Annotated in this window: 53 protein-coding genes and 8 pseudogenes (1 of these 61 cut by a window edge); 35 read left to right on the top strand and 26 right to left on the bottom strand. The window is 60.9% G+C overall.

Going from position 1 to position 55,702, the window contains the following annotated elements:
• The 10 genes from G6N73_RS19675 to G6N73_RS19630 all read right to left on the bottom strand — a co-directional run.
• Positions 1-363: the 5' portion of a type II toxin-antitoxin system HipA family toxin gene (locus G6N73_RS19675; RefSeq protein WP_165030644.1), read on the bottom strand. The gene continues 894 nt to the left of window position 1, outside the view; the window shows 363 of its 1,257 coding nt (coding positions 1-363); its start codon is at positions 361-363; its stop codon lies beyond the left edge, outside the window.
• Complete coding sequence (locus G6N73_RS19670; protein WP_165030666.1) at positions 338-664, bottom strand: helix-turn-helix domain-containing protein; 327 nt, start codon at positions 662-664, stop codon at positions 338-340. The genes G6N73_RS19675 and G6N73_RS19670 overlap by 26 nt, the downstream gene beginning before the upstream one ends.
• A gap of 392 nt (positions 665-1,056) precedes the next feature.
• A complete protein-coding gene (locus G6N73_RS19665) occupies positions 1,057-1,563 on the bottom strand; it encodes a hypothetical protein (RefSeq protein ID WP_165030642.1) in 507 nt (168 codons plus the stop codon).
• Between the two features lie 619 nt (positions 1,564-2,182).
• Positions 2,183-3,250, bottom strand: coding sequence for an LLM class flavin-dependent oxidoreductase (locus G6N73_RS19660; protein ID WP_165030640.1), 1,068 nt, complete (start codon positions 3,248-3,250; stop codon positions 2,183-2,185).
• 33 nt (positions 3,251-3,283) lie between these two features.
• A complete protein-coding gene (locus tag G6N73_RS19655; RefSeq protein WP_165030638.1) occupies positions 3,284-3,433 on the bottom strand; it encodes a hypothetical protein in 150 nt (49 codons plus the stop codon).
• Between the two features lie 123 nt (positions 3,434-3,556).
• Positions 3,557-5,158, bottom strand: coding sequence for an SDR family oxidoreductase (locus G6N73_RS19650; RefSeq protein WP_165030636.1), 1,602 nt, complete (start codon positions 5,156-5,158; stop codon positions 3,557-3,559).
• 5 nt (positions 5,159-5,163) lie between these two features.
• Complete coding sequence (locus G6N73_RS19645) at positions 5,164-5,532, bottom strand: hypothetical protein (RefSeq protein ID WP_165030634.1); 369 nt, start codon at positions 5,530-5,532, stop codon at positions 5,164-5,166.
• Positions 5,529-6,131: a nuclear transport factor 2 family protein gene (locus G6N73_RS19640; protein ID WP_165030632.1), complete on the bottom strand. Its 603-nt coding sequence runs from the start codon at positions 6,129-6,131 to the stop codon at positions 5,529-5,531. The genes G6N73_RS19645 and G6N73_RS19640 overlap by 4 nt, the downstream gene beginning before the upstream one ends.
• Positions 6,132-6,310: 179 nt before the next feature.
• A complete protein-coding gene (locus G6N73_RS19635; RefSeq protein ID WP_165030630.1) occupies positions 6,311-6,556 on the bottom strand; it encodes a ferredoxin in 246 nt (81 codons plus the stop codon).
• 45 nt (positions 6,557-6,601) lie between these two features.
• Positions 6,602-7,819 carry a cytochrome P450 gene (locus G6N73_RS19630; protein ID WP_165030628.1) on the bottom strand — a complete coding sequence of 406 codons (1,218 nt, stop codon included), beginning with the start codon at positions 7,817-7,819 and terminating at the stop codon, positions 6,602-6,604.
• Between the two features lie 957 nt (positions 7,820-8,776).
• Here G6N73_RS19630 and G6N73_RS38645 point away from each other — a divergent pair.
• The 4 genes from G6N73_RS38645 to G6N73_RS19610 all read left to right on the top strand — a co-directional run bounded on the left by G6N73_RS38645 (position 8,777) and on the right by G6N73_RS19610 (position 12,776).
• Complete coding sequence (locus tag G6N73_RS38645) at positions 8,777-9,322, top strand: transcriptional repressor (protein ID WP_425484116.1); 546 nt, start codon at positions 8,777-8,779, stop codon at positions 9,320-9,322.
• Positions 9,323-9,364: 42 nt separating this feature from the next.
• Complete coding sequence (locus G6N73_RS19620; RefSeq protein ID WP_165030624.1) at positions 9,365-9,898, top strand: peroxiredoxin; 534 nt, start codon at positions 9,365-9,367, stop codon at positions 9,896-9,898.
• 163 nt (positions 9,899-10,061) lie between these two features.
• Positions 10,062-11,501: an RNA polymerase factor sigma-54 gene (gene rpoN, locus G6N73_RS19615; RefSeq protein WP_165030622.1), complete on the top strand. Its 1,440-nt coding sequence runs from the start codon at positions 10,062-10,064 to the stop codon at positions 11,499-11,501.
• A 57-nt stretch (positions 11,502-11,558) separates the two neighbouring features.
• The gene (locus G6N73_RS19610; RefSeq protein WP_165030620.1) at positions 11,559-12,776 is read left to right on the top strand and encodes an MFS transporter; all 1,218 of its coding nucleotides are present in this window, start codon (positions 11,559-11,561) and stop codon (positions 12,774-12,776) included.
• Here the strand turns inward: G6N73_RS19610 and G6N73_RS38330 are convergent.
• A complete protein-coding gene (locus tag G6N73_RS38330; RefSeq protein WP_343044677.1) occupies positions 12,773-13,075 on the bottom strand; it encodes a hypothetical protein in 303 nt (100 codons plus the stop codon). The two genes, G6N73_RS19610 and G6N73_RS38330, sit on opposite strands and share 4 nt — an antisense overlap.
• Before the next feature lie 144 nt (positions 13,076-13,219).
• Positions 13,220-13,720, bottom strand: coding sequence for a type II toxin-antitoxin system Phd/YefM family antitoxin (locus G6N73_RS38640; protein WP_425484115.1), 501 nt, complete (start codon positions 13,718-13,720; stop codon positions 13,220-13,222).
• A 680-nt stretch (positions 13,721-14,400) separates the two neighbouring features.
• On the opposite strand from G6N73_RS38640, the gene G6N73_RS19595 reads away from it, so the two are divergent.
• Entirely contained in the window at positions 14,401-16,323 is a 1,923-nt protein-coding gene (locus G6N73_RS19595; protein WP_165030618.1) for a potassium transporter Kup, read from the top strand.
• Between the two features lie 1,074 nt (positions 16,324-17,397).
• On the opposite strand, the pseudogene G6N73_RS19590 reads toward G6N73_RS19595, so the two are convergent.
• The 4 genes and pseudogenes from G6N73_RS19590 to G6N73_RS19575 form a co-directional block, all read right to left on the bottom strand.
• Positions 17,398-18,022, bottom strand: a pseudogene (locus tag G6N73_RS19590) (nitrogen fixation protein NifQ); the annotation flags it as partial.
• Positions 18,010-18,333, bottom strand: coding sequence for a ferredoxin III, nif-specific (gene fdxB / locus G6N73_RS19585; RefSeq protein ID WP_165030614.1), 324 nt, complete (start codon positions 18,331-18,333; stop codon positions 18,010-18,012). The gene fdxB and the pseudogene G6N73_RS19590, both read right to left, overlap by 13 nt.
• 279 nt (positions 18,334-18,612) lie before the next feature.
• Positions 18,613-19,374 carry an ABC transporter substrate-binding protein gene (locus tag G6N73_RS19580; RefSeq protein WP_165030612.1) on the bottom strand — a complete coding sequence of 254 codons (762 nt, stop codon included), beginning with the start codon at positions 19,372-19,374 and terminating at the stop codon, positions 18,613-18,615.
• A gap of 11 nt (positions 19,375-19,385) precedes the next feature.
• Entirely contained in the window at positions 19,386-20,447 is a 1,062-nt protein-coding gene (locus G6N73_RS19575) for a hemin-degrading factor (protein WP_165030610.1), read from the bottom strand.
• Between the two features lie 63 nt (positions 20,448-20,510).
• Here G6N73_RS19575 and G6N73_RS38000 point away from each other — a divergent pair, with 63 nt between their 5' ends.
• The 19 genes and pseudogenes from G6N73_RS38000 (at position 20,511) to G6N73_RS19485 (ending at position 37,546) form a co-directional block, all read left to right on the top strand.
• A complete protein-coding gene (locus G6N73_RS38000; RefSeq protein WP_281352915.1) occupies positions 20,511-20,642 on the top strand; it encodes a hypothetical protein in 132 nt (43 codons plus the stop codon).
• Positions 20,643-21,176: 534 nt separating this feature from the next.
• Complete coding sequence (locus G6N73_RS19565; protein WP_165030608.1) at positions 21,177-21,497, top strand: iron-sulfur cluster assembly accessory protein; 321 nt, start codon at positions 21,177-21,179, stop codon at positions 21,495-21,497.
• A gap of 18 nt (positions 21,498-21,515) precedes the next feature.
• A pseudogene (locus G6N73_RS38635) lies at positions 21,516-21,824 on the top strand (iron-sulfur cluster assembly scaffold protein); the annotation flags it as partial.
• 95 nt (positions 21,825-21,919) lie between these two features.
• A complete protein-coding gene (locus G6N73_RS38630; protein WP_246252271.1) occupies positions 21,920-22,384 on the top strand; it encodes a (2Fe-2S)-binding protein in 465 nt (154 codons plus the stop codon).
• Positions 22,385-22,558: 174 nt separating this feature from the next.
• A complete protein-coding gene (gene nifS / locus G6N73_RS19555) occupies positions 22,559-23,776 on the top strand; it encodes a cysteine desulfurase NifS (RefSeq protein WP_165030606.1) in 1,218 nt (405 codons plus the stop codon).
• On the top strand, positions 23,773-24,147 hold the full coding sequence (locus tag G6N73_RS19550; protein ID WP_165030604.1) for a beta/alpha barrel domain-containing protein: 375 nt from the start codon (positions 23,773-23,775) through the stop codon (positions 24,145-24,147). Before nifS ends, G6N73_RS19550 begins: the two co-directional genes overlap by 4 nt.
• Complete coding sequence (nifW, locus tag G6N73_RS19545) at positions 24,144-24,524, top strand: nitrogenase stabilizing/protective protein NifW (protein WP_165030602.1); 381 nt, start codon at positions 24,144-24,146, stop codon at positions 24,522-24,524. The genes G6N73_RS19550 and nifW overlap by 4 nt, the downstream gene beginning before the upstream one ends.
• A 183-nt stretch (positions 24,525-24,707) precedes the next feature.
• Positions 24,708-25,559, top strand: coding sequence for an electron transfer flavoprotein subunit beta/FixA family protein (locus G6N73_RS19540; protein WP_165030600.1), 852 nt, complete (start codon positions 24,708-24,710; stop codon positions 25,557-25,559).
• Between the two features lie 15 nt (positions 25,560-25,574).
• A complete protein-coding gene (locus tag G6N73_RS19535) occupies positions 25,575-26,684 on the top strand; it encodes an electron transfer flavoprotein subunit alpha/FixB family protein (protein ID WP_165030597.1) in 1,110 nt (369 codons plus the stop codon).
• Between the two features lie 11 nt (positions 26,685-26,695).
• Positions 26,696-28,003 carry an FAD-dependent oxidoreductase gene (locus tag G6N73_RS19530; protein ID WP_165030595.1) on the top strand — a complete coding sequence of 436 codons (1,308 nt, stop codon included), beginning with the start codon at positions 26,696-26,698 and terminating at the stop codon, positions 28,001-28,003.
• A gap of 12 nt (positions 28,004-28,015) precedes the next feature.
• A complete protein-coding gene (locus G6N73_RS19525) occupies positions 28,016-28,315 on the top strand; it encodes a ferredoxin family protein (protein ID WP_165030593.1) in 300 nt (99 codons plus the stop codon).
• Between the two features lie 132 nt (positions 28,316-28,447).
• Positions 28,448-30,205 (top strand): nif-specific transcriptional activator NifA, encoded by a 1,758-nt coding sequence (nifA, locus tag G6N73_RS19520; protein WP_165030591.1) that lies wholly within the window; start codon positions 28,448-28,450, stop codon positions 30,203-30,205.
• 237 nt (positions 30,206-30,442) lie between these two features.
• Entirely contained in the window at positions 30,443-31,924 is a 1,482-nt protein-coding gene (gene nifB, locus G6N73_RS19515) for a nitrogenase cofactor biosynthesis protein NifB (protein ID WP_165030589.1), read from the top strand.
• A 33-nt stretch (positions 31,925-31,957) separates the two neighbouring features.
• Positions 31,958-32,152, top strand: a complete 195-nt coding sequence (locus G6N73_RS19510) for a 4Fe-4S dicluster domain-containing protein (protein ID WP_165030587.1) — start codon at positions 31,958-31,960, stop codon at positions 32,150-32,152.
• A gap of 85 nt (positions 32,153-32,237) precedes the next feature.
• Positions 32,238-32,546 carry a nitrogen fixation protein NifZ gene (locus G6N73_RS19505; RefSeq protein ID WP_165030585.1) on the top strand — a complete coding sequence of 103 codons (309 nt, stop codon included), beginning with the start codon at positions 32,238-32,240 and terminating at the stop codon, positions 32,544-32,546.
• Positions 32,543-32,755 (top strand): putative nitrogen fixation protein NifT, encoded by a 213-nt coding sequence (gene nifT, locus G6N73_RS19500; protein WP_165030583.1) that lies wholly within the window; start codon positions 32,543-32,545, stop codon positions 32,753-32,755. The genes G6N73_RS19505 and nifT overlap by 4 nt, the downstream gene beginning before the upstream one ends.
• Before the next feature lie 40 nt (positions 32,756-32,795).
• On the top strand, positions 32,796-33,701 hold the full coding sequence (locus G6N73_RS19495) for an SIR2 family NAD-dependent protein deacylase (RefSeq protein WP_165030581.1): 906 nt from the start codon (positions 32,796-32,798) through the stop codon (positions 33,699-33,701).
• A 63-nt stretch (positions 33,702-33,764) separates the two neighbouring features.
• Positions 33,765-35,633, top strand: a complete 1,869-nt coding sequence (locus G6N73_RS19490) for an ABC transporter transmembrane domain-containing protein (RefSeq protein ID WP_165030579.1) — start codon at positions 33,765-33,767, stop codon at positions 35,631-35,633.
• Complete coding sequence (locus G6N73_RS19485; protein WP_165030577.1) at positions 35,633-37,546, top strand: ABC transporter ATP-binding protein; 1,914 nt, start codon at positions 35,633-35,635, stop codon at positions 37,544-37,546. Before G6N73_RS19490 ends, G6N73_RS19485 begins: the two co-directional genes overlap by 1 nt.
• A 451-nt stretch (positions 37,547-37,997) precedes the next feature.
• Here the strand turns inward: G6N73_RS19485 and G6N73_RS19480 are convergent, their stop codons facing one another.
• The 7 genes and pseudogenes from G6N73_RS19480 to G6N73_RS19460 all read right to left on the bottom strand — a co-directional run bounded on the left by G6N73_RS19480 (position 37,998) and on the right by G6N73_RS19460 (position 44,789).
• A complete protein-coding gene (locus tag G6N73_RS19480; RefSeq protein WP_165030575.1) occupies positions 37,998-38,561 on the bottom strand; it encodes a sugar O-acetyltransferase in 564 nt (187 codons plus the stop codon).
• 801 nt (positions 38,562-39,362) lie between these two features.
• Positions 39,363-41,043 (bottom strand): annotated as a pseudogene (nifA, locus tag G6N73_RS19475) (nif-specific transcriptional activator NifA).
• Between the two features lie 164 nt (positions 41,044-41,207).
• On the bottom strand, positions 41,208-42,239 hold the full coding sequence (locus tag G6N73_RS19470; RefSeq protein ID WP_165030573.1) for a LacI family DNA-binding transcriptional regulator: 1,032 nt from the start codon (positions 42,237-42,239) through the stop codon (positions 41,208-41,210).
• Between the two features lie 227 nt (positions 42,240-42,466).
• Positions 42,467-42,601 carry a hypothetical protein gene (locus tag G6N73_RS37995; RefSeq protein WP_281352914.1) on the bottom strand — a complete coding sequence of 45 codons (135 nt, stop codon included), beginning with the start codon at positions 42,599-42,601 and terminating at the stop codon, positions 42,467-42,469.
• Between the two features lie 195 nt (positions 42,602-42,796).
• Positions 42,797-42,886 carry a hypothetical protein gene (locus tag G6N73_RS38320; protein WP_343044678.1) on the bottom strand — a complete coding sequence of 30 codons (90 nt, stop codon included), beginning with the start codon at positions 42,884-42,886 and terminating at the stop codon, positions 42,797-42,799.
• A gap of 19 nt (positions 42,887-42,905) precedes the next feature.
• Positions 42,906-43,115, bottom strand: coding sequence for a hypothetical protein (locus tag G6N73_RS19465; RefSeq protein WP_343044675.1), 210 nt, complete (start codon positions 43,113-43,115; stop codon positions 42,906-42,908).
• A gap of 192 nt (positions 43,116-43,307) precedes the next feature.
• Entirely contained in the window at positions 43,308-44,789 is a 1,482-nt protein-coding gene (locus tag G6N73_RS19460; protein WP_165030571.1) for a dicarboxylate/amino acid:cation symporter, read from the bottom strand.
• A 228-nt stretch (positions 44,790-45,017) separates the two neighbouring features.
• Between G6N73_RS19460 and G6N73_RS19455 the strand changes: the two genes are divergently transcribed.
• The 4 genes and pseudogenes from G6N73_RS19455 to G6N73_RS19440 all read left to right on the top strand — a co-directional run bounded on the left by G6N73_RS19455 (position 45,018) and on the right by G6N73_RS19440 (position 49,853).
• Positions 45,018-46,910: a sensor histidine kinase gene (locus G6N73_RS19455; protein WP_425484117.1), complete on the top strand. Its 1,893-nt coding sequence runs from the start codon at positions 45,018-45,020 to the stop codon at positions 46,908-46,910.
• On the top strand, positions 46,907-48,286 hold the full coding sequence (locus G6N73_RS19450) for a sigma-54-dependent transcriptional regulator (RefSeq protein ID WP_165030569.1): 1,380 nt from the start codon (positions 46,907-46,909) through the stop codon (positions 48,284-48,286). The genes G6N73_RS19455 and G6N73_RS19450 overlap by 4 nt, the downstream gene beginning before the upstream one ends.
• A 248-nt stretch (positions 48,287-48,534) precedes the next feature.
• A pseudogene (locus G6N73_RS19445) lies at positions 48,535-48,824 on the top strand (LacI family transcriptional regulator); the annotation flags it as partial.
• A 168-nt stretch (positions 48,825-48,992) separates the two neighbouring features.
• Positions 48,993-49,853, top strand: a complete 861-nt coding sequence (locus G6N73_RS19440) for a TIM barrel protein (protein ID WP_165030567.1) — start codon at positions 48,993-48,995, stop codon at positions 49,851-49,853.
• On the opposite strand, the gene G6N73_RS19435 is transcribed toward G6N73_RS19440, so the two are convergent.
• Entirely contained in the window at positions 49,813-50,757 is a 945-nt protein-coding gene (locus G6N73_RS19435) for a LysR family transcriptional regulator (RefSeq protein ID WP_165030565.1), read from the bottom strand. The genes G6N73_RS19440 and G6N73_RS19435 overlap by 41 nt on opposite strands.
• Before the next feature lie 160 nt (positions 50,758-50,917).
• Here G6N73_RS19435 and G6N73_RS19430 point away from each other — a divergent pair, with 160 nt between their 5' ends.
• The 4 genes from G6N73_RS19430 (at position 50,918) to G6N73_RS19415 (ending at position 53,318) form a co-directional block, all read left to right on the top strand.
• Positions 50,918-51,508: a NodA family N-acyltransferase gene (locus G6N73_RS19430; protein WP_165030563.1), complete on the top strand. Its 591-nt coding sequence runs from the start codon at positions 50,918-50,920 to the stop codon at positions 51,506-51,508.
• A complete protein-coding gene (locus G6N73_RS19425) occupies positions 51,505-51,714 on the top strand; it encodes a polysaccharide deacetylase family protein (RefSeq protein WP_165030561.1) in 210 nt (69 codons plus the stop codon). Before G6N73_RS19430 ends, G6N73_RS19425 begins: the two co-directional genes overlap by 4 nt.
• Positions 51,715-51,826: 112 nt before the next feature.
• Positions 51,827-52,108 (top strand): acyl carrier protein, encoded by a 282-nt coding sequence (locus tag G6N73_RS19420; RefSeq protein ID WP_165030559.1) that lies wholly within the window; start codon positions 51,827-51,829, stop codon positions 52,106-52,108.
• A gap of 1 nt (position 52,109) precedes the next feature.
• On the top strand, positions 52,110-53,318 hold the full coding sequence (locus G6N73_RS19415) for a beta-ketoacyl-[acyl-carrier-protein] synthase family protein (RefSeq protein ID WP_165030557.1): 1,209 nt from the start codon (positions 52,110-52,112) through the stop codon (positions 53,316-53,318).
• Here G6N73_RS19415 and G6N73_RS38625 read toward each other — a convergent pair.
• A pseudogene (locus tag G6N73_RS38625) lies at positions 53,305-53,462 on the bottom strand (LysR family transcriptional regulator); the annotation flags it as partial. The gene G6N73_RS19415 and the pseudogene G6N73_RS38625 overlap by 14 nt on opposite strands.
• Positions 53,463-53,641: 179 nt before the next feature.
• On the opposite strand from G6N73_RS38625, the gene fabG reads away from it, so the two are divergent.
• Positions 53,642-54,379, top strand: a complete 738-nt coding sequence (gene fabG / locus G6N73_RS19410) for a 3-oxoacyl-[acyl-carrier-protein] reductase (RefSeq protein WP_165030554.1) — start codon at positions 53,642-53,644, stop codon at positions 54,377-54,379.
• A gap of 103 nt (positions 54,380-54,482) precedes the next feature.
• Here fabG and G6N73_RS37020 read toward each other — a convergent pair.
• Positions 54,483-54,751: pseudogene (locus G6N73_RS37020) on the bottom strand (IS110 family transposase); the annotation flags it as partial.
• A gap of 80 nt (positions 54,752-54,831) precedes the next feature.
• On the opposite strand from G6N73_RS37020, the pseudogene G6N73_RS19405 reads away from it, so the two are divergent.
• Together G6N73_RS19405 and G6N73_RS19400 are read left to right on the top strand one after the other, a co-directional pair.
• Positions 54,832-55,034, top strand: a pseudogene (locus tag G6N73_RS19405) (transposase); the annotation flags it as partial.
• A gap of 419 nt (positions 55,035-55,453) precedes the next feature.
• Positions 55,454-55,702, top strand: a pseudogene (locus tag G6N73_RS19400) (NADP-dependent malic enzyme); the annotation flags it as partial.

The following is a 55,702-nucleotide window of genomic DNA, read 5'->3' as shown; positions in this document are numbered from 1 at the left end:
CAATGCCCGTACGGCTCCCGGCAGATCGGCGCCCAGCGCCGCTAAAAGATCGAAATCATTGCCTGGGCGCACATTGCCTTCGTGGTGCTTTTCCATCGCCTCACGCAATTTCTCCTCGGGCAGGAGGTTCGCGAGGAAAGCGGGCAAGGCGCCCGCCAGAGGCTTCGGATCTTTCCGCAATCCTCCCGTCGCTGCCCGGAACGACAGGCTGAAAACTGGAAAGCCGCCCGTAGCGCGGTAAGCCTCATCGAAATTGAATGCATTGAAATCGCCCGGCGTCCTAACGATTGTGCCGACCTTCAGTGCGTTCAGGAGCACGTCCAGCGACTGGATCGTCTTAGGTGCGCGGAAGACTGGAGCCATGATCGTCATCGTCAGGTTGAGAAACAAAGGCAGGTCGATCGTCATCGTCGTGCGGACGCAATAGAGCCTGGACAGCCGGCACCATGACTTGCGGAACCAGCATCATTTCCAGACCGAGCGCGCGAGCGACATTCATGAGCGTCGTCGCACGCGCTGCTGCGGTTCCCTTTTCAATGTCGCGATAGCGGGGACGGGATATGCCCGCCAAATCAGCGACCTGCTCCTGCGTCATGGCAGCGGCCAGCCTCGCCTGCCTAAAAAGGCCACCGATTTCACGCAGAACTTCTGATTCTGAGCCCATCATGATACCTACATGGACCATTCCAATGGACGATGATACGCAAAGGTATCTCGCCTGGCGCCTCAAGTCAAACTTTTTATGATCTGCTCCCGTATCATTTTTGGCAATAATGATATGCAAAGAGATCAATGCCACGGTGCTCGCGGCCGTCAGCCGGCTGCGCCGGTCTTCCACTCCTGTTCGTCCTGCGGGTGACTGGCCGCTGTGCGCCGCAGCGACCGGGAAGTGTCGGGACGAGGGGTGCCGCCCCTCGCCTCCGACTCGACAGTTCTCCTTGGCCTGCGGCCGGCATCGAACAAGGGCCGAGACGGGGAGCGCCGGCCGGCCCGCTCTCATCATCAAGGGCCGTAGGGCCTGCGGCGCGGCTCAGTTGCGAGCGAAACAATCCAGAGCTAACAGCACCCCGCCTTTGCGGTCTCGAGGCCGGGGCTTTGCTTTGCTGGGCCCACCGGGACCAAAATAGTCAGCGAGAGCAGTCCTCTCGGCGCCCTCACGCGTTTTGCCTTGAGTTCCTCAATCTCCTTATCAGAAAGGGGATCTGGTTGCGCCGCTGCGCGGCGCGGCAGCTCTACTGCTTCCCGGTGAGCGTGAACCTCGCTTTCTACCTTCTCCTGTACCCGGTCCCCTTGTTCAAATAGCCATTCAGCGAGCAACCCAACCGGAGCGAACAAGAGCAAGACCGGGATTCCAACCAATATAGTAAAAGCGAAATTGTTGGACATCGCAAAGGTGGCGTACCACGACATGAAAGTGCTGTCGCCCGTCGCTTTTGCGAAATTCATCAAGGCATAGACGAAGCCCGCGAACCATCCCAGCAGGAGTGCAAGGGCATAGCGATTTAGGCATCCCCTTCCGTGACGAACTGGAGGGTTGTTGCGCAGCATCTCAGTCTTGCTCATCCTGCACGAAGGATCCTTACCGAAAGGCGGAGACGCCCTATGGCGACTCCGGGCGCTTTGTGGATCATCAACCCTGTTTATGCGGACCTTGGCTTACAACTCGCTCCAAGCTTTGTTGCCAAGCTGCTTTGAAGCCCGCAAAGCGCGTCCTAAATATGCCGCCGCAGCCTAAGCATGGCCGCCAAAAAGCAAAACTGACGCGAAACCAAAAAGGCCCTTTTGTTGCACTGCATGATGTTTGGGCAGTGAACAAAGGCGATATGGATTACGCTAAAGCCTTACGCAAACTCGTCTCTATCTCGTCCAGGTGCTGCTCTAGCGCGGCCATTGCGCCTCCCCAAATTTCGTCTTCCTCGTCTCCAAAAGCTCGCTCGACATTTTGGAGCGATGCGATAAAGCTCCGCCGCATTGGGGCAAACTCTTCAGCTGTGTCTAGTGTATCCAAAAGGACCAGTACGAGCACGCGCCGAACCAACAGTTCCAAGGCGATAATCCGTCCTTGAAGGGAATCGCAATCGGTCATTTTTGTTTGGTCTTTCGTTTGGCGATCAATAGTTCCGCCGTTGGCCAGAGCTGCCCGATGATGAACAGCGCCAGGCCAATGGTGGTCTAGCTCAATTCAAGTCGTTGCGAATCCCAGCCTCCGCGTGGCGAGCGACTTGTTGACAGCCGGGATGATCTTATCTCCCCAGAGCTCGATCTGGCGCAGCATCGTCTTTTGATCGAAATCCCCCAATTGGGTCTGAATTGCGATCTGGTCCGGTTTCAAGACATCAATCTCTTCCAGCAGCCGATCAATCACGCGATTCACACAGCCAATCGGCAGGTTCTCGCGCATAGTCTCGAACGACAGATCCTGCTGCGTCGGCGTTTCCTCCAGCAGATAGCCGTCCTGGCTCTGCTGGCGGCGCTGATGCAGTGCTTCAGACAGCCGGCGCTGGAAGCGGGCATTGTCGAGATAGCTGTTGATCTCCGCCTCGTCGTCGCTGGCATAGCAGCAGCGCAGCAGCGATATCTTGGCGTCGGTGACATTCTTGCCCTCGCAAGCCGCAGCCGTCTCGATCGATTCGCGCAGCGCGCTCAAGCTCTCTAAGCCGTTGTGGAATGCTGTGACAAAAAAATTGTGCCCCTCACGATAGGCCCGGCGCATGCGCGCGGCCCCGCCGGCGATCCAGATCGGCGGGGTCGGCTTCTGGACGGTGCGCACCGAAATCGCCGTCGGGGGGATCTTCTCATACTGGCCGTCGTGCTCGAAGATGTTTTGGTTGAGGCCCTTCAGAAGGATGTCCAAATATTCCGAAAAGACCGCCGGCGCCTCATCGACATTGACACCGAAGCGCTCGAACTCGAACTGCTGGTATCCCAAGCCGACGCCGAGCTCGAGACGGCCGTTCGCAACGATATCGGCGAAGCCGATCTCGGAAAGCAGGCGCTGCGGCTGATAAAGCGGCAGCACGCACACGGCAGTGCCGAGGCGAATGGTGCTCGTCACGCCGGCGCAGTGCGCCACCATCATCAAGGGCGACGGGATCAGGCTGTAATTGTTGAAATGGTGCTCGGCGAACCACGCGGTGTTGAAGCCAGCCTGCTCCGAAACGAGGGCCTGTTCGATGGAATTGCGGATGACGCTGTCGGACGATTGATGATAGCCGCGCTGGGCGGCCAGAATGAAGGTCGCGAATTCCATGGTGTTTCCTTGTTTGCAGAGGGAGTTGGCCGATCAGTGGATGTGCTCGGCATGCGCACGGATTGCGTTGGCCGCGGTGTCGATCCAGCCCTTGGCGGCGGCATGGTCTTGAGGCAAACCGCTTGCCAAGCCGCGCCAGAAGGCTTGGAACTGCTTCGCCCCCGAGGAGGACGTCTCCGTCATCGCGGAAGGCGACATCTTCGATCGCGGGCCGCGCTGCGGGCGCCTCGCGCAACCGGAGGCTGAAGCCTTCGAAATCCTCGGCTTTGATGAGCCACAGCCCGTCGCCTGACGAATAGTCGACAATCAACCCGCGGCCTCCGCTAAACATTCGTCATCGAGTTCGCTGGGATTTCCCGCATCACCGAGCAAGGTCCAGCCGCCGTCCACGCAGAGGATTGAGCCGTTGACGTATGAAGCGTCAGACGAAGCAAGGAAGAACGCTGCATCAGCGACGTCTTCCGGCTGTCCCATCCTGCCCATCGGGATGCGCCGTCTGATCGCTGTCGAGTCCATGCGGCCGGCCTTCGCCAACTGAGCGACGCGAGGGGTGCGGATGTAACCAGCAGCGACAGTTGCGGTCCGAATGCCGACTGGCCCGAGTTCGGCCGCCATGCACCGGGTCAGGATGTCCATCCCCGCCTTTGCGGCACTGTAGGCATGGCGAAACGCGAAGGGCAGAAAGGTCTTGATCGACCCGAGATTGAGGATCACGCCGCCAGGGCGCATCGCCTTGATCGCCTCGCGCGCGCAGGCGAAGGCGCCGGTGAGATTAACATCCAAGACCCGTTCGATCTGGTCCGGGATTTGTTCGACCCCCGGCACAAAAGTATCAGCGACAGCGGCACAGTTGACGAGGACGTCGATGCGACCGTGGCGCTCCCGCAGCTCCTCGAATAGCGCCACCACCTCAGTCTCGACGGCCACGTCCACGGATTTCGCCAGGTGCTTGCCGTCGGGAAACCCAGCAAGCTCTGCCGCTGCAGCGCCATTTCTATCAGCAATCACGACGGTATCGCCGTTCGCGCCAAAGCGGCGAATAACGGCCGCGCCTATGCCGTTCGCGCCACCCGTGACGAGCACGATTCGCGCATTGGTACGTGCGGCCGGACGGGCGAGTTCGGCTCCAGGCGTTCCGTCCACCGGCGGGTGCGCGTCCCCCGGCTGATTGAATGACATCCAGCCGCCGTCGACCGCCAGCACCGATCCGGTGATGTAACGCGCCTGCGTGCTGGCCAGGAAACGCACGGCCCGGGCGATCTCGTCGGGGCGCGCCATGCGCCCCATCGGCACGCGGCGCCGCACCGCCGCGAGGTCCATTTTGCCCGCGCGTTCCAGTTCTGCGACCATAGGCGTGCGCACGTAGCCCGGCGCGACCGCCGTCACGCGGATGCCGCGAGAAGCCCACTCGCATGCAAGCGACTGCGTCAACGAGATCAGGCCCGCTTTCGAGGCTGCGTAGGCGTTGCGCTTGGGATTGCCGACCATGCCCGCCAGCGAAGCGAGGTTGACGATGGCGCCACCCGGCTGCATCCGCCTCGCTGCTTCGCGGGCCATGAGGAACGGCCCAATCAGGTTTACTGCGAGGCAGTGTCGGAAGGCGTCGACACTGGTGTCGACAGTCGCGGCCATGCTGGGTCCGACCCCCGCATTGTTGATGAGGACACCGATCTGCGCGAACTGTGCTTCGACCCGGCTGTAAAGCGCGAGGATATCCTCTTCTCGTGAGAGATCGCATTCGAGGCCGAGGTGCGGATAGCCAAGACCACGTGCCATTTCGACCACGCCGCTGCCCGGAAGGTCCACCGCCACAACAGTTTCTCCATCCCCGGCAAAAATATCGACGAGGGCCCGGCCGATCCCGCCCGCGGCGCCTGTAATGATGACGATGCGCTCTGCGTGCTTCATAAGAACTACTCGGCGACGAGCCGCAGCGGTCCCAGCCCATCGACGGCCAGCAGCGGAATGATCCGTCGTGGTAAAGCCGCACGTTCTGGTGACGGCCAGTTGCGGCCCCTGATAGAGGTCGTGCGCTCCGGCAGCGGTCCAACTCCCGATTTGGCAATCGAAGCTGGTGAAGGACCCTTCGAGGACAGGCGATTGCCTCGATGAGCGGCTCTGCCGAGGTCCTGCAAATTGATGCACACGAGCATCGTCGGCGTGGTGACAGAGCAGACCGCTGTCGCGGTCGCGCCGTCGCGGGGCTGAAAGGCAATCCTATCGGCCGCATCGTCACCGGTCAGGCCTTCGCCGGGAGCGCTGTGGCATGGCAAGGTTGTCATGGCTTTTCGTCTCCACTCCCGCTGCGGCTCTCCCATTGGGAACCTTTGAAGGCATCGTGGCGAGAAGGAATGCGGCGCTTCCCGAGCGCGTAGACCAGGTCATCCGGATGCGGTGCTCCGATCGGTTGCCGCAAGCCGAACCGTTCTGCCTCGGGGACCGCTGGTGGGGTCTGCTCCTCGAGCCAGTCGTAGACCACCGTCCGTTTGCCAATCCGCCACTCCCCTTCCCTCTTCTGAAACAGATCGCAGTAACGGCCGCAGAGGAGCATCTGGCGTACTTCTCCGTCGTTGTCCGGTCCACGTTGCAGCGCGGTGAAATAGCTCTCGACCGCGGCCTGCGCCGGGCTGATGAATTCGATCAGGATGTTCGTGATCTGATGGATGTTGCGCGGTCCGGTCTTGAAGACACCGAGCGCAAACTGGATGAAGCCCTCTGCCAAGCCGCAACAGGCCCCGTGATTGTCGTGCGCGTCGGGCCAGTATGAGCTGCGCAGCGCCGCCTCGTCCGCGCGGTCTATCCCACGGCAGTACCGATAGAGGCAGTCGCGGATCGCCTCACGGTCGAGGAGTTCGATGATTTTTGTTTCTGCCTTGTCCATGGTCTCTGCCGCAAATTTCTGAGATTGCAAGAGGTGTTTCGCGACCTCCGCCTACCGCTTGTGCATCCTGGGAACGTTTCGATGCCGCGGATGCCCCTGCGCAGTTGGACGAGGACGGTGGTAGGACAGAGGCCGCGCGCCAGCCTTTCCCGTGTGCGGGCGCCATCGCTCCACCCCAACTAAACTCGTCCGACTTTCGGTTGATCGACGCCCGATTCAACCCGCGCAGCGGGTGTAGGGTCGATTTCCAGCGCACGTTCGGGGCAGGACCGCGCGCTTCGTGACGCAAGCAGTTCATCCCCCTCCGCAACCTCAACGTCACCGGGCAGGATGTAGCCCTCGTCATCAAGCATGAAGATATCCGGCGCGTGCGCCCAGCAACGCGCGTGACCCTGGCATTTAGCCTTGTGGACGATGATACGCATAGGGCTGCCTCCATTTGGCTTTGCCGCGGCTCGGGGCGGCCTTGGTCAGGACCAGTCCAGGATCAGATTTTCGATCCCGAATACATGGCCACCACAGGTGATGGGCGCCGTCCCTTCCTTGATCCGGAAGGCCGGAATGCGCGCCAGCCACTCCTCCAGGCCAATGACAATCTCCCTCCGGGCAAGGTGTGAGCCAAGGCAGCGGTGAGGACCATAGCCGAAGGCGGCGTGGCGGTTGTCCGGTCGCGCCAGCCAGATTGTGTTGGGGGATTCGAATTCCGCTGGATCACGATTGGCAATCATCGTGGCACAGGAAACATAATCCCCCTTACGGATCGGCGCGCCTTCGAAGTCGATGTCTTTCTTCGCCACGCGGATCATTTGCACGGTCGGATAGGCGCGCAGCAATTCTTCGGCTGCGGGCACGATCCGGTCCGGTTCGCTCCGTAGCCATTCCTGGTCTTTGGGGTTGCGCGCGAGATAGGCCAAGTCAAAGCCTATCGCTGCTGCAACTGTGTCGAGCCCTGCGACGAACACAAGCACGCCGATCCCACGAACCTCCTCGTCGGTCAGCCGGCGGCCCTCGACCTGTGCCTGCACCACGAAGGTCATGAAATCGTCGGCCGGTTCTTTGCGGCGAACGGATGCAAGTTCGTCGATGAACGCCACAATCGTCCGGGCCGCAGCCGGTCGTTTCACATAGTCGCCATGGAGCAGATCGTTCGCCCAGCCGACAAATGTATCGAGTTGGTGATCCGGCAGTCCCAGAAAGCGAAGGAAGATGTTGACCGTGAAAGGAAAGGTAAAATCCTTCATGACGTCGCAGCTTGTGCCCGATGCGGCGATCCTCTCAGTCAGCGCGATCGCCCGCTCTCGGACAGCCGCTTCCAACACCCTCACCCGCCTGGGCGAAAGCAGCGGATTGAGTAGCGAGCGAAAGACGCTATGGGCCGGTGGATCGAGTTCAAGCGGGATCATCGGCCAGTTTTCGCCCAGCGCGGAGGCAAAGATGCTGCGATGGCTGGAAAAGGTTTCGGCGTCCTGCAGCACCCTGCGCTGGTCTCTGGCGCGAGTGATGACCCAGGTGCCCCGGCCATCGCGCGTGTTGAAGGGGGAATAAAAGATCGGCGGTCCGGCGTGGACGCAAGCGACAGCTGCGTGCGGATCCCCATTGGGCGTCGGCAGCATGCCTGGCGAGGTGAACAGGCTGAAGTTCCTCACCATTTCGGGCGGGACATGATCTGGAACCGGGTTGGTCGCCATTTGGGCTTCTCCTGAACGTCAGGCATTCATGCGCTCGATTGAGATCGCACCGTTGGTCACAAAGTCGACTGTGGTACGTCCCGGCTCAGATGCCTTGAGAGTCTGTTACGCGATGCAGCCCACCTGCGCGCAAGCGCGGATGAGATCGGTCGCGAACTCAAGCAGCAGGGGATGGATGTCGTCCTTCGTCCATAAGCACCGCCGCCGCTGCTCGCGTCAAAGTTCAGATTGGTGATCACCGCTGAGCTCCATGAAGCACTGCTGACGTCCGCCCTGATAAAATTATCGGAGCAAGTTGCGTGCCGATTAGCGCACCGTTTGCGTTGCACCAGTTGCCCGGTATCGGCGGCCCGGCCTTGGCGACCTTTGGTCGGGTTTGCGACATTCTTGTCCGGCTTCGGACACAAGAACGTTTGCGGTTAGACACGCACGGGGAGAGCAAATGAAGGAATCATGCAAGCGCCGTGACCCGAGCCATACTCGATCCTCGCCGCGTCCGGACCGGTGCGCGCTTGCTGAAGAGCCTGAAGGCGTCAAATACCTTCCTCGATAGGGGTGAGTAGCAACAGCGCGCGATCTTAAATGCTGCGACAGCAGTGTCTTCGCAGATCGGCGTGCCTGCGCACACAAGAACACGCTAGAGACAAAGCCTTACGCGCCGCTGCGGGGCCGCCGGTGTGCGGCAATGCATCGGCTCGGCCGTCTGGAAACGGTTTTCCTCTGTTTCGAGCCGGCGCGGAAGTACTGATTACCCCGACCATACAGCACCTTTGCTCGGCCCGGGTGACCCAGCGATTGCGCGGCCGTTCGGTTTCGGTGAAGGCACCGTGCTTCTGCTCAAGCCAAGGGTCTCTGCAAAAAACGGTAGTCCGGTTCGGTGCGTTCAAGTGAAATGGCATGGTGCTTGCAATCCCATGGTTAGAGCTAATCAAAGCATGAAGGAAAGCTACCAGAGCCATGGCTGATACGCGAAGCTCTATACGATCGCCAGAGGAGACCGTGCCCATTCCAGCTGAACATCGGGACACCGTCTCCGCCTCCACAGGTCGGTGCTCGGTGCCTGCCTTGCGCATGGCTGGTCCGAACCCGACACGCCAAGGCGTGGCGCTCCTGCAATCGCCGATTGCAGGTCCTCATGAGCATGTAAGTGCCGAAGAGCACCATCAAAACGCCACCCAAGCCAAGGTCGGCGGGTCACCGGCAACCGTCTACAATACGCTGAACCAGTTCAGTGACGCGGCACTCTTGCGAGACGTCACATTTGACGCGTCACACGCCAATTTCGAAACCACTTACGGCTGCTGCCGCCCTCTTCTCGAGCACGGGCAGCGGGTCATCGATGTCGCTGCCAGCGCCTTAGCTGCTGAAAGAGATCCCTCCTGTCGATCTCGTTTGGGTGACAAGACCAGGAGCCAAGACGTTCCCACACAACCAGATGGGAAATTGGGAGCCGCCAAGGCCTCATCTCGTGCCGGGATGCCGGCTCGGTGTTGCGTCAGCTAACCGAGAGGCAATGCACCAGGTTCATCTAGAGGAGCAATATTGATGACCGTTAAAAAGAAGGTTCCCTTGGTCACCTTTCTCACGCGTGTTCGCGATGATTCAGTCCAGGGGCCAAATCCATACCGGTGGGAAGAAAAGACATCCGACGACTACTTTGTCGGCAAGCGCGTCATATTGTTCTCGCTGCCAGGCGCCTTCACCCCGACCTGCTCGACCTACCAACTGCCCAATTTCGAAGAGCTCTATGACGAGTTTGAGAAGCTGGGAATTGAAGCGGTCTACTGCGTCTCCGTCAACGATGCCTTCGTCATGAATGCGTGGGGGAAGGCCTTGGGGCTGCAGAAGGTTAAGCTCCTTCCCGACGGCTCAGGCGAGTTCACGCGCAAGATGGGCATGCTGGTCGCCAAGGACAATCTCGGCTTCGGTATGCGCTCCTGGCGCTACGCCGCTCTGATCAACAATGGCGTTGTGGAGCGGTGGTTCGAGGAGGAAGGTTTCTCCGACAATTGCGAGACCGACCCCTATGGCGTCTCGTCCCCGCAAAACGTTCTTGAAACGCTAAGGGCCGCCGCATGACCTAGGACATGTCGCCCGATCGCGTGCAGCGGTTTGGGGCAATGACATGCAAAAGAAACAAAACTCGAAAGCGCGTCGCATGAGGCCGTGCAAATGCGGCGCGCTTTAAAGGAGTCAACACCTCAAAGTCCCAAGAGCCCCTCGATAGGATATTCGCGCTACCATGCATTCCTCAGCAAGCCTGCTTCAGCGCCAGAAGCTATCTATGGTTACGTCGCCTCAACTCATTGAGTCGATTCGCTTGCTGCAATTGGCGCATGCCGAATTGCATCAGTACGTGGAACAGGAACTCGATAAGAATCCGCTTTTGGAAGCTGCGTCAAACGACAGCGGGCCTGTTGGCGATGTTCCGTCGATTTTCGGGGCGGATCAGCGCACCGGCGCAGACGGAAACGACGTTGACGGGCTGACCAGGGCCGGGTCTCCAGAACGGCTCGGGCAATGGAAATCAACACGCAACACGACGAATAATCCGACGGGTAGTCGCCCTGCGCTCGACGAGTTTGCCGCCTTCACCGAAACATTGCACGACCATGTCGCTCGTCAGATAGCCCTCACCGCATTCACACCGCAGGAGCGGCTGATTGCTGGCGAGCTTGCCGCTCATCTCGAAGACACCGGCTATCTTCAAGTAAACCTTTTGGAGCTGGCCAGTAGCTTGAACGTCCGGGAGGCTGATGTGGAACGGGTTCTCGAAACATTGCAGCAGTTCGATCCATCGGGAATCTTTGCGCGAACCCTCAGCGAATGCCTTGAGATACAGCTGCGCCAGCGAGACCGGTTCGACCCGGCGATGGCAGCTTTGGTTGCCAATCTTAAGATGGTTGCGCGACGCGATTTTCAGGCCTTGAAGCAGCATTGCGGCGTCGATGAAGACGACCTTCTCGACATGTTGCGTGAAATCCGTGCGCTCGACCCCAAGCCTGGAGACCGATTTCAATCCGGAGAGCCGCAATCGATCATACCCGACGTCTTGGTCCTGCCCTCGCCCGCAGGTGGATGGCAAGTCGAACTTGATCCGGACACGCTGCCCAAAGTACTGATCAACCAAACCTACTTCGCAGAAGTGTCACGCCTGACCGTACAAGGTTCGAAAGATCAGGCATTTCTCAACGAATGCCTCCAAAACGCGAACTGGCTAATCCGCAGCCTCGATCAGCGCGCCAAGACGATCCTTAAGGTTGCGGTTGAAATCGTCCGCCAGCAGGATGCCTTTTTGCAGCACGGCGTCGACCACCTGCGGCCGCTCAGTCTTAGGACTGTCGCTGACGCGATCAACGTGCACGAGTCGACGGTAAGCCGGGTGACGTCGAACAAGTACATGCTTACCCCGCGCGGCGTGTTCGAACTTAAGTACTTTTTCACCGTCGCGATCGCCTCCTCCCAAGGCGGCGACGCGCACTCCGCCGAAGCTGTCCGCCATCGGATCAAAGCGATAATCGCCGTAGAATCGCCCGATGACGTGCTTTCCGACGAGGGCATCGTCGTTCGGCTCAAGGAAACCGGCATCGATGTCGCGCGCCGCACAGTCACAAAATATCGGGAAGCGATGAACATCCCCTCCTCCGTGCAACGGCGCCGGGAAAAGCGACTAGGGGTTTAATGCGGGTCAACGAAGCCACCCCATGGTGCAGGGCATCCACACATGGAGACCCTGTCCATGACCGAATCCGCGACAAGCTTCATGGAGGCAGTTCTGCACGACCCAGAAAAGCCCGATCAACGGTCCGGTCCCGCATGGGGTGGGGTCATTTCGCTTGCATTGGGCAGCTTCGGCCTGGTGACGGCAGAGTTTCTGCCTGCCAGCGTGCTGACGCCGCTCGCGCATGATCTCGGTATCACCCACGGTGTGGCTGGACAGGGCATGACAGCGACCGCGATCGTTGGGGCGATCTCCGCCCCGACAATGGCCATCATCACAAAGCGCCTGGACCGCAGGATCGTCATGTGGGCGATGACGCTGCTGCTGATCCTATCGAACGTTCTGGCGGCCGTCGCGTGGTCGGTGCCGGTCTTCCTGACCGCGCGCGTCGTGCTCGGCATAGCGATCGGAGGCTTCTGGTCGATTTCGGCAGCGCTGGCGATGCGGCTCGTTCCAAATGACCTCCTGCCGCGCGCCATGTCGATCATCCTCACCGGCGTTTCCGTCGCTAACGTTTGCGCGGCTCCAATCGGCGCCTATGTCGGCGAAATCTGGGGATGGCGAACCGCCTTCATGATCGCCGCAGTCGTTGGCGCCTTTACACTGTTGGTGCAACTCATAACCATTCCGAGGCTGCCTCCGATTGCAGTGGCTAGCTTCCGCAGTCTGCTGGATGTGGCCAGGACTCCGACGATCAGGGTCGCGCTTTTGGTCGTCCTGCTGGTCGCTTCCGGGCACTTCGCCGGCTTCACCTATATCCGCCCCTTCTTCGAGAAGGCTCCCACGCTCGATCCCGAGACGATCTCGCTAGTGTTGCTCGCCTTTGGCATCGGCGGCATCTTCGGCAATTTAGCCGGCGCATTCCTGGCCAAGCACAGCCTCAAGGCAGTCGCGGCCCTGCCGGCCCTGACCATAGCGATAGCCGCTGTCTCGCTGCTGACGGTGGGACCATCGGCGTCGGCCTCGGCGATCGCGGTTGCCGCATGGGGCTTTGCCTTCGGCGCGGTGCCGGTGGGATCACAGACATGGATGGTGCTGCGCGCCGCTCCCGAGCAGGCCGAGAGCGCCGGTGTGCTGATGGCCGCAACGTTCCAAGTGGCCATTGCAGCCGGCGTGATTTTCGGCGGACTACTGGTGGACAATGCCGGCGTTGACAGTGCCTTTGCCTACAGCGCGGTTGCCACGCTCCTCGCCGCCCTGACAGTGTTCCTGCTCGGCCCGGAGCGCGGAATCTAGACCACATAACAGGAGGGGTCCTCAGTGCCGCGCAGCGAGAGGTGCAATCGCATCAGCCGCGCGGCGCGATTGTGCGCACGATTACTTTGGCGGTTGCAGGCTTCGTTTCGCCGATCATGGATCGCAGCGACCGCCTCTTCCGCGTCGGCCTCGGATCTCGCATGGACCAGCGCCAGCGCCTCGCCGGCTTCCACCTCCGCGCCGAGCTTGCTGGCAATTGGGCGGTTTGTAGCCGGTATGGAATGATGTACCTCGCTTGGGACGCCGAACCGTACCCGCCGACGGCTGTCGTCGCCCACTCGGTGAGTTTGTCCTTACTTGCGCGTCGCGATCAGCGGATTAGGCCGGCCGGTGGCGATCTCGCCTCTTGGTCCGGTCCGGTGGCTTGCGCCCTGCCGTTCAAAACCTGCACCGCTCTGACGATCGATCCGCTCACAAAGCGGTCATTCATTCTTTCCGGCCTCGTATTCGGCCGACTGGCGGTCAAGCTCGCTCACAAGGATTTTGGCCAGGTCCGGCGGCGTCTCGCCGGCGGCGTAGGCGCGCCGTGGGTCATCTTGGGCTATCAGCCGCTCGAAGATTTCGGCCGAAAGGACGACAACCGAGGCGCGGCCATGCTTGGTGAGGGTGAGCGGGGCGCGCTGCGCCTCGTCATGGTAGCGCCCGAAATGCCGGATAAATTCGGCGGTGGAGACTGATTTGGTCTGCATGTCGGCTCCAGTCTGTGTTTTCTGCATTATACAGAAAACTCGCATAACTTCCGCAGCCTTGCCGCCCTGCAACGCCCGGGCGGCGCGATCCATGCCTTCCCGGTTGGATCCGGCAATGCCGGCCGCCTGCAGCATCTCGGCGTCACCTCCTCCCGCCGCCCGGCTCGAAACCGCCCGGTCAGGAAGTCCGGCGGCGAGTTTCTTGGACAGGATCGACGCGGTGATCAGCGGCATGGATTCCACCGTCGCGATGACATCGCGGATGGCGTGGAGCCGCTTGTCGGCAGGTGCCGGATCGAGCGGCGTGACGCCATTGCCGCCTTGGCGCGCAGGTTCGGATTCCAGATCATTGAGGATGACGCTTACGGCTTCTGGCGGACGATGGCGCTCCGCCGCTGAGCTCGTTGGCGGCTACGCGCAGCTGGTACATCCGTTCCCTCCCCAAGAGCTTCGCGCCTGGCTTACGAACCGCCTGGTTGATGGCGCCTCCGGCTCAGGAGAAACGCGCAGCTCAAAGAGTCCGCGCAACCATCTGGGGAGCTGCTTCACTGCGTCCCGCCATCGCTTCCTTGTGGGTCGCGGATGGCACTGCGGCCGAGTTGGAAACCGAAGGCCGGGCTGAAGCTCAGACTAGGCAGGAACATCGCGGCTGCAATCCTGCCGCCCATATCATCGTTCTCGTGGCAGGCATCTGTGGCTGATGCTGCCTGAGAAGATGAAGGCATAGCCGTTCGTCGAGTCGGTCGCCGCGAGGGGAGTCAGGATAGCCCCTGGCTCGGCCTTTAGCGTCGATGCTCGTTGACTAGGTTACGGAGTTGGACCGCGCCCGGTAAGGGTTGCGGCAACGAAACCAATTGCTTTTGCGTTGCAACAGGACTACCGGAGCCCGCCAGTTCTGGATGGAGTGATCGTCTATGGCCAATGATGATGCTGGCGGGCACGCCGATTCTACGCAGCCTGCAGCCAAGGACTCGCTTGGCCAGTCCAATCTCATAATCTTAATGCTTGGTGCGCTCGGCGTTGTTTATGGCGATATCGGCACCAGCCCGATCTACGCTCTTCGCGAGGCGCTGCGTGCGTCGACCGGCGGAAATCAGGCAGGACGGGAGGACGTTCTCGGCATTTTGTCGCTGATCGTCTGGGCGCTGACGATTATCGTCACCATCAAATATATCGTCTTCGTGCTTCGAGCCGACAACAGGCGAGAGGGCGGTACGCTGTCGCTGATGGCGCTTGCGCGACGGGGTCTTTCAAAACGCTCGTCGTCGGTGATCCTGTGGGTTGGAATGTGTGGCGCGGCGCTGTTTCTCGGTGACGCCGTCATCACACCGGCAATCTCGGTGCTCTCGGCGGTCGAAGGTCTCGAAGTGGTAACGCCGGCCTTCGACCCCTACGTCGTGCCTATCACGCTGATTATTCTGGCCGCGCTGTTTGCGGTTCAGCGTTTTGGAACCGGCAGTGTTGCATCGGTATTCGGACCGGTCACCGCGCTGTGGTTTGTCGCGATCGGGCTTTCCGGACTGATGCACATCGCGGACGATCCGAGCGTTCTGGCGGCCATCAACCCGCTCCATATCGCATATTTTCTCAGCCATTCGCCTAGCACTGCCTTCGTGACCATTGGCGCCGTGTTTCTTGCGGTCACAGGGGCTGAAGCGCTCTACGCTGATCTCGGTCATTTTGGCCGCAGGCCGATCGTGCTGGCCTGGCTGATGATCGTATTCCCGTGCCTGCTGCTCAGCTATTTCGGGCAAGGCGCATTCGTTCTCTCCCGAGGCGGTATGATCGGACATCCATTCTTCGAGATGAACCACGGCTGGACGTTGGTGCCGATGGTGGCGCTGGCTACGGCAGCAACCGTGATCGCCAGCCAGGCTGTGATTTCCGGCGCTTATTCACTGGTGCGACAGGCCGTGCAGCTCAACATGCTTCCGCGTTTCGAAATCCGGCATACCTCCGAAACGCAATCCGGGCAGATCTACCTGCCGCGCGTGAACCTGCTGCTCGCGTTGTCGGTGATGCTGCTGGTTGTCGGCTTTGGTGAGTCCAGCGCCCTCGCTTCAGCCTACGGCATATCGGTCACCGGCAACATGGTTGTGACGACAATCCTGCTCTATGTCGTGACGAGGCGAATCTGGAGGTGGACGCTCCTGCCGGCGCTTGCGCTGGCAGTCTTTTTCGGAGTCGTCGATGTCGGCTTCTTCCTGGCGAATATCGTGAAAGTGCTCGAAGGCGGCTGGGTGTCGATCCTTATTGCTGGCGCAGTTCTTGTCGTTATGGTGACCTGGGTGCGCGGGACCCGCCTCCTCTTCGAGAAATCCCGCAAGAGCGAGATCCCGCTCGATTTCATTGCCGAGCAGATGGCAGCGAAGCCACCGCAGCTTGTGCCCGGCACCGCCGTGTTCCTGACCAGCGATCGGATGAGCGCGCCGGCGGCGATGATGCACAGCTTGAAGCACTACAAGGTGCTGCATGAGCAGAACGTGATCCTGTCGGTGGTGACGGCGCAGCATCCGACCGTTCCTGACAGCGAACGGATCAAGATGACGCCGATCAACGATCTCTTCATGCGGGTGACGATGAGGTTCGGCTACATGGAGCAGCCGAACATCCCGAAGGCGATGGCGATCTGCCGCAAGCAAGGCTGGAAGTTCGATATCATGTCGACTTCCTTCTTCCTGTCGCGGCGCTCGATCAAGGCATCACCCAATTCCGGCATGCCGCTATGGCAGGACCGGCTGTTCATCGGGCTTGCCAGCACGGCTGCGGACGCAACGCGCTATTTCCAAATTCCGACCGGCCGCGTGGTCGAGGTCGGCACCCAAGTCACGGTCTGATCCCGCTGGCCGCCACCCAAATTCAGAAGCTGCTGACCGATGGGACAAGCACTCGGAATTGGTGAGCTGGAATCCCTTTCGCAGAGTGGTCGCTCCGACTAAACGGGCTGCTTGCACTTCCAGATGGTGGATTAGCGTCCGCAACAAATTGACGGCGCCATCCTAAGCGGGCCCAATTCCCGATGGCCTCCGTCAGGTCCAGCTCCAGTCGCGATCGTCAGGAACCGGCTCGCCTGCGCCAAGCCGCGCTTTCCCGAAGCTTGCATCGAAGACATCGACGTTGCCGCGTCGCGCCCTGATCGTCGACTGTCAGCAGGCGCCGAGGCTCAACACGCGCAGCCGCACAAGAGACCCCCGGTCATTGCACATCGCCTTGTACCAGCGCGCGAGCTTCAGCTCGGTCGGCCTGCTGCGGATCGAAGATTAAGGGGAGAGGAGCAGCAACTGGCTGATTAGGGCTTGCGCAATGGCCAAGCGTCCATGACGTTGGAGGACAGCGGGGCAGTTCGAAATGGAAATGCTTGCTATCATCGACAGTTTGTATCTCTCGACGATATTCGCCTTTGTGGCGGTCTGCTGCGCGGCTCTCGTCATTGCTGTGCTTCAGGAACCAGATCGGGTCACGGGCAAACTTCGATCCCTATGGCAGGGTTTGAAGAAAGAGACGAATTAAGACTAGCGGCGTTCCAAGCGCGGCGCCACGATCCCGCAGCTCGGCTGCGTTGCACGCTTTCGGGTAAGGCTATGCGGACGTGCCGCGGAAGCGTTGCCTTGACGTCGAGAAGCCGCTTGCCCAATGTTCGGGACGTCGTGAAGTCCTCGTCTTGTCGCGTCACGAGAGCGACGTCTCGCAATCCAACCACACTCTTGATCTGGCGACAGCGCCATCGCCGGATGGGTGGCCTCTGGAGTCTGTTTGGCGCCTCCGGACCTTATACAGATCACAAGCAAGGAATGGCTCAACGAAGTGGTTCAATACGTTGGGGAGGCTGCTCGAGCGAAGCATAGACCGAGCCTCGGCGGCCTTGTAGCGCTTGCGAAAGCCACTCTCCAAGCCGATCCCGTTCTTTACCGTGCAAGGCGGCTTTCTCCTTCCTCCGGACCGAAGCAGCTTTCGAAGTCATTGCATTCTCGGCAACTGGGCGCGGTGCATAGCGAAAAGCCCTCAGCCTCGCAGAGCTTGCGGTAAAAGTACTTCTTCCATTTCATGTTTTGGGTGTTGCCGGCCGCCAGCGTCGGGAAATGCGTGGCAAGCAAGCGGCTGAGTTCGGCCCTGTTGAAAAGGCCAAGGTCCTGCCACAGATGGTCATTGCGCATCGCACGCCGAGCGATGATCTTGACGAACCGGGCGCTCGCCTCCTCGCCCGGCCGGGCATGTGCGAGCAGCAGGCCGCGAAGAAGTTCTTCCTCCAGATCCGGCTCGGGGTCGGTTACCTTTTCCAAGGCGAAGGCCTTGGCAGAGATAGTGGGGAAACTGCCGATCAGGATATCCTGCAGCTCGGCCCGCGAAAGGCCGGTTGCCTCAGTCGCCGTCGCCTCGCCGGCCTCGACCTCCTCGAGGGCACGCAAGAGGACACAAGCAAGCACATGCTGGTCAAATCCCATCTCCGGCTCGATGGGCGGCTATTGGTCGGCGCCGAGGCAGCCATGGTGATGGGCAAACATGGGTGCCGTTCTCCTGGTTTGTCAGCCAGACAATGCAGCGAGCTCATCGGCCGCAACATGGGTCTGGCAGTTCTTCGGGCAGACGCGGGCGCAGGCTCCACAGCCAATGCAGCGGCCGGCATTGTCGACGACCATGATCATGCGATTGAGCTCGCCATCGAAGTCGTCGTCCTCGCCGTCGCAGGCGCCGAGGACTTCACCCGCCTCATCGATGCCGTAAAGGTGCATGACCTCGCGCGAGCAGACCTTGAAGCAGCGGCCGCAGCCAATGCAAGTCGTGCCATCGATAGCGGTCAGGTATTGCGGCATCCATCTGGAGCCGTCGCGGGTTACGAAAGCGCTCATCGTGAATTCTCCAACGCGAGGTCTCCTGCAGCTGTTGAGCGCCCTTCGTCCCCGCGGCATCCTGAAGCTGCATCCTCACTGTGCAAGTAGCATGGTGATTGCTGCGTTCCGGTTGAGACCCATAGGAAGAATGATGGAGGCCATGGGCAAAGCATTCTTCAAATCCTCCTTTCCAACGTATTTTCGAGTCTATGTACCACCGTCTGCTAAAAGCGACCTGTAGGTTTCCGCCCCTGTGCCCTACCGTTGACCGTGCGTTCAGCTGCCGATCGGCACGCCTCACACATTGTCTCGAACGACAGATCCTGCCGCGTCGGTGTGCAGAGATAGCCGTCCTGGCTCTGCTGGCGACGCCGAACCAGTGCACCAGACAGCCGGCGCTGGAAGAGGGCATAGTCGAGATGGCTGTTGGTCTCCGCCCCGCGGTCGCTGGCATAGCTGCAGCATGATGCCGTCGCGGGCGGTGCTTGTGTCAGGTGCAAGGATCTTGCCGCCCTTTGTCGACAGCACGAACAGGATGCGCTTGCGTTCCTTGATCGACGAGGTCTGCTTCTCGGCCGCCTTCAGCTTCGCATCCATCTCGGCCGCCGACTTTTCGGCCTTGGCTTCGACGCCGAGCGCCTTGCCGACGACGCGGATTTTTTCGAGGATGTCTTCATGGCTGTAATGCTCGGGCGCTTCGATGAAGGGCCCGTTCGATTTCTTCAGCACGTCGGCCGCTTTCGCCGCTCCGCTGCCATGCAGGACGAGAACCCCCGATGGCTTGACCAACAGAACACCCTCTGGCGACGGCTGACGCATGTAGCCGACGTCGGGCAGCTTCAGCGCGGCTTTCGGTTGGCTCGTCGAATCGCGAGCGACGAGATGACTTTCCTCACCAGGCGCGTAGACGATCTCGGTGATGGCGCCGACGATCGAGGCGATCGGCGACGGATCGGAAAAGACAGCTACGCCCTCATTGGCCTCAGCGGGCAAAGTGGCGGCCAGCAGGACGCCGAGCATCGGCGCGAGCAGCGAGCGGAAACGGCAAGCAACGCGCATGGATCTTTACCTCACGCGGCGGCCGGGCTTGGAATACGCGGCAGGTTCTCGACCAGGAACCGCCAGTCGCCGCGCTCGCGTTCGCCTTCCTTGCGCGTGCCGAAGAACTGGATGATCATCTTGCCGTCGGCGCCATAGGCTTCGAGTGACGTGACGTGACCGTCCCTGGTCGGCTTGCGCACTGCCCAGACCTCGCGGATTTGGTGGGTCCTGAGATGCAGGTGGAAGGTCTCGTCGAGCACATTGATCCACGGCCCGATCGGCTTGAGCGACTTGATCGGGCCGGAATGGATCTGGATGCAGCCACGATTGCCGACAAAGCACATGATCGGCATCTCGCCTTCGGCCGCATGTTGGAACATGGCGCCAACGGCTTCTTTGTCGAGCGGCCAGGCGTAATCCTGACCGACCATGCGCATCGCCTGGCAGCGGCTGAGCTTCAGCGTCTTCAGCATATCGAAGAACTGATGCACGTCGGTCAGCCCGCTCCAGTGCTCGCGTAGGTCATCGACCGTGGCGGCTTGGTCCAGAACCTCTGCGTCATCGTCGGCTGCGCTCGCCTTAACCGACACGATCGGCTCCTGGTTCGAGGATTCGAGCTGCGCCACCAGCTTCTGATAGGCATAGAGGTTGGAGGCCGGCCTGAGGTGCACCTTGTGCACCGCCTCGCCGGCGACATCGAAGAATTGCAGGCTGCGGCGGATGTCGCCGCCGTCGCGCTTCTCGACGGCAAAGCCATGCGCCCACACTTTCGGGAAGATGCGCAGGTCGATGTCGTGGCCGAGCACCATGGCATGGTCATTGCCGGTGAGCACGTTGTCGTAGACGCCGATCTTCTCGTGCACGGCACTTTCATTGCGGGTCAGCGCCATCATCTCGCCGACCGCTTCGAGACCAGTCAGAAGATCATTGACGCGCGGCTCGATGCGCAACGAGCTGAGACCGCAATCGGCCGCAACCAGTTCCGCTTCCGAAATGCCGAGTTGGGCAGCGAGATCGCGCTCGCGTATTATCGGATTGGCTTGCCGTGCCCGCCGGATTTCGTCCGGCGAGGGTTTCTCGCGCTGGTCCATGTCTTACCCCTGCTTGCACCTAGTTGTTGAGCGTCAGCTGCCCTGCCGGGTGATCTTCAGCCGATGGAGCGCGCCGTGATGCTCGATCCGCATCTCGTGCCCGCCAGGAACGGAGTGTTGCTGGAGAGCGTGCGCATCGCCGTCGGCACCCGCTCAAAACGCGCGGGCGTGCTGTCTGAACGGCGGACGCGATGACACTGGCAGGCACATGCCGGTCGAATCCCATTTCAAGTCGGTCGATGGCCGCTAGCCGGCGGCGAGCGGTTGTGGGTGTCGACGCCAATCGGCCGATCGGGCATTCGGATTCCACGGGTGCTGCTTTCCCATAGAAGCGGATCTGGCCCAGACCTGACATGTTGCTTTCTTTCCTTCGTTGCACCGGTCGCAAGCGCACCCACGACATGAATATCTGTCGTCAGTTCTTGCCGCCTCGCCAAAGGGAGCATCAAAACTCATGCCAATTGCGCAGGAGCAAGCTCAGAAAAAACCTTCTGCATACCAGTCAATAGTTTACGTCAGAGTGCAGCAGGAATTTAAGCCGAACAGCCTGTGTGCCCGACTCGACAAACCCGACAGTACGTGTCGATTACCAGACGTCTTCCCAGCAATAGCGCACAAGATTCATGGCGGCGTTGGAGACGCCCGACTGTTTTGAAACGGTTTTTTCCTTTGGCACGGTCCATGCACGGTGATCCGCAAACACGTCACGGACTGCGGAGAAATCGAACCATGATTACGCTCACCGACAACGCTGTTGCCGCCGTCAAGACCGCTCTTTCCCGCGCCAGCGAGCCGGCGGACGGCTTTCGCATCATGGTCCAGACCGGCGGCTGCGCCGGCTTCAAATATGTAATGGGCCTGGAGAGCGTGTCGCGCGAGGGCGATGCAATCATCGAGGCAGATGGGGTCAAGGTCTTCGTGGACGTAGGCTCCCAACCCCATGTCGCCGGCATGACCGTCGACTTCGTCACGGAGCTCGATTCCTCCGGCTTTGTCTTCGACAACCCCAACGCACGGGAGAAGTGCGGCTGCGGCAAGTCTTTCGGCTGATCGCCCGAGAGTAGAGCCATGTGGGACTGTGGCGACAAGGTCAAGGAATACTTCTTCAACCCGAAGAATGCCGGCGTCCTGGAGAGAGCCAATGCAGTCGGTCAGGTATGCGCCATCGCCTGCGGCGATTCGCTTGAATTGATGATGAGCGACGAGCCGGTGACGGAAACGATCACTGCCGCGAAACTCCAGACATTCGGCTGCGGCTCCGCGATCGCCTCCTCGTCGGCGCTTGCCGAACCCATCATCGGCAAAACCATCGATGAGGCCATCCGGATCACTCATCAGGACATCGCGGACCTTCTCGGTGGCTTGCCGCCGGAGAAGATGCATTGCTCGGTAATGGGTTATGTGGTGCTTCAGGGTGCGATCGCCAACCACGACGGCGAGGACTGGGGCGAAGATCACGAGGAAGCCTGCGAATGCTTCGGTGTCGATCAAGCGATGATCGAGCGGACCGTCGTATCAACAGGCTCACCACCGTCGAGCAGGTCACTCACTACACAAAGGCTGTCGGCGGCTGCCTCGCATGCTTCGAAGCAATCGAGGAAGTGCTTGCGCCGGTGCGATGGCCGCCGAAGGCCTCACTACGGCCGAGGAGGCTTATACGGCCGGCACAACAGATGTCCGCGCCCTCAGGTACAAGGCAGGGTCGAAAGCCGATTTCGGAATCGGCGATCGCTTCCGGTAGGATGCGGAGAACGTCGCCGCCCCAAACAGTTCAATTCCTGGCGGCACCCGAAGCTGGTGGCCGCCAAATGGCGACGCTGCAATGGAGGCTCCCCCGCCGGCAGGGGGAGCGCCCACCCGCCAAACGCCACAGCGCCTGTGCAAATTCGACTGATCGAAAACGCTGTCGCGAGCATTTGTTCTTACCCGCGGGCTGACGACGGCGACTGCGAACTTGTCGATGTCGAGGGGCGACCAGGTCAACGTCAAACTGTCGGGCGCCTGCGCCGGCTGCCAGCTCGCCTCGTCACCATCAGGGGAATGCGCCAGACGCTCAATGAGGCGACCGGTCTCGCGCTTGGCGTCATTCCGGTCAACTGAGGATCGCACCCATGAGGCTTATCAATCTCGACAACAACGCAACGACACGGGTCGATCCTTGGGTCGTTAAAGCGATGTTGCCGTTCTTTACGGATCAATTCGGCAACCCTTCGTCGATCCACGGTTTTGGCACCTCCGTCGCTGCCGCAGTGAGAAAGGCGCGCGGGCAGTTGGCAGCACTGATCGGCGCGGAGCTCGACAGTGAGATCACCTTCACCTCGGGCGGGACCGAAAGCGACAATGCAGCGATTCTTTCGGCGCTCGAGGCGATGCCTGACCGAACAGAGATCGTGACTTCCGCGGTCGAGCATCCGGCCGTGCTGACGCTCTGCGCGCATCTTGAGAAGACGCGCGGCGTCAAGGTGCACAGGATCCCGGTGGATCGCCGAGGCCGGCTCGACCTCGACGCCTACAGGGCCGCCCTCAACCCACACGTGGCGATCGTCTCGATCATGTGGGCGAACAACGAGACTGGTACGATCTTCCCCGTGGCCAAGCTTGCTGAGTTGGCCAAGGAAGCCGGCGCCCTTTTCCATACCGATGCTGTGCAGGCGGTCGGCAAGCTTCCGATGGACCTGAAATCGACGCCAATCGACATGCTGTCGCTCTCCGGCCATAAGATGCATGGCCCGAAAGGGATCGGCGCACTCTATGTAAAGCATGGCGTGCCCTTCCGCTCGCTGATCAAGGGGGGTCACCAGGAGCACGACCGGCGTGCGGGCACCGAGAATACGCCCGGCATAGTCGGGCTCGGCATGGCAGCCGAACTCGCCTTGAAATTCATGGACGACGAGAACACACGGGTAAGGTCGCTCCGCGATCGCCTGGAGAAGGGGATTCTCCGGCGCATCCCAAACAGCTTCGTCACTGGCGATCCGCTGGAGCGGTTGCCGAACACCGCAAACATCGTCTTCGAATATAACGAAGGCGATGCAATCCCACTTCTCCTCAGCCGCGTGGGCATCGCCTGTTCCTCCGGCTCCGCCTGCACCTCCGGCTCACTGGAGCCGAGCCATGTCCTGAGGGCGATGAACGCGGCACACGCGGCAGTCCGCTTCTCCTTCTCGCGCTACAATGGTGAAGAGGACGTCGACCGGGTGCTCGAGGTCCTGCCCGCAATCGTGGAGAAGCTGCGTGGCTTCCGCAGTTCTGGGCCGGGTAAGCGAAGTGCCGAAGACCTTCGATCAGGTCTGTGCCTGAGCAGCAGAAGAACCGGCAGTCGCCCATGAACGGTCAGGTCTTTCTCAACCATACAACCTGGCGCGATGGCGAGCAGGCACGCGGCGTCGCCTTCACTGCCGTGGAACTCGCCGAGTCTCTAGCGACAGCCCGACGTTCCAGAGTCGAGATTGGCACGCCGGTCATGGGTGCCGACGAGGTCGAAGCAATTCGCGCCGCGGTCGTGCGGCGTCTCCCAGTTCGCCTCACGGCCTGGTGCCGGATGGCGGTGCAGGATCTCGACGCAGCAATCGAGAGTGACGCGATTGCCTCGGAGGTTGATCGCATCCCATTGCTCGAACCGCGAATTTCGCGGCTGCGGGTCAGCCGTGCGACGAACGCACCCGACGCCACAGTTTCCGCGCAAGGGAGAATGCAATGAGTTGTTCCGCCGACGGCCGTCCCATCGATGTCACCGAAATCCTCGCGCGGCTGAAACGTCTGTCGGCTGCGGAGGAGTTCTTCGCAGTCCTTGGTGTCTCCTATGATCCGAAGGTGCTCAATGTCTCACGGCTCCATATCATGAAGCGCATGGGCCAATACCTTGCCCAAGAAGATTTCTCCGGTCTGCCCGATCCGGTGATCGCTGCGCGGGTGCGCGCCACGCTGCAACGCGCCTACGAGGAGTTCGCGATTTCCTCGCCGCTCACGCACCGGGTCTTCAAGGTGCTCAAAGACCACAATCCTGACAAACCTGCCACGCCGGGCTGCACCTTCGTCCCGTTCGACTCCGTGCTGAAGCGGTTCGGGAAGGAATGAGCGCGACGCGGTTGCGACGCGACAATGTCGGGAAGCCGACAAATCCGGGCATCACGACGAAGCCTTCAGAGGCAACCAGCTGAATTTCTAGCAATAGCGGAGCGCGAAACGTTGGCACGAATAATGCACGAAGCAGGTGAACCGCCAAGCCCGCATCCGGATCGGAGCCTAGAGAAACCGCCAATGCACATCGTAATCTGCATCAAGCAGGTGCCGGACTCGGCACAGATTCGCGTCCATCCGGTGACGAACACGATCATGCGCCAAGGTGTGCCGACCATCATTAACCCTTACGACCTGTTCGCGCTTGAAGAAGCACTCAGACTGCGTGACGCTTATGGTGGCGAGGTCACCGTGCTCAGTATGGGTCCGCCCATGGCAGAGGACGCGCTGCGCAAGGCGCTCGGTTACGGCGCCGACCGCGCGGTGCTTTTGACCGACCGCTATTTTGCCGGCTCCGACACGCTGGCAACCTCCTTCGCTCTTTCCCAGGCAATCGCGAAAGTTGGCGAGACGTTCGGCACGCCAGACATCGTGTTCACAGGCAAGCAGACGATCGATGGCGACACCGCCCAGGTCGGGCCTGGCATCGCCAAGCGCCTCGATCTCCTGCAACTCACCTATGTCGCGAAGATCGCCTCCATTGATCTCGCTGCGCGCGAGATCCAGGTCGAGCGCCGCTCCGAAGGCGGCACGCAGATGCTGAAGAGCAGGCTCCCTTGCCTCATCACCATGCTGGAGGGCACTAACGAGATCCGCCGGGGCTCGCTCCAGGACGCCCTGTGCGCCGCGCGCAGTCAGGTCCTGAAGTGGAGTGCGGCCGACGCCGGCATTGAGGACCTCACCAGATGCGGGCTGCGCGGCTCGCCGACGGTCGTCAAGCGCGTTTTCGCCCCTACGCCGCGGGCGGAAAAGGCGGCGCAAATCGACACCGCCGAGAAGCCGCTGCGCGATATCGCTGACGAACTCATCGCCGCAATCCTCACCCGCCAGCCGGCGCTGGAACATGAACTCGCCTTCAACAGCGGCGCGTGACGCCAGGAGCAGACAATGTCGACCGCGAATCAAGAAAGCCCTCGCCCTGCCGCCGGCCGTGCCGGCATAAAGAAGGAGCTGCCCGAGCGTTTCAAGGACTACCGACACGTCTGGGTTTTCATCGAGCTGGAGCGCGCCCAGGTCCATCCCGTCTCCTTCGAGCTGCTCGGCGAGGGTCGCAAGCTTGCCGACAAGCTCGGCGTCCAGCTTGCGGGCGTGGTGCTCGGACCGCCGGGAGAAGCCACCTGGTATGCCGTTGCCGAAGCCTTCGCTTATGGCGCTGACCTTGTCTACATCGTCGAGGCTCCGCTGCTCGCCGACTATCGGAACGAGCCATTCACCAAGGCGATGACGGATCTGGTCGATACCCACAAACCCGAGATCCTACTTCTGGGTGCGACCACGCTCGGCAGGGATCTTGCCGGCTCCGTTGCGACGACCTTGCAGACAGGGCTCACGGCCGACTGCACCGAACTCGACGTGGATGCGGACGGTTCGCTCGCCGCGACCCGTCCCACATTCGGCGGTTCGCTGTTGTGCACGATCTATACGCTCAACTACCGGCCGCAGATGGCGACAGTGCGACCGAGGGTCATGCCCATGCCGCAGCGGGCGGAGAAGCCGGTTGGGCGTGTCATCCAACACAAGGTGTCGGTAGCCGAGGACGAGATCGTCACCAAAGTCCTTGGCTTCCTGCCGGACAGCCAGTCGGCAAAGGCAAATCTCGCCTATGCCGACGTCGTGGTTGCGGGAGGCCTCGGTCTCGGCGCGGCGGAGAACCTGCAGCTTGTGAAGAACCTCGCTCGAGCGATCGGCGCCGAGCATGGCTGTTCGCGCCCGCTGGTCCAGAAGGGCTGGATGCCGGCAGACCGGCAGATCGGCCAAACTGGCAAGACCATCCGGCCGAAGCTTTATATAGCCGCCGGGATTTCCGGCGCCATCCAGCACCGGGTTGGCGTCGAGGGAGCCGATCTCATCGTGGCCATCAACACCGATCCGAACGCGCCGATTTTCGATTTCGCCCACCTCGGGATCGTCACCGATGCGATCCGCTTCCTGCCTGCGCTGACGGAGGCCTTCACCCGACGCCTGTCGCCGCACAGTCGCGACAAGCTTGCGAGCTAAGGGAGACGGACATGATCGAGGAAAAATTCGACGCTATTGTCGTCGGGGCCGGCATGTCCGGGAACGCAGCTGCCTACACCATGGCAAGCCACGGCCTGAAGGTGCTGCAGCTGGAGCGCGGTGAATATCCGGGCTCCAAGAATGTCCAGGGCGCCATCATGTACGCGAACATGCTGGAGAAGATCATCCCTGACTTCCGGGATGACGCGCCTCTCGAGCGGCATCTGGTTGAACAGCGGCTTTGGGTGATGGACGATACGTCCCACACCGGGATTCACTATCGGTCGGACGACTTCAATGAGGCGAAGCCCAACCGCTACACGATCATCCGCGCGCAGTTCGATAAGTGGTTTTCGCGCAAGGTGCGCGAGGCCGGCGCGACGGTTCTTTGCGAGACGACCGTGACGGAACTCGTCCGTGATGCCAGGGGCAAGGTGATCGGCGTCCGCACAGATCGGGCCGGCGGAGCGATCTATGCGGACGTGGTCGTTCTCGCAGAAGGTGTTTCCGGACTGCTTGGCACGCGGGCCGGCCTGCGCGAGATGCCGAAGCCCGAAACCGTGGCGCTCGCCGTCAAGGAAATGCATTTCCTGCCCGAGGAGGTCATTGAGCAGCGGTTCGGCCTCAAGGGCGATGAAGGCTGCGTGATCGAGGCGGTGGGCACGATCTCCCGCAGTATGACCGGGCTCGGCTTCCTCTACACCAACAAGGAGTCGATCTCGCTGGGCATCGGCTGCCTCGTCTCCGATTTCGCCGCCGCGACGGAGAGCCCTTACGCCCTCCTCGATACCTTGAAAAACCATCCTTCGATCCGGCCGCTGATCGCCGACTCGGAGGTGAAAGAATATGCCGCGCATCTCATTCCCGAGGGCGGCTACAAGGCGATTCCGCAACTCTTTGGCGACGGTTGGGTCGTGGTCGGCGATGCCGCGCAATTGAACAACGCCGTTCACCGCGAGGGTTCGAACCTCGCCATGACCTCCGGCCGCATCGCGGCTGAGGCAATCGTCCAGGTCAAGAGCCGCAACGTTCCAATGACCAAACGGAACCTCACCCTCTACCAGGCCATGCTGGACAAGTCCTTCGTGGTCAAAGACCTGAGGAAATACAAAGACATGCCGGCCTTGCTCCACACCAATTCCTGCAATTTCTTCACGACCTATCCGCGCTTGGTATCGCAAGCCGCGCAGAACTTCATGCGTGTCGACGGCACGCCAAAGATCGAGAAGGAAAAGGCGACCACGGCCGCCTTCATCAAGGCGCGTTCGCGCTGGGGGCTGGTCAGCGACGCGGTCCGCCTGGCATTCGCGTGGCGCTGAGGGGGAGACGAGATGACGATCGCAGTGACGAAGTTACGTGTCGAAGACAAGCTTTACCAGAACCGCTACCTGATCGATTCCGGCCGCCCGCATATTAAAGTGCGACCGCACGAGAGGCCAAGCGCGAACTTGCTCGCGCTGACCCACGTCTGCCCGGCGAAATGCTATGAGTTGAACGACAAGGGCCAAGTAGAGATCACCGCCGACGGCTGCATGGAGTGCGGCACCTGCCGGATATTGTGCGAGCCCAGTGGCGAGATCGAGTGGAACTATCCGCGCGGCGGCTTCGGTGTCCTCTTCAAGTTCGGATGACTGGCACACCCTTTCAAGAGCGTGAACCGTAGTACGCCTGGAGTTGCGTCAAGATGAACATCAAACCTTTGCTGGGATTATCAGAAAGGCGCTTGGGAGGAGCCTCCTGAACAACACCTGAGGCGTGTTTCCATGGCTCACATACCGCGGGACCGGGTCGATGAAGCAGGGCCTTGGGACACCCGGCCTGAACCACCCATCAAAAGCATGCCCCAAGCAGATGTCTCGCTTAGGGGAATCTACGAGATATCGAAGGTCCTGACGGCTCCCGCCCGGCTGGAGATTACGCTCGCCAATGTCGTGAACATCCTCCCGTCGTTTCTGCAAATGCGTCACGGAGCAATCGTTATCCTGGACGCTGGAGGAGAGCCGGAGATTACCGCAACTGCCGGCAACACCCACCCACCTCCATCAGGCACTCGCCGCGCCATACCGCAGGCCGTAATAGACCAAATCGTCGCTACGGGGACGCCGCTCCTCATACCGGATGTCCGCAAGTCCCAATTATTTGAGGCTGACCTTCAAACGTCTTCGAGCAACAACGACATCCCAATTGCCTTTGTCGGTGTCCCCGTAAAGGCCGAGCATAAGATCCTTGGGACATTGTCGATCGACCGTGTCGAGAACAGCGCCACCGGTTTCCGTTACGACGAGGACATGCGCTTCCTGGCCATGGTCGCCAACCTTGTCGGCCGGACCATCCGTCTCCATCGCATGCTGAGTACAGATCGCCAGCGGAATGTCGACGAGCAATGGAGACCGGAGAAATCGCTCGACGAGGAGAGGACCTGCTCCGCCCGGCGTTCGCATTTCAAAATCGACGGGATCATTGGGGAAAGTGCCCCACTCAAGCGGGTGCTTGAAACCGTCTCGGTCGTAGCAAGAACCAATTCCACCGTGCTTCTGCGGGGCGAAAGCGGCACCGGCAAGGAATTCTTTGCGCAAGCCATCCATAAGCTCTCACGTCGGAGGAAGAAGTCTTTCGTCAAATTGAACTGCGCAGCACTGTCTGAAAGCGTTCTGGAATCGGAGCTGTTTGGGCATGAAAAGGGCGCCTTCACCGGAGCTATCTCCCAGCGCGCCGGCCGTTTTGAACTGGCAAATGGCGGAACACTGCTGCTTGACGAAATCGGCGAGATTTCGCCTGCCTTTCAAGCTAAGTTGTTGCGCGTCTTGCAGGAAGGCGAACTGGAGCGAGTCGGCGGCACCAGGACGCTGCAGGTCGACGTCCGCCTCATATGCGCGACCAACAAGGATCTCGAGACGGCTGTCGTGAATGGGGAGTTCAGGGCCGACCTTTACTACCGCATCAATGTGGTGCCAATCATCCTGCCCCCACTGCGAGAGCGACCCGGTGATATTCCACGCCTTGCCAACGCCTTCCTCGACCGATTCAACAAGGAGAACCATCGCGAGCTCGCCTTCGCGCCGTCGGCGCTTGAACTCATCTCGCAATGCTACTTCCCTGGTAACGTCCGGGAGCTTGAAAACTGCGTGCAAAGGACGGCCACACTTGCGCGTTCAAGGACGATCACTCCATCGGATTTCGCCTGCAAAAATAGCCAGTGCCTTTCTTCGCTTCTCTGGAAAGGAGCCGGCCGTTCGCATGGCGGCAATGCCATCGGCGAGCTCACACAGGACAAAATAATACCGGTTGGATCGCGGCCGCCGACCAGGCGCATCGGCGTCTCGGAGGGTAAGGTATCGCCCCTCAAGGCCGGGGATCCGAACGATCCCGCTTTGCCGCGTCTGACGGAACGCGACCGGCTGGTCGATGCGATGGACAAGGCCGGCTGGGTTCAGGCCAAGGCGGCTCGTATCCTCGGCCTCACGCCGCGGCAAATCGGCTACGCCCTGCGCCGGCATGGTATCGAGGTGAAGAAATTCTAGAGGTCCTGTCGACATCAAACGTCAGGCCGGAATAGCCCTCCTGCACTGTCCCTGAGACGCGGTGCCCTTCGCGACCCGATTCTCTTGTCCAGTGTCGGAAGCCCGACAAAAATTGTGTCGGAGCAAACCGACAGAATCCGACACGAAAAGCCAGTTAGTGTATTAAAATCGACTCTTTGAGTTGGCATAGCTCTTGCGCTTTGAACTGCGACGTTCACCCAGCAACGGAGCCGTTCGATGCCCGCGCCGATAGTTTCGCTTCAGAGCCTGACCAGCACGACATCCTTCGACCAACTGCTGGCGACCGCGCAATCGGGTGGCTGCGCATCTTCGTCCTGCGGCTTGTCGGGAAAGCAGGACGACATGGATCCGGCTATCTGGGAGAAGGTCAAGGATCACCCCTGCTTTTCAGAAGAAGCGCACCACTATTTTGCGCGCATGCACGTCGCAGTCGCACCGGCTTGCAACATCCAGTGCAACTACTGCAATCGCAAATATGACTGCGCCAACGAAAGCCGGCCTGGGGTCGTCTCGGAAAAGCTGACCCCCGACCAGGCGCTACGCAAGGTGATCACGGTCGCCAATGAAGTGCCGCAGCTTTCCGTGCTCGGCATCGCCGGACCGGGCGATGCCTGTTACGACTGGAAAAAGACAAAGGCAACGTTCGAACAAGTCGCCAGAGAAATCCCCGACATCAAGCTGTGCATCTCCACCAATGGGCTCGCGCTTCCGGACCATGTCGCCGAGCTTGCCGAAATGAATGTCGACCACGTGACGATCACCATCAACATGGTCGACCCGGAAGTCGGCGCAAAGATCTATCCCTGGATCTTTTACGACCAGCGCCGCTACGCCGGCATCGAAGCCGCCCGGATCCTGCACGAGCGACAGATGTTGGGCCTGGAGATGCTGACCGCGCGCGGCATCCTCACCAAAATCAATTCGGTGATGATCCCTGGAGTGAACGACGAGCATCTGATCGAGGTGAATGAATGGGTCAAGGAGCGCGGCGCGTTCCTGCACAACGTCATGCCCCTGATTTCCGACCCGGCGCACGGTACGCATTACGGCCTGACCGGGCAGCGCGGCCCAAATGCAATGGAGCTGAAGGCTCTTCAGGATCGTCTCGAGGGCGGCGCCAAGTTGATGCGCCACTGCCGGCAGTGCCGGGCTGACGCCGTCGGTCTGCTCGGCGAGGATGGTGGCCAGGAATTCACACTCGACCGGATTCCCGGCGAGGTCACCTACGACGCCACCAAGCGCGAGGCCTATCGGGAGGTGGTCGCGCGCGAGCGCCACGATCACGTGGCGGCCAGGAGAGAGGCGATCGGAATGCTCAAGGCAGCGAGCTCCGGCAAGTCCCTTCTCGTCGCGGTGGCGACTAAGGGCGGCGGCCGTGTCAACGACCATTTCGGCCATGCGAAGGAATTCCAGGTGTATGAGGCCTCGCCGAGGGGGATCAGCTTCGTCGGGCATCGCAAAATCGAGCAATATTGCCTCGGAGGGTGGGGCGAAAAGGCCACCCTCGAAGGCATCATCGTTGCGCTGGAAGGCATAAACATCGTGCTGTGCGCCAAGATCGGAGATTGCCCCAAGGATCAGCTCGCGGAAGCTGGAATCCGAGCGATCGACGCTTATGGCCACGACTACATCGAGACCGCAATCAGCGCGCTTTACGCCGCCGAGTTTGGGGTCCAGCCGCTGGCGGCGACGGCCTGAGCCGTCTCATTTCCCACCGAACCAGGAGTTAAAATGGCTTTTAAGATCATCGCATCCCAATGCACCCAATGCGGCGCCTGCGAGTTCGAATGTCCCTCCGGAGCGATCAAGTTCAAGGGCGAGAGCTACGTGATCGAGCGGGACAAGTGCACCGAATGCGAGGGGGCCTTCGATACGCAGCAATGCGCCTCGGTATGTCCGGTGCCGAAGACCTGCGTTCCTGCCTGACGTCCAATTCGGCAGCCGATACGGTCTGGGCCGCCTGGAACTCCTTTATCACCAACCTGCAGCCTCGAGAAAGGAGGGAACGGCCATGTGGCTCGGACGCGAACAGGAGATCGAAATCCGCAGGCCTCCACGATTTATGCCCGGTGAGCGGGTCCGCGCCACACGCCACATAAAGAATGACGGCACCTATCCTGGCAGGGAGATCGGCGAAAACCTCGTGCGGAAGGGCGACGAGGGTTATGTGCGCGACGTTGGCACCTTTCTCCAGCAGTTCTTCATCTATGCGGTCGAATGGGTCGATCGTGGCACGGTGGTCGGCATGCGGGCGCGCGAATTGATGAGCCTCGACAAAGCCGAGACTCCCGAAGCACTGCTAATGAAGGAACGGCCATGAAAGTAATGATCCGCAGGACCGATGCTGGCTTGTCAGCTTATGTCCCCAAAAAGGATCTCGAAGAGCCCATCGTCAAAATCGAGAAGGAAGACTTGTGGGGCGGGACCGTAACGCTCAGGAACGGCTGGCGACTCGTCCTACCCGACCTTCCGCGGGATACGCGTTTGCCGATCACCGTCGAGGCAAGGAAGATTTCCGACGAGGACTGATGCGGCGGGTTGATAGAGAGCGCGGCGAGAGGAAGCGAGCATGAACACGATCCTGACCTCGCGCCACCTCGTCGTCATCCGGGGCAGTTTTGCCAAAGAGCTGCTTGACCTGCTCAACGCAGCGCTCGCGGCCGACAAGGTGATCCCGTATCTCGGTCCAGGTCTGCTCCGGCTCAGCTCCGCGGAACCGCCTGTACCGTGCACCCCGGAAGCCGTCGCCGCGGCGCTCAACGCGAGGGCGCCAGCCCCTTCCAAGATTCGCACCAATATGTGGTCGGTCGCGCAGTTCATCGAACAGCGCCGGCATCGCCGCACACTTCAAGCGTGGATGGCCGAGATATTCGCAGCGGCGGCGGAGCCGACCGTCCTCCACGCCTGGATCGCAGCGCTGCCGCTCTCCCTCATCATCGACAGCTGGTACGACGGCGCGATGCGTGCGGCCCTTGCAAAGGCCGGCCGAACGGACGCCGTCGAGATACAAGGCGTCACGCGGGCGAACGAAATCGGTAACATCTGGACCAAAACCTACGACTTGTCCGGGAGAGAACTCGAACCCGGATCAACGGCGAAGACGGTTCTGTATTCGCCTCACGGCAGCATTAGGCCGGCCGTAAATTTCCTCGTCGCGGATTCAGACTATGTCGAAGTCCTAACCGAAATCGATATCCAGACGCCGATCCCTGACGTGGTGAAGGAACGGCGCATCAGCCGTGGCCTTTTCTTCGTCGGCTGCCGCTTCAATGATCAGATGCTGCGCACCTACGCCTGGCAGATCATGAAGCGCTCCAAAGGTCCACATTTTGCGGTCATCGACGCAGCAACACTAACCAAAAACGAAGCCCGTTTCCTTGCATCGAGCGCAATCACGGTCATCGACGTGCCGTTAGGTGAAGCCGCGGACCGGCTTGTCGGAGAAGGCACTGCTGCAGATGATGGCCAGGATTAGCATGTCGGGCGCCTTTGATGGTGGGGCGTCCGGAGGGCGCAACATTCAGTTTGGAACACACCCGTGAGCAGTGAAGCTACTGGCAGCGCGACGAAGCCTCTGAATTCGTTCACGCATGTGGAAGCGGCCGGTTGGGGCCGCGGCCTGAGCACGCTGCTGCGCATTACGCGCATGAACTTGCGGCACCCGTGGCAGGTCGCCTTCGCCATCGGCTCGACGCTCGTAGCGGTAATCCTCCAGTTGCTCATTCCCCAGCTTCTCGGCCGCGCCGTCGACCAGAGCCAGACAGCCATCGGGGGCGGTGTCACGGGCGCCGCGGCAGAACAGGCGCTCTGGAGTTTGGCTCTCCTGCTGCTCGCCGTCAGCGCGCTACGCGGCCTTTTTACGATGGCGCAGAACTATTTTGCCGAAGCGGTCGGGCATCACGTCGCGTACGAACTGCGGCTCGCTTGTTACGAGAAGATCCAGCGTCTCAGCTTTTCCTTTCACGACCGGGTGCATTCAGGCGATCTGATCACCATCGGCATGCTCGATGTCGAAGGCGTGCGGATGTTTTTTTCCACCGCCCTGGTTCGCGCGCTCATGCTCACCATGCTGATCGCGATCGGCGCCTACGTGATGATCTCCACCGACCCGGCGCTCGGCCTCGTCGCACTGAGCTTCGTGCCTTTCGTCGCCTGGCGCTCGTCGGTCACGCAGCTTAGGCTGCGCGTCACCTGGCTCGGCCTGCAGGAGCGGCTTTCGGTCTTAAGCCGCGTGATGGAGGAAAATCTCGGAGGCACCCGCGTCGTCCGGGCTTTTGCGGCGCAGGCTTATGAAATGCTGAAGTTCGACCGCGCCTCAAAGAGCGCGCTCGACCTCGCCCACGACCGCGTTGACATCTACGTGCCCAACACGTCGGCGATGACCTTGTCCTTCTTTTTCGCCATGGGATTGGTCCTCTGGATCGGTGGCAACAAGATCATCGCCGGCGAGATCGGCGTCGGGACGCTCGCGAAGTTCCTGACCTTCATGACGATCCTGCAAATGCCCGTCCGCCAGATCGGGCTGATGGTCAATGCCTTCGCTCGCGCTTCCACTTGCGGTTCGCGTCTCTTCAGTCTCCTCGACCAGGATATCACGATCAGGGATGCTCCCGACGCCAGACCCCTCGAGATCAGCGAAGGCACTTTGCGCTTCGACAATGTCTCATTTGCATATCCTGGCAGTGGAAACCGCGCGATCCTGAAGAATATCAACTTTGAGGCCCGTAGGGGCGAGACAATCGCGATCGTCGGTCCGCCGGGTTCGGGCAAATCGACAATGGCTCACCTGATCCCCCGCTTTTACGACGTCACGGGGGGCGCCATCACGCTTGATGGGCAGGACATCCGCAAAGTCACCCTCGCGACGCTTCGCAAGGCGGTTGCGGTCGCACAGCAGGATGCATTCCTGTTCACCACCACGATCGAGAACAACATCGCTTATGGCGATCCCTGGGCGAAGGAACAGCGGATCGAGCGCGCCAGCGAATCCGCCCAGCTGCACAACTACATCCTCGGCCTGCCAGCAGGCTACGAGACGGTCGTGGGCGAACGCGGCGTCTCTCTCTCGGGCGGCCAGCGCCAGCGTCTCACGATTGCTCGCACCATGATGCTGCTCCCGTCGATCGTCGTTTTCGACGACTCAACCGCCGCGATCGATGCCGCCACCGAGCAGCGCATCCGCGCGGCGGTGCGGCGTTTCGCCAACGATCGGGTGACGATCGTCATCGCCCACCGACTGAATTCCCTCATGCACGCCGATCAGATCCTTTTCGTCGACAACGGCGAGATCGTCGAACGCGGCACCCATCGAGAGCTTTTGGCGAAGCGAGGCCGCTACAAGGCCCTTTACGATCTCCAGGTGCGCCCGGGTGATGACATCGTGATCGCGTATGGGTGCGCACGTTGATGGCCCAGGGGCACGCCGGCGAACTCGAAAGCGAACGCAATGAAGTGCGTGACGACGGCAGACGCCCTCCGCGCGCGGTCGTCGGCTCGCACCGTATCGAGGAGGAGATGTTCGGCCGGGCTTTCGACAAGAACATCATCGGGCGCATCTGGGCCTTCGTGCGTCCCTACCGGGCCATGGTGGTCATCTCGGTTGCCGCATTGCTGATCTTTACCGGCACGCAGCTTCTCATCCCGCTGATCATCCGCTACGCGATCGACCACGGCATGACTCCGGGAGGCATCGATCGCTCCGCCCTGCTTGCGGCCGCCGGCGCGTTCCTTCTCGCGATTTTGATCAATTTCGCCGCCGGCTACACACAGGAAACGGTGGTGGGGAAAATGGCCGAGAATGTCCTCTTCGACATCCGCCGCGCCATGTTCGGCCACCTGCAGAAGGTTTCGCTCTCCTTCATGGACAAGACCGAGGTCGGACGCCTGATGTCCCGCCTGCAAGGCGACGTCAATTCCATGCAGGAATTTCTCGAAAGCTCATTATTTTCCATAGGGGATATTGCGCTTCTCTTCGGCATCGTTTTCGTGATGCTGTGGCTCGACTTCCGCCTCGGCCTCCTGACGCTCTCGGTCCTGCCGGTCCTGTTCGTCGTCCGCATCGTCTGGCTGCCGCGTGCCCGCGACGCCTTCATGGCTGCACACGAGACCAATTCGGTCGCCAACGGCGCGCTGGCCGAAGCCATTCACGGCGTGCGCACCGTCCAGTCCATGGACCGCCAGCAGGTGAATTTCATTCTCTATGACGACAAGGCTCATGCCAATCTCAGGACTCACCTGATCGCTGCCAAATATGCACAGGTCATGGTGCCGATCGTCGATGACCTAACCGGCCTCGCCATGGCCGTCGTCATCGTCGCCGGCGGCTCCATGGTCATGGATGGCCGCATCGATGTGGGCGTGCTGGTCGCCTACCTTTTCTACATCCAGCGCTTCTTTGATCCGATCCGCTCGCTCACCCTGCAATATTCGATCATGCAGCGCGCCATGGCCTCCGGCAAGCGCCTGACCGATGTGCTCGACGTCAAGATCGATGTCCAGGACAAATCGGAGGCCACGGCGCTTTCGCCCGAAATGGACGGCTCGGTCGAGTTCAGGAACGTCACCTTCGGCTACAATCCCAACCATCCGGTGCTGCAAAATGTCTCCTTCCGGGTCAATCCCGGCGAGACGGTCGCGTTGGTCGGGCCAACCGGTTCTGGAAAATCGAGCGCGATGGCCCTCGTCCACCGCTTCTATGATGTTCAGCAGGGCCAAGTGCTGGTCGGCGGACATGATGTGCGCGATCTCACCCAGGAATCGCTCGGCCGCCAAGTCGCGATGGTGCTGCAGGAGCCGTTCCTGTTCACCGGGACGGTCTTCGAGAACATTCGCTACCACAAGACGGACGCCACGCGCGACAAGGTGATCGAGGCCGCCAAGGCGGTCGGCGCCCACGACTTCATCATGAGCCTTGCCGACGGGTATGAAGCCCAACTCGGCGAACGCGGCGGCAACCTTTCTCTCGGTCAACGCCAGCTTATCAGTTTCGCCCGTGCTCTCGTCGCCGACGCCAAGATCCTCGTCCTCGACGAGGCCACCGCCAACATCGACAGCTACACGGAAACGCTGATCCAAAAGGCCCTGATCAAACTCCTTGAGGGCCGCACCGGGCTTGTCATCGCCCACCGTCTCGCTACCATCCGAGGCGCTGACCGCATCATCGTTCTTCAAAACGGCCAGGTGATCGAGACCGGCAACCACGACCAGCTAATGGCGGCGGGCGGACTTTACTCCAAGCTCTACCACCTCAACTACGCCTCGTTCGACGATATCCCCGACAGGGAACCCGATACGACCGTACAAGCCGTCTCCCAGACCTGATGTCTCGCCGGCCTTGTCTTCTTTCAGGCGTGCTGACGGACGTTGATCGTGAGCGCTTCGTGTGGCGATGATAATGTGGATCACGAACGGCTCGGGTCACAGCCTCGGTTCGCACACCATCATGTAAGCCGAGTTAACGTTACAATGCCGACACGACGATTTATTCGTGCCCCGCAATAGCGGAGGACTGATTTCCTGCGTGATTTCCTGCGTCAGCAAGCCGATTGTGGGGCGACACTTCAAGACGCCGTTGTCGGGAGGCGGCCTCCCCGGCTCCACCGGACCAGGAAGAGCACTCCTGGTCATCGCGGCCTCGACCAAGGCCTGCAATGGAAGTGCTTATCCAATTGTGCGGAGCGGCACCCGCCCAACCGGCCGCAAGTGCGCGTAAAATGGCAGGTTGCTTTCACCGCCATTCGGCATAGTTCGGCGGCCGGCATCACTCCCAAGCTCAACGACTTTGAATCGCTTGCACCCGAGCCGGACTTCCCACGACCTTTACCCCTGCGGGAACATCTCGAGTGACCACGCTGCCAGCGCCCACGACCGCATCATCGCCAATCGTGACGCCCGGGAGAATGATTGCTCCACCGCCGATCCAGACACGGCTGCCAATGCGGACAGGACGCCCGAACTGCAGCCCAGTCTGCCGCTGCTCGGGATCATGCGGATGATCTGCGGTGTAGATCTGCACGGCAGGCCCAATTGCCGTTCCTTGGCCAATCGTCACCTCTACCACGTCAAGGATGACGCAGTTGAAATTAAGGTAGACGTGTGCTCCGAGGCGGATGTTGAAGCCGTAATCGCAGTAGAAGGGCGGACGGATGACCGCTCCGGGCCCAACGTCTCCTAGCCGCTCGGACAGGAGCGCATGCCACTGCTCGGCGGTTTGGCCCAATGTGTCATTGTAGCGCTTCAGCCAAGCGCCGGCGGCCAGCAAGTCAGCTTGGATCTCCGGATCCGCCGCATTGTACGGCTCGCCTGCGAGCATCTTCTCTTTTTGACTGCGTATCATGGTTCCTCGTCAGATCGTCTCGGCATGGGGATGTTGGAGTGTATGCTGGAATGCTTTGGGGAGCTTGGTATCTTGCTTTCGCCGTCCCGGAGTTGGCACCTGCCCTCTCCAGCTGATCAAGCAGGGCTTGTCGCACAGAAGCTGCCGTTCCTGCTACGTACAATTCACCTCGATTGCTGCTTCGAAGGTCAGCGAAAGGGTTGGTGGAGTCGGGATGGCAATGAGGTCGTAGAGGAATTGAATGCTCTTGTGAATTGTTCGAAAGCAGGTGTCGCGAGCGAATACGCATGTGTTCAGAACGCCCAACCACGACCATTCGGAGCGATCCAAGAAATTGCGCCTGGTCGTCCGCGTCAGTGTTGTGCTCTCGACAGGCGCGGAAGGCATAGATTGCGCCAACAAGAGGAAGGTCCCAGCCCGCGATTTTGCTCCATTCGCAGCGATCCAGCCTGCCGACTCGGGTCGATTGGTGGCGATCCATGTCGGCGGATACGGACGCTGATAAGCGTCTTAGCATCAAAGGAACTCGTTTGGCTCAAAATTGCGGCCTTGATAGGAGAGCGTGCCGTTTTCACCGCATGGATAATGATTCGCTGGCTTGCGCATAGCTGCCTGGCGCCGCGTCCGCACCAATCCCGAAGTAACCAAGTTCGCGAGAGCCGCGCCCTATACCAGTTCGAGCCGGCCGCCGCTCAATTGGTCCAGCATACAGATCTCTTCGAACGCACGCAGCGGATCGGCCAAGACTCGCCAAACCACCAACGCTTGATTTGTCCCAGCTATTGGCATCAGTCCTCTTTTTCAGAGGCGCTTGATCTCGATGCCGTATTTCCTCAGCATGTAGCCGATCTGGCGCGGCGTCAGTCCAAGCAGGCGCGCCGCCTTTGCCTGCACCCAGCCACATCTTTCCATGGCCGCGATGAGGCGCTCGCGATCGGTCATGTTCGCACCATTCGAGGGGGCTGCGCAGGCGGGTGCCAGCGGTGCCTGCTCGCTGACGACAGGCGGGACCGCAACGGCGGACGAAGTAGCGGCCTCAGCCGGCGGCGTGGCCGGCTTTACTGGCACCGCCACGATCGGCCCCGATTGCAGCGGCATCGTGCCCGATCCGCTCTTCCACAGTACCGCGGAAAAGCACTGGCCCTGGGAGCAGGCAAAGTCGCTTCGGACGATTGATGGTCCCGGCGCAAGGATCGCTGTCCGGTGCACGCAATTTTCGAGCTCGCGAATGTTGCCGGGAAAACCACAGTTCATCAGTACCTCAATCGCACTGGCATCGAAGGTCAGCGTACGGCCGTCCTCGTTGTTTATATTCCTGAGAAACTCAGCGGCGAGGAGCGGAATATCACTGCGCCTTTCGCGCAACGGCGGCACCCGCAAGGGAACCACGCAGATGCGGTAATACAAGTCGGCGCGGAACTCGTTCCTCGCAACCGCCTCTTCGAGATTCTTGTTCGTAGCGGCAATCACGCGAACATTTACCTTGATGGTCTGGTTGCTGCCGACGCGCTCAAACTCCTGCTCCTGCAACACACGCAGTAGCTTTGCCTGGAACGAGGCTGAAATCTCGCCGATCTCGTCCAGAAACAACGTCCCCTTGTCGGCGAGCTCAAAGCGCCCCTTGCGCGAATTGAACGCGCTGGTGAAGGCACCCTTCTCATGGCCGAACAATTCGGATTCAAGGACTGTCTCAGGGAGCGCCGCGCAATTGAGCGTGATGAAGGGCCGCTTGGCGCGCAGCGACAGCTCGTGAACGGTCTTGGCGACCAGCTCCTTCCCGGTACCGGATTCGCCCCGCAACAGAACCGTGCAGTTCGACTTGGCTACGACCGCGACCTTCTCGAGCAGTCCGCGCAACGCCGGGCTGTCGCCAATAATGGCCTTGACGTGAACCTTCTTATTTTCCTGCGCGGGGTGCTTGCGCTCGGAGAATGGCTTTTGCAGCTGGTCCTTATCCGCCATCGGTCGCTCGCGATTGCGCGCGAATAAAAGATGCAGCCTTACTGTCTGCCCCACCAGGTTGGCGGTCATGGTAAGCAGCCGGACGTGGTAATCGAGCCGGAACCTCATTGTCCAGGACGCGGTCGATGGTCAGCGTGCCCACGACGTTCGCATCGACGCGAATGGGAACGCCGATGAACGACACTCGTATGGTGTCGCAGACCCCGCGCGCGTCCATGTCGGCGGCACTGAAGACCGAATGCACCGCCAAGTTCTCGGCGACGAGCGGCGTGTGCGTCGTCGCAATCTGGTCGATTGAATTCTGCGGCAAGCGCGACCGGTAGCGCTCATCGCTGCCTTCGCGCCAGCCGACGCCATCACCATCGAAGAGAGAGATGATGCCGGGCCGCAACTGCACAAACGATCGCAGGAGATCGGCCACGTTGGCCAACGTGCCTTCGAGCCTGAAGAAAAATGCCCTGACGTCAAGTCGGAGCGCCGCGATGTGGTCAAGTGCAAAGCAGGGGGATGCCTGGCGCATGGCTTTCCTTCCACGAGGCGCGACCGTTGTTCTGGGCCAACTGGCTTCTTCCAGGCCGCAACCGCACGTTGATTCAACGAGACCGGAATGAGGGGCGGGAGTCAATCGAGCATTCTTTCATTTGCGAAGGGAAAGCCGGCGCCTATGATAGACTTCCATCAGGTTCATATATTTTCCGGCAGATGGATGTCGAACGGCAAAAACGTCTGCCCCGGCGTCTCCGCGGTGCCGGTCTTGATCGCCCGGGCCATCAGCGTCATCAGCTCCTGGCAAAGCCGGCGCAGTGGCGTGGCGAGCGCCATCGTGATGGTGTCATCTGCGAGCGCCGCCCGCGACTCCGGCGTGATTTCATTCACGATCGCCACGAGATCCTGACCTTTGCCCTCCTCGCGGAGCGCCGAGATGGCGCCTTCCATGCCCCCGCCGGCCACATAGAAGCCGACGAGATCAGGGTGCCGCTGCATGAGATCCAGCGTTGTCTCGTAAGTGATCTGCCGTTTCTCGAGGTTCACGAGCGTATCGAGCACCTCGAAACTCGGCGCGTTCTCACGCAAATAGGAGCGAAAGCCGGTTTCGCGGAGCTCGTGCCCCTGGAAGCGGTGGCTGCCGACGAAGACCGCCACCTTGCCGGGCCGTTTTGCGACATTGGAAAACATCCAAGCGGCCGTCCGCCCGACCTTGCGGTTGTTGAGGCCGATATAGCCCTCGCGCACGCCGGCGGCGAAGTCGGAGAGCAGCGAGAAAACCGGAATGCCTTTCGCCTTGAGCTCCTCGACCGCTGCCGTGATGTTCGGGTGGTCTGGCGCCACCATGGCGATCGCTTGGCAGCGTCCGCCAAGGTCCTTGAGGAGCGCGATCACATCCCCCGGCACATGCGACGATGCAAATTCGATGCGTGGAATGCCGTGGAAAGACTGGGCCAAACGGACCGCCGCTTCGACCTCGCGCGCGAAGTCTTGGTAGAAATGCTGGGCGGGTTTTCTCAATATGAAGCCCAGCCGATATTGCGGCAGATCACGCTGCCAGCGCTGCTTGATGAGACCGGCAGCATGATACCCGATGGCGTGGGCGGCCTCGTAGACGCGTCGCGCAGTCTCCTCCCGCACCGGATGGCGGGCGTTCAGAACCCGATCGACGGTAGCGACGCTGACTCGGGCTTCTCGGGCGAGATCGGCAATTGTGGGGCGCTTGGCCATGGTCCAATTCTGATAAAATGTCATGAGGGAATGCAGAATTCTGCCCTTCGTCAATGCCGCCTGCGCCCGCGGCTTGCTTCTCCCGCAATCCGGCGGCGGCCTGGGAAGTGCTCGCCGACACCTTCAAGCGGGTGACACTCGACCGACGAGACGCTATCGGGGTTGCCGGTGACGTCGTAGCCTCCTTACGGCGACCACAGCCATCGCGAGGGCTGATCGCCTGCGATTCAGCCAATCATCCCGAAAAGGAAGCCCGCTAAAAAACCGATCGACAGCGCAAGCAGCACGGCGTCAAGGACAGTTCTCAAGTCCATCGGGCGGTAAGCGGTCGAGCGGCGGGCATTATGCTCAGGATAACGCATGGCAGACTCCATCCTTCGCGGTACTTCCCTTCGCCAAGCCGGCATTGAGCTTCGTGATTCGGCAAGCTGACCTGGCCGGACGAAAGCACGTCCTCGAAAGCGTGGCCCATCCGCCATTTGACGGCCTCCCGGGTGTGGAATGGATGCAATGTCTGCAGGTCCGCATCCTGCCGAACGCCTGGTTGATTGTTTGCTTCACGCCCTCTCGTCGCGGTCCGAAGGCCTGCTCCAATGCAGGGTCCACACGCCGTCTTCGGCATCGGACCCGAACAAGCTCGCGCGGATCGGCTGCGTGAAGCTCGGATCATCGATGACAACCCATAGACGCCCGCCTTCTCCCCGGTGCGATCCCCCGCCGCGCCGACTTCGGCGGCGTCACAGAAGACGCGCCCGGCGCATTCCCGATGCCCGCTCCCCTGGCCGGCAGGATGACCAGCTTGGCGTCGAGCGACAGTGCGCGGATGTTGTCGAAGAAGCCGTCCTCTTGGCGGGTGAATGTGCCGATCTGCGGCATTGCTGCTGCTCCTCTCGATACGTGGTGGATGAGCTTGGGTCGAAGGCTCGCTGCCTCCTGGCTGGCGGGCAGCTGGGGATAGTCGAGCCGGTGCTACCAGCACTAAATCATTCGGAGCTCCCAAATCGAAAGCGCATTTGACGAACAGCACTCCAGGCGTGACCGGGCGTGTCGATCTCCGTACGTTTTTGTTTAGGGCGCCCATACTTTTGCACTCCCCGAATTTAGCGCTTCTGATTTCATCGGCCCCGCGAAGCGCTGTTCGAGCCCTGCTGGTCGATTGTTTGGTGCTTGTGAGCAACCCGGCGACTTATCAGGCGCGATGCTGCGACCTGACTCGGCGGGGCGCGCGATCGGTGGTTGGCCGATTAATGTCTCGGCAGGCTGATGGCCGCCGAAGGCGGCTTCCAACTGCGCTTGGTCCAACTCGCCTTCCCAGCGGGCGACGACGAGCGATGCCACCGCGTTACCGACGAAATTCGTCAGCGCCCGGCATTCCGACATGAAGCGGTCGATGCCAAGGATCAGAGCCATGCCAGCGACGGGAACAGTCGGAACTACGGAGAGCGTAGCGGCCAGCGTGATGAAGCCGGCACCTGTGACACCTGCTGCACCCTTCGAGGAAAGCATCGCGACGAGCAGCAGGAGGACCTGATCACTAATCGAAAGATCCGTATTCGTCGCCTGCGCGATGAAGAGGGCCGCGAGGGTCATGTAGATATTAGTGCCGTCCAGATTGAAGGAATATCCGGTTGGAACGACGAGACCCACGACCGAACGCTTGGCGCCGGCCTTCTCCATTTTCTCCATGAGAGAGGGCAGCGCCGCCTCCGAAGAGGACGTTCCGAGGACAAGCAGCAGCTCTTCCTTGATGTATCGAAGGAGAGAAAAGATCGAGAAGCCGTTGTAACGGCAGACCGCGCCGAGAACCCCGAACACGAAGAGGAAGGCAGTGAGATAGAAGGTCGCGACCAGCATCGCGAGGTTGACCACAGAACCGATGCCGTATTTGCCGATCGTGAAGGCCATTGCGCCGAAAGCGCCGATCGGCGCGGCCTTCATCAGGATGCTGACCAGCTTGAAAATGGGGGCGGTAAGCGCCTGGAGAAAGCAAGTGACCGGCTTGCCCGTCTCTCCGACCATCGCCAGCGCGATGCCGAACAGAACCGAGAAGCACAGGACCTGCAGGATGTCGCCGTCGGCGAAGGCGCCGACAATCGTTGACGGGATGATGTTCATCAGGAAGCCGGTCACGGACTGCTCGTGGGCCTTTGCGGCATAGGTATTCACGGCCTGGACGTCGAGCGAGGCCGGATCGATGTTGAGGCCGGCACCGGGCTGAACGACATTGGCGACGATGAGGCCGACGATAAGCGCGAGCGTCGAGAAGGTGACGAAATAGACCATCGCCTTGCCGGCAACCCGGCCGACCTTCTGGAGATCGTTCATGCCGGCAATGCCAGTCGCCACGGTCAGAAAGATAACGGGCGCGATGATCATCTTGACGAGCTTGATGAAGGCATCGCCGAGCGGCTTCAGGCTCTCGCCGATTTCGGGATAGAAATGACCGAGTGCGATGCCGAGGGTGATTGCGGCAAGCACCTGCACGTAAAGCTGGGTATAAAGGGGTTTGCGAGGCGCAATGTTTGCGCTGTGAGCTTGTGGGTTCAACATGTATCTCTCTCCCTGACCGGATCGGGCGGGCTCTTCCTCCCTGGGCTTCTCCCGTCGCTGCGCTCCGGTCGAACGCTGCTGCGAGGCTGGTCGCAAGAGCCGTGCCAAAACAAAAAACGAGGGAATCGCCTCGGTCTCAGGTGTTTTCGAAGCTTGGGCAGCAAGATTGTGTGGTTTTCCGCACTGATCGCCTTCCCTTCTGGCGGAACCCCGCACTATGGTTCGTCAATGGTCGATCTGAAGAATGCGATGGCAGAAGACAAGACTGGCAAGGGCACCTTCCAGCGCGCCCCATTGGTCTTCCCTGGCAGATCGGCGGTCGGTCGATCTCTCTGGCTTGCGGTTTTGCTTGCACTGCTTGGTGCAGCTCTCGGTCTTGTCGTCTTTGCAACGGGCCGCATCGCCGGCACCAGAGCGGAGTATGCCTTACGCGACCGTGCTCTTGCCGCGCTCCCGCTTGCAGCCGACAGTTTGAAAGGGGACGTCGAGAAGCAGAGAGTGATTCCGCTGGTCCTGGCACGCGACGGTGCGGTTCAGGAGATGCTTCGCAGTCCGAGCACTGCCACCGAAGCCGCGCTCGATGACAAGCTTCGCGCCATCGGGCGCGACGCCGGCTCTTCTATGATCTACGTCATCAATCCTGAGGGCATAACGGTTGCCGCGAGCAACGCCGGCGAGCCGACCAGTTTCGTCGGCAGCAATTATCGATTTCGTCACTACTTCACCGAGGCGATGGCGAATGGCACGGCTATGCAATATGCGCTCGGCACGGTTAGCGCGCGGCCTGGGCTCTACCTGTCGAGCCGGGTCGATGGGCCGGAGGGGCCGCTCGGTGTGGTCGTGGTGAAGGTGGAACTGGACCGGGTCGAATCGAGCTGGCTGGAGAGCGGCTTCGTCGTCTTCACGACCGATGAGCGCGGCGTTGTCCTTGCGACGAGCGTGCCCCAATGGCGTTTTGGCGCTCTCTCACTGCTTTCCGAAGAGGAGGCGGAAACCGCCCGCAATCGTCTACAGCTACCGGGCGCGACTTTCGAGCCGGTGCCGCTTTCCCGCCGCGGCGGCAACCTGGTCACCGCAAGTCCTGCGAGTCGATCAGCCGGTTTCGTTGAGGTTTCGCAGGATCTGGGCAAAGCAGTTCCGGGCTGGCGCCTGTCGTTGCTCATTCCCGCTGACGCCGAGATCTCCTCGGCGGCCATGACAGCCCGCGTGACGACGCTGCTTGCCCTCGTTCTCGTTGGATTCGTCGCTTTCGTCACTGTTCGACGGCGGCGGGCGATCCGGCAGCGGCAAGAAGCGCTTGTGTTCATGAATGCGGAACTGGAGCATCGCGTCAAGCTGCGCACGGCGGAGCTCCAGCGCTCGAACGAAGCGCTCGCCGGTGAGATCGCCGAGCGCGAGAACGCTGAGGCAAGAGTGCGCCGCTTGCGCGATGAACTCGCCCAGGCGAACCGCCTGTCGATCCTCGGACAGATCGCGGCCGGGGTCGCCCACGAGATCAACCAGCCGGTGGCCGCGATCCGCACCTATGCCGAAAATGCCGCGCATCTTCTTCGGAGCGGCCGATCGCAAGACACCGCCGGGAATTTGAGCTCGATCGTCGCCATGACCGGCAGGATCGGGACGATCACCGAAACGCTAAGGTCCTTCTCCCGCCGCGCGAGCGGATCGATGGGACCGATACCAGCAGAAGACGCGATTGATGGCGCCCTGTCGCTTCTTTCAGGCCGAATTCGAGATTCCGGGGTGACGATCGAACGAAAGCGAATCGACCCGTCTCCAATGGTCATGGCGAGCCGCATACGACTGGAGCAGATCCTCGTCAACCTCCTCCAGAACGCGCTTGACGCCCTGAAGGACGAACCGGAGCCCCGGGTCGAGATCGCGCTCGCCGAGAACAGGGAAATGGTCGCGATTTCCGTTCGGGACAACGGCCCCGGCCTTGCCCCCGACATTCGCAGGAGCCTCTTCATGCCGTTCATCACCAGCAAGGAAAAGGGCCTCGGTCTTGGCCTGGTCATTTCGGAAGAGATCGCACGTGAGCTCGGCGGCTCGTTGCGGCTTGATGATGCCGGCCACCGGAAAGGGGCTTCCTTCACGGTCGAGCTGAGGCGCGCGGCATGAGTGCTGAAAAAGGGCCGGTCATCTTTATTGACGACGATGAGGATCTGCTGCGCGCAGCCACGCAGATGCTGAAGCTTGCCTCCTTCTCACCGAGCGTCTTCGGTTCGGCCGAGGCCGCGCTCGCCAGAATCGACGAGAACTTCGATGGCCCCGTTGTGAGCGACATCCGCATGCCCGGGATGAACGGCCTTCAGCTCTTCGAGCGAGTGAAGGCGATAGACGCGGACATTCCGGTTATCCTGATCACCGGGCATGGCGACGTCGAGCTGGCCGTTGCCGCCATCAAGGATGGCGCCTACGATTTCATCTCGAAACCATATGCGACCGACCGGCTTTTAGCGACACTGCATCGCGCTTCGGAAAAACGGCATCTGGTCCTGGAAAACAGACGTCTTAGGGATGCGGTCGCCCGATCCGTGGGCGATATTCCGCTCATCGGCGAGGCACCGGCCATGAGCCAGTTGCGCGAAACGCTTCGCCAGATCGCCGATACCGATGTGGACGTCCTCGTGGAGGGCGAGACGGGCACGGGCAAGGAGGTGGTCGCGGATCTGCTTCACCGCTGGAGCAAACGACGCGCGAGGCCCTTCGTTGCCCTGAATTGTGGAGCGCTGCCCGAAAGCGTCATCGAAAGCGAACTTTTCGGCCACGAGGTAGGCGCCTTTACAGGCGCGCAGAGGCGCAGGATCGGCCGCATCGAGCACTCGAACGGCGGGACGCTCTTCCTCGACGAAATCGAGTCGATGCCGCCTGCACTGCAGGTGAAGCTTCTGAGGGTGCTTGAGACCCGGCAGATCACGCCACTCGGCACCAACCAAACCCGCAGCATCGACCTTCGTGTCGTGTCGGCTACGAAAGCCGATCTCGGCGATCCGGCCGCTCGCGGAGATTTCCGGGAAGACCTCTATTTCCGGCTGAATGTCGTGACGCTCCGCATCCCGCCGCTTCGCGAACGGCGCGAAGATATCCCGATCCTTTTTGGGCATTTCCTGGAGCGTGCCTCCAAACGCTTCGGCAGGCCAGCTCCGGACATGAGCGCCGCCGTGCGCGATCGCCTCACGAGCCACGACTGGCCCGGCAATGTCCGTGAACTCGTGCATTTCGCCGATCGCGTTGCCTTGGGACTTGAAGGCGTAGGCACGCCCATGGCACCCGGTCGAAAGGACGAAGCGGTATCAAACCTGCCCTTGTCCGAAAAGGTCAGCCTTTATGAGGCGACCGTCATCCGCGACGCCTTGCAGGAATGCGGCGGCGACGTGAGGCGGACGATCGAAGTCCTGGGAGTTCCCCGCAAGACCTTCTACGATAAGCTGAAACGCCACGGGATAGACTCGGCCGATTACCGAAAAAATCGCGAATGTTCAAAGCCTTCTTGACCTCACCTATCGCGGAAAGGCTGCGACGATGACCGCGCTATGGGTATTGTATCGGCAGGGAAGGCCTCAACCGATTGAAGAACAGCCGGTGCGCTATGCTTGGATGGCCCGTGCTTTCAAATGCCCCGTTGAGATGATGATCGGGCGATCGAGCGGCCGGCGCTCCGCGTGGAATGGGCAAAACCGGTTGCGCCCGTCCCGCGAGGGGAGGCAAGGTCGGCCGGTCCTTACGAGACCACGCTGGATCTCGGCACCCTGAGCTCGTCGGCTTCTATGTGGCCGGCGGGGGCATGGAAGGCGCCATCTCGGCGCTCCGCGAGGAGGGCAAAGGTCAGGATCTCGTGGCGATCGTGAATGAAATCACGCCGGAGTCGCGGGCGCCGCTCGCAAATGACATCATCACGATGGCGCTCGCCACGCCACTGCGCCGGCTTTGCCGGGAGCTGATGCTGCTGGCCCGGGCCATCAAGACCGGCACCGCGGAGTCGCCGGGGCAGACGTTTTGCCGTTCGACATCCATCTGCCGGAAAATATATGAACCTGATGGAAGTCTATCATAAGCGCCGAGTTTCCCTTCGCAAATGAAAGAAAGCTCGATTGACTCTCCTCCCTCATTCCGGTCTCGTGAATCAACGTGCGGTTGCGGCCTGGAAGAAGCCAGTTGGCCCACGGCGGCGGCCGCGCTTCATGGAAGGAAAGCCAAGCCATGCGCCAAGCAACGCCCCGCTTTGCACTCGACCAGATGGCAGCGCCCCGACTTGACGTCAGGGCATTTTTCGCGCTTGCCCGCGACCTGGGCCTGAGAGACGTCGACATCCGCAACCATCTCGGCAGCAATGCTGTTACACGCGGTGTGCCGGCGGCGGACGTCCGGTCTGCCGCCGACGAAGCGGGCGTCACGATCATCTCCGTCAACACCTTGCAGCGCTTCAATGAGTGGACTCCCGCCCGCGAGGCCGAGGCGAACAAACTCGCCGACTATGCGGCAGCCTGCGGCGCGAAGACGCTCGTGCTGGTGCCGGTCAACGACGGCTCGTGGCCCGCCAATGGCGAGCGCCAGGGCGATCTCCGCGTCGCCTTGAAGTGGCTCAAGCCGATCCTCGAGCCCCGCGGCCTGATCGGTCTCATCAAGCCGCTGGGCTTCCACACTTGCTCGCTTCGATCGAAGAAGGAAGCGGCTGAGGCCATTGCCGCGGTCGATGGCCAGTCCGTCTTCCGCCTCGTGCACGACACGTTCCACCACACGCTCGCCGGGGAGACGTTCTTCTTCTGCGAGCTGACTGGTCTCGTGCACATTTCAGGCGTGAACGATCCGACATTCTGGATTTACCCGGGTCGCGTACTGGTAGGTTCCGACAATGGCAGCCAGATCCGGGCGCTGCTTGATGGCGGCTATTCAGGTCCCTTCTCGTTCGAACTAACCGAGGAAGTGCACGTGCCGGACGACCTCGCAGGCGCACTTGCCGCCAGCATCGATTTCATCCGCGGGCTAATGACGCGTGAGCCGAGTGAGGCGCTGAATAGATCTAGGAGCGCGTGCGACGTCCCGGGGTCTTGTCTGGAGTAGCGATGCGGGACGCCTCCTGCAACATTATCTCCCGCATCCAGATGCTTGCCGGATCACTGTTGTGAAGGGCCGGCCATTGGACGGCCTCGGTGAATGCGGGAAGTGGCAGCGGAAGTTCGATGATTTGCAGGGGGAACGAATTTTCGAAATGCTTGACCAGCCGCAAGGGCATGGTCGCTATACGAGTGGTGCCTGACACTATAGGCGGGATCATACTAAAGGCCTGCACGACGACCTCGACACGTCTCTTAAGACCATGCTCAAGCAAAAACCATTCTTCGATGGAGGGCTTCCCCGTACGCCCGAACCTGGCCGCAACGTGCCTCATCGACATGTACCTCTCGAACGTAAGCTGCCGTGACAGTTGCTTGTTCGTGGGACAGCCCACGCACACGAGCGTCTCGTTGAACAGCGCCACTCTTGGATGCGCGCTCGACATGAACAGATCCGGTAGAATTAGAAAGTCGACGTCACCACGCCGGAGAAGCTCATCGGGGTCGTCGTCGAGAGGCAGCAATTCGAAGCTGACGGCGGGCGCTTCCCGTGCAACACGCTCCACGACCTTTTCAAAAAACACGAGCGTGATGAAGTCGGAAAGAATGATCCTGAAGCGTCGGTCGGATTGAGCTGGGTTAAACGGATCCCAAGAAATAATCGAGCCCTGGATGCGCAAGAGTGCGTCGCGAACTGCGGGGGCGAGTGCCTCTGCACGCGGTGTCAGAATACGTTCGCGGCCGCTCATCGTAAACAGTTCATCGTGGAAATAGTCACGCAGCCGGGCGACGGCCGCACTCATGGCCGGCTGACTTAGGTTGATGCTGCGTGCCGCCGCCGTGAGATTGCGCTCGGTCAGCAGTGCGTCGAGCACGACGAGGAGATTTAGATCAAGCCCTTTGAAACGCATGTCTTCACCTATCCATAGTGTGGATGCATTTCATCGAAACAAACGATTTTATCAATCTTGCGGAACCCTGCATTGACGACAGCACCTGACACGCACCGATCACCGCTGCCTCTATCGCGTGACGAATGCGTGAAAAGAGCCCGAAAGGAGAAATCTTTCCATGAGCTCAGACGTGCGCTGGAAGTTGTGCTGGGAAAATGAGTTGCAGCTGGCCGACCACTTCGAACTCTCCGACTTCTTCCAAAACACTTATGGACCGACTGGGGCCTTCAACGCAAAGCCATTCGAAGGCGGCCGTAGCTGGGCCGGCGCGCGGCCGGAACTCCGCGCAATTGCCCACGACGCGCACGGCGTAGCGGCTCATATCGGCATATTGCGCCGCTTCATCAAAGTTGACGAGGTCGATCTGTTAGTGGCCGAACTGGGGTTGTACGGGGTGCGTCCGGATCTTGAGGGACTCGGAATCGGTCATTCAATGCGCGTTGCGTCTCCAGTTCTGCGGCAGCTTGGGGTTCCATTCGCTTTCGGCACGGTTCGGCATGCGCTGCGGAACCATCTTGAGAGGTTCTGCAGAGACGGCCTGGCGACCCTTGTGTCGGGGGTTCGCGTACGGTCCACCCTTGCAGATGTGTGTCTCGACCTGCCGCCCACGCGCGTTGAGGACGTGCTCGTCGTGGTTGTGCCGATTGGACGCTCGATGAGCGAGTGGCCGTCCGGCACCCTGATTGATCGGAACGGTCCGGAGCTATGAAACATCTGGACTACATGTGCGAAGTGCCGAGTGCCTGCGCTGACGGCACCGAAGATCGCAGCGTCCATTTGACGCTCGACGACGGTCCCAATCCACTGTGCACACCGCAGGAGCCTCGATGTGCTGGGGCACATCGGGTGCCGGCGACGTTCTTCGTCGTCGGTGCCTACGCCGCAGACCAGCCCGAACTCATCCGGTCTCCATAAGCAGTTGGTCTTGGTGAGTCGCATACGCTTGGTGAGGGGCAATTTTCGCGATGGGGCTGGCGGAGGGATGGCGCCGCGTCCATCGAAACCCATTATCATGGAAAGGAACAAAATGGCTGATCAACTCGCAACGCAAGTCATTGCCACGATCAAGAACCGCATCGAATCGGAGAGCGGCGAGGGAACGACTGCATCCCTCGTCGGCGAAATAACGACTGCCACGGAACTGACCTCGCTCGGAGTCGATTCGCTGGGTCTGGCAGATATCCTCTGGGACGTGGAGCAGGCCCACGGCATCGAGATCGACATGAACTCGGCCGACGCCTGGTCGAATCTCAAGAATGTCGGCGACGTGGTGGAAGCCGTCCGCGGCTTGCTCGCCAAGGAGGCCTGACATGGACAGGCGAGTCGTCATTACTGGGATTGGCGGGCTTTGCGGGCTAGGCACCAACGCCGCCTCTATCTGGAAACAGATGCGCGAAGGCCGCTCCGCCATCGGCCCGATGGTCACTTCCGAACTGCATGATCTGAAGGGCACAGTCGGCACCGAGATCAAGGAGCTGCCCGAGCACGACATCGACCGCAAGCAGCTCGTCTCCATGGACCGCTTCAGCTTGCTCGCTGTGCTTGCAGCGCGCGAAGCCATGCAGCACGCCGGACTTTCCTGCGATGATGGAAATCCCTATCGCTTCGGCGCGACAGTGGGCGTCTGCGGCTGGGGCTGGGGAACGGTCGAAGAAACCTACCGCTCCCTCCTTTTGGAAGGCGCGAAGCGTGCTGGCATCTTCTCTGCACCAAGGGGGTTGCCAAGCGCCGCTGCCAGTCAGGTCAGCATGAGCCTCGGCCTGCGCGGCCCAGTCTTTGGCATCGCCTCCGCATGCGCGTCGGGCAACCATGCGATCGCTTCGGCGGTGGATCAGATTAGGCTAGGCCGGGCCGACGTGATGCTTGCCGGAGGTAGCGAAGCGCCACTCGTATGGGTTATGCTGAAGGCATGGGAAGCAATGCGCGCACTCGCTCCCGATACTTGCCGGCCCTTCTCCGCCGACAGGAAGGGAGTCGTGCTAGGCGAGGGTGCGGGCATGGCCGTGCTGGAAAGCTATGAGCATGCCGCGGCGCGCGGCGCCACAATGCTTGCCGAGATCGTGGGCATCGGCCTTTCCGGCGATGCCTTCCACGTCGTCGCGCCGTCTATCGAGGGGCCGGAGGCCGCGATGCGCGCTTGCCTTGCCGATGCCGGGCTGAATGCCGAGGACGTGGACTACCTCAACGCGCACGGCACCGGCACCAAGGCCAACGATCAGGCCGAGACGGCGGCGATCAAGCGCGTCTTCACAGACTATGCCTATTCGATGTCTGTCTCGTCCACCAAGTCCATGCACGCGCATTGCCTCGGCGCAGCGAGCGCGCTTGAAATGATCGCCTGCGTGATGGCGATCCAGGAGGGCGTCGTGCCGCCGACCGCCAATTATCGCGAGCCAGACCCCGATTGCGATCTCGACGTCACGCCCAATGTGCCGCGCGAGCGCAAGGTGCGCGTGGCACTGAGCAACGCCTTCGCCATGGGCGGCATGAACGCAGTTCTGGCATTCAGGCAGGTGTAGAAGCCATGCGAGATGCCTCCTGCAACATTGTCTCTCGTATCCAGATGCTTGCCGGATCACGATTGTGAAGGACGTTCCTTTAGGACCGGCCTCGGTGAATGCGCCAAGTGGCAGCGGAAGCTCGACGAGCCGGGGCCTCGTTTTTTGCAAAATTCTCAACTGTTGAAGCGGCGTGGACGTACCGCTACCAGTAAAGTTAAGCGAGACCCTTCGGGTTCGGCTCGATGGTCTGTCTAAAGTTGTACCCGACAATGTCTGGAAGGCGCAGGGCCGCCAGTGACCGTTTCCGTGTGAAGCCGGTCCTTAGAAAGGAATCGATAACAATGTTCGATCTGACCGGCCGCAAGGCGCTCGTCACCGGGGCAAGCGGTGGTATCGGCGAGGCCGTGGCGCGGGCGCTGCACGCGCAGGGCGCAACCGTCGGCCTGCACGGCACGCGTGTCGAAAAGCTTGAGGCGCTGGCCGCCGAACTTGGCGAGCGAGTGAAGCTGTTTCCGGCGCATTTTTCGAATCGCGACGAGGTCAAGGCGCTCGGCGCAAAGGCCGAAGCCGATCTCGAAGGCGTCGACATATTGGTCAACAATGCCGGCATCACCAAGGACGGGCTTTTTGTCCGCATGTCGGACGCGGACTGGGACGCGGTGCTGGAAGTCAATTTGACGGCGGTGTTCCGGCTCACCCGTGAACTGACCCATCCGATGATGCGCCGCCGCAACGGCCGCATCATCAACATCACCTCCGTGGTCGGCGTTACAGGCAATCCCGGCCAGGCGAACTACTGCGCCTCAAAGGCCGGCATGATCGGCATGTCGAAGTCGCTGGCGCAGGAGATCGCGACGCGCGGTGTGACGGTGAACTGCGTGGCGCCGGGCTTTATCGAATCGGCCATGACCGAAAAGCTGAACGAAAAGCAGAAAGAAGCGATCATGGCCGCCATTCCGGCCAAGCGCATGGGCACTGGCGCCGAGGTCGCCTCGGCTGTGGTCTACCTGGCCTCGAACGAGGCTGCCTACATCACCGGCCAGACCATTCATGTGAATGGCGGCATGGCAATGATTTAGCCTGAAAATTCATGAGGGTTCACACTACACGACTCTGAGAGATTCGGTTCGGGCGACTTCAGATATTTCGCCACAAATCCGTAACCTTGTCAGAATGGCTTGCGATCCAGAAGCCGTCGAGCCCGGCCTCCTGGATCACGAGCTAGGAAAACACCGCCCGGTGCGTGCCAGCGCCTTCCTGTTGAGCTCGGCAAAGCGTGCCAGCATTCCGGCGACATCGCCGGCCGCCACCGTATGCTCCGATTTTCTCGCCGCCCGGCGAAGCGCGGTGATCAGCTATATCGAGCGACTCAGTTCCCACGCCACGCAGATTGCGCCAAGATCGGTGCGAATAGCGGTCGGCGCTTCGGGGTGGTTCGCGGCAACGGGCATGCTCCAGTGTGAGATTCTCTCAAGCGACCAGCCGGCCTCATTCCGCCAGAACACAGTCGCTATCCACCTCACGATAGGATCTCATGTGGGGCCTGCGCGCCGCGATGCCGAAACGCTCGAGCTTTGCAGTCGCCCAATTCGACACGCTGCGACTCACCTCATCAAGATCGCCGCGCGCGTGATCGAGATGAAAACCCAAATCCGCCTGCACCTGCCGACATCCTGCCCGGACCAGCGCATCCTGCGCATTGTCCTCAGTCGCATCCCGCAACTCGCGACATAAACAATGGGGCGCAGACGTCCCGAAACAAACCCGCTGACCTCAACCCGCAAACCCCGCCTTCATCACGACGGATCACTGCCGGCGTTTGCCGGTACGCCCTTGGGAAGAATGGGATCAAGAAAGTTCGGATTTTCGCACCGGAGCTGGCACTCGATCCGAAGCCCAGATGTGGCCCCGATCGTTGCCAAGGTCCACTCTTCCATATTCGAGAAGAATATCGACGCCTTTCTCGGCTGCATGCGCGCAAAGCGCCACGCTCTTTAAATAATGGCAGAAGCCGACGGTCGACTGCATCGCCAGCGCAACCGGCCGAAGCCAATATCGCCTCCCAAGAATCCCCCAACGCCTATCGGAACCCTCGAAATTCAGCCGACACGTGTTAAGGAGGCCGACACGACGAACAAGCGAGGGAGTGCCGAATGGAGACCAACAAGACCGAATCCGGCCACTCCGATCTCGACGAGGCGGCGCTCTATTTCCACAAACACCCGACTCCCGGCAAGCTGGAGATCCAGGCGACGAAGCCGCTGGGAAACCAGCGCGACCTGGCGCTCGCTTATTCGCCGGGCGTCGCCGCCCCCTGCCTCGCAATAAAGGACGATCCGGCGACGGCCGCCGACTATACTTCGCGGGCCAATCTCGTGGCGGTGATCTCCAACGGTTCTGCG

This window comes from Allomesorhizobium camelthorni (assembly GCF_011045125.1).
Classification (GTDB): domain Bacteria; phylum Pseudomonadota; class Alphaproteobacteria; order Rhizobiales; family Rhizobiaceae; genus Allomesorhizobium; species Allomesorhizobium camelthorni.
Note: the sequence above shows the minus strand (reverse complement) of the source record. Positions and strands in the feature narration are given on the sequence as shown.

What these genes read in the sequence shown, in the direction of transcription:
- nifB (WP_165030589.1), top strand. Translation starts at nt 30,443, where the DNA reads ATGCCCGCGCCGATAGTTTCGCTTCAGAGCCTGACCAGCACGACATCC.
- G6N73_RS19645 (WP_165030634.1), bottom strand. Translation starts at nt 5,532, where the DNA reads ATGACAACCTTGCCATGCCACAGCGCTCCCGGCGAAGGCCTGACCGGT.
- G6N73_RS38630 (WP_246252271.1), top strand. Translation starts at nt 21,920, where the DNA reads ATGCTTCGGTGTCGATCAAGCGATGATCGAGCGGACCGTCGTATCAAC.
- G6N73_RS19620 (WP_165030624.1), top strand. Translation starts at nt 9,365, where the DNA reads ATGACCGTTAAAAAGAAGGTTCCCTTGGTCACCTTTCTCACGCGTGTT.
- nifS (WP_165030606.1), top strand. Translation starts at nt 22,559, where the DNA reads ATGAGGCTTATCAATCTCGACAACAACGCAACGACACGGGTCGATCCT.
- G6N73_RS19635 (WP_165030630.1), bottom strand. Translation starts at nt 6,556, where the DNA reads ATGCGTATCATCGTCCACAAGGCTAAATGCCAGGGTCACGCGCGTTGC.
- G6N73_RS19435 (WP_165030565.1), bottom strand. Translation starts at nt 50,757, where the DNA reads ATGCGTTTCAAAGGGCTTGATCTAAATCTCCTCGTCGTGCTCGACGCA.
- rpoN (WP_165030622.1), top strand. Translation starts at nt 10,062, where the DNA reads ATGCATTCCTCAGCAAGCCTGCTTCAGCGCCAGAAGCTATCTATGGTT.
- G6N73_RS19610 (WP_165030620.1), top strand. Translation starts at nt 11,559, where the DNA reads ATGACCGAATCCGCGACAAGCTTCATGGAGGCAGTTCTGCACGACCCA.
- G6N73_RS19575 (WP_165030610.1), bottom strand. Translation starts at nt 20,447, where the DNA reads ATGGACCAGCGCGAGAAACCCTCGCCGGACGAAATCCGGCGGGCACGG.
- G6N73_RS19630 (WP_165030628.1), bottom strand. Translation starts at nt 7,819, where the DNA reads ATGGCGACCAACCCGGTTCCAGATCATGTCCCGCCCGAAATGGTGAGG.
- G6N73_RS19540 (WP_165030600.1), top strand. Translation starts at nt 24,708, where the DNA reads ATGCACATCGTAATCTGCATCAAGCAGGTGCCGGACTCGGCACAGATT.
- G6N73_RS19660 (WP_165030640.1), bottom strand. Translation starts at nt 3,250, where the DNA reads ATGGAATTCGCGACCTTCATTCTGGCCGCCCAGCGCGGCTATCATCAA.
- G6N73_RS19425 (WP_165030561.1), top strand. Translation starts at nt 51,505, where the DNA reads ATGAAACATCTGGACTACATGTGCGAAGTGCCGAGTGCCTGCGCTGAC.
- G6N73_RS19530 (WP_165030595.1), top strand. Translation starts at nt 26,696, where the DNA reads ATGATCGAGGAAAAATTCGACGCTATTGTCGTCGGGGCCGGCATGTCC.
- G6N73_RS19550 (WP_165030604.1), top strand. Translation starts at nt 23,773, where the DNA reads ATGAACGGTCAGGTCTTTCTCAACCATACAACCTGGCGCGATGGCGAG.
- G6N73_RS19440 (WP_165030567.1), top strand. Translation starts at nt 48,993, where the DNA reads ATGCGCCAAGCAACGCCCCGCTTTGCACTCGACCAGATGGCAGCGCCC.
- G6N73_RS19505 (WP_165030585.1), top strand. Translation starts at nt 32,238, where the DNA reads ATGTGGCTCGGACGCGAACAGGAGATCGAAATCCGCAGGCCTCCACGA.
- nifA (WP_165030591.1), top strand. Translation starts at nt 28,448, where the DNA reads ATGGCTCACATACCGCGGGACCGGGTCGATGAAGCAGGGCCTTGGGAC.
- fabG (WP_165030554.1), top strand. Translation starts at nt 53,642, where the DNA reads ATGTTCGATCTGACCGGCCGCAAGGCGCTCGTCACCGGGGCAAGCGGT.
- G6N73_RS19485 (WP_165030577.1), top strand. Translation starts at nt 35,633, where the DNA reads ATGGCCCAGGGGCACGCCGGCGAACTCGAAAGCGAACGCAATGAAGTG.
- G6N73_RS19510 (WP_165030587.1), top strand. Translation starts at nt 31,958, where the DNA reads ATGGCTTTTAAGATCATCGCATCCCAATGCACCCAATGCGGCGCCTGC.
- G6N73_RS38640 (WP_425484115.1), bottom strand. Translation starts at nt 13,720, where the DNA reads ATGCCGCTGATCACCGCGTCGATCCTGTCCAAGAAACTCGCCGCCGGA.
- G6N73_RS19640 (WP_165030632.1), bottom strand. Translation starts at nt 6,131, where the DNA reads ATGGACAAGGCAGAAACAAAAATCATCGAACTCCTCGACCGTGAGGCG.
- G6N73_RS19655 (WP_165030638.1), bottom strand. Translation starts at nt 3,433, where the DNA reads ATGACGGAGACGTCCTCCTCGGGGGCGAAGCAGTTCCAAGCCTTCTGG.
- G6N73_RS19480 (WP_165030575.1), bottom strand. Translation starts at nt 38,561, where the DNA reads ATGATACGCAGTCAAAAAGAGAAGATGCTCGCAGGCGAGCCGTACAAT.
- G6N73_RS19495 (WP_165030581.1), top strand. Translation starts at nt 32,796, where the DNA reads ATGAACACGATCCTGACCTCGCGCCACCTCGTCGTCATCCGGGGCAGT.
- G6N73_RS19665 (WP_165030642.1), bottom strand. Translation starts at nt 1,563, where the DNA reads ATGAGCAAGACTGAGATGCTGCGCAACAACCCTCCAGTTCGTCACGGA.
- G6N73_RS38000 (WP_281352915.1), top strand. Translation starts at nt 20,511, where the DNA reads ATGGAGCGCGCCGTGATGCTCGATCCGCATCTCGTGCCCGCCAGGAAC.
- G6N73_RS19415 (WP_165030557.1), top strand. Translation starts at nt 52,110, where the DNA reads ATGGACAGGCGAGTCGTCATTACTGGGATTGGCGGGCTTTGCGGGCTA.
- G6N73_RS19455 (WP_425484117.1), top strand. Translation starts at nt 45,018, where the DNA reads ATGGTCGATCTGAAGAATGCGATGGCAGAAGACAAGACTGGCAAGGGC.
- G6N73_RS19460 (WP_165030571.1), bottom strand. Translation starts at nt 44,789, where the DNA reads ATGTTGAACCCACAAGCTCACAGCGCAAACATTGCGCCTCGCAAACCC.
- G6N73_RS19670 (WP_165030666.1), bottom strand. Translation starts at nt 664, where the DNA reads ATGGGCTCAGAATCAGAAGTTCTGCGTGAAATCGGTGGCCTTTTTAGG.
- nifT (WP_165030583.1), top strand. Translation starts at nt 32,543, where the DNA reads ATGAAAGTAATGATCCGCAGGACCGATGCTGGCTTGTCAGCTTATGTC.
- G6N73_RS19650 (WP_165030636.1), bottom strand. Translation starts at nt 5,158, where the DNA reads ATGAAGCACGCAGAGCGCATCGTCATCATTACAGGCGCCGCGGGCGGG.
- G6N73_RS38645 (WP_425484116.1), top strand. Translation starts at nt 8,777, where the DNA reads ATGGCTGATACGCGAAGCTCTATACGATCGCCAGAGGAGACCGTGCCC.
- G6N73_RS19450 (WP_165030569.1), top strand. Translation starts at nt 46,907, where the DNA reads ATGAGTGCTGAAAAAGGGCCGGTCATCTTTATTGACGACGATGAGGAT.
- nifW (WP_165030602.1), top strand. Translation starts at nt 24,144, where the DNA reads ATGAGTTGTTCCGCCGACGGCCGTCCCATCGATGTCACCGAAATCCTC.
- G6N73_RS19465 (WP_343044675.1), bottom strand. Translation starts at nt 43,115, where the DNA reads ATGCCGCAGATCGGCACATTCACCCGCCAAGAGGACGGCTTCTTCGAC.
- G6N73_RS19595 (WP_165030618.1), top strand. Translation starts at nt 14,401, where the DNA reads ATGGCCAATGATGATGCTGGCGGGCACGCCGATTCTACGCAGCCTGCA.
- fdxB (WP_165030614.1), bottom strand. Translation starts at nt 18,333, where the DNA reads ATGAGCGCTTTCGTAACCCGCGACGGCTCCAGATGGATGCCGCAATAC.
- G6N73_RS37995 (WP_281352914.1), bottom strand. Translation starts at nt 42,601, where the DNA reads ATGCGTTATCCTGAGCATAATGCCCGCCGCTCGACCGCTTACCGCCCG.
- G6N73_RS19470 (WP_165030573.1), bottom strand. Translation starts at nt 42,239, where the DNA reads ATGGCCAAGCGCCCCACAATTGCCGATCTCGCCCGAGAAGCCCGAGTC.
- G6N73_RS19580 (WP_165030612.1), bottom strand. Translation starts at nt 19,374, where the DNA reads ATGCGCGTTGCTTGCCGTTTCCGCTCGCTGCTCGCGCCGATGCTCGGC.
- G6N73_RS19525 (WP_165030593.1), top strand. Translation starts at nt 28,016, where the DNA reads ATGACGATCGCAGTGACGAAGTTACGTGTCGAAGACAAGCTTTACCAG.
- G6N73_RS19430 (WP_165030563.1), top strand. Translation starts at nt 50,918, where the DNA reads ATGAGCTCAGACGTGCGCTGGAAGTTGTGCTGGGAAAATGAGTTGCAG.
- G6N73_RS19565 (WP_165030608.1), top strand. Translation starts at nt 21,177, where the DNA reads ATGATTACGCTCACCGACAACGCTGTTGCCGCCGTCAAGACCGCTCTT.
- G6N73_RS19420 (WP_165030559.1), top strand. Translation starts at nt 51,827, where the DNA reads ATGGCTGATCAACTCGCAACGCAAGTCATTGCCACGATCAAGAACCGC.
- G6N73_RS19535 (WP_165030597.1), top strand. Translation starts at nt 25,575, where the DNA reads ATGTCGACCGCGAATCAAGAAAGCCCTCGCCCTGCCGCCGGCCGTGCC.